Source organism: Microcoleus sp. Pol7_A1, from assembly GCF_036701085.1.
In the GTDB taxonomy this organism is placed as follows: Bacteria; Cyanobacteriota; Cyanobacteriia; order Cyanobacteriales; family Microcoleaceae; genus Microcoleus; species Microcoleus asticus.
In genome coordinates, this window is the sequence record NZ_JAUBQD010000020.1 from 1 (window position 1) to 57671 (window position 57671).

Sequence of the window (57671 nt, forward strand, 5' to 3'; positions counted from 1 at the left end):
TATCTACCAAAATGGAATTATCGTGCAGTTCCGACTATTTAGCAGACGCTAATGTTATTAAATTTTCATTCCTAAGTACCATCAGGACAATGACCTGACAGCGATCGCTACTGCCTACATCTACAAACTGTTGCTTGCCTACTGCTATGGAAATTACACGGTGGCCCTAGACTACATTGCCCAAGGCCAACAGTATTTAATGGCAGTATCGGGAATGTTGTTTGTTCCCATTTTCCATTTCTATGCCGCCCTGACGAAGTTGGCACTTTTCCCTACACAGCCAGAAACCGAGCAAGCCGATCTTCTCGCCTCTGTGGAAACCCATCAAACCACTCTGCAACAGTGGGGGCAAAATGCTCCCATGAATCATCTGCATAAATGGTATTTGGTTGAGGCCGAAAAACATCGCGTTTTGGGCAATAAAGCTGAGGCGATTGAAATGTACGATCGCGCCATTGCTGGAGCTAAAGAAAATCAATTTCTCAACGAAGAAGCCCTTGCCAACGAACTAGCAGCAAAATTTTATTTAGAATGGGGTAAAGAAAAATTTGCCCAACTCTACATAATTGAGGCATATTATTGTTATGTTCAATGGGGAGCCACTGCTAAGGTAACAGATTTAGAAACGCGATATCCCCAGCTATTGATATCAATTCAATCGGGAAATAAAAACACTAAAAAGACCGCAACATTGACGACCACTGGTTCGGGTAATAACTTAGATATCACCACAGTGATGAAGTCTTCTCAGGCAATTTCTGGAGAAATTGTGCTTGATAAATTACTGTCTAGCTTGATGAAAATTTTGATTGAAAGTGCAGGGGCGCAAAGAGGCTATCTAATTTTATCAAGCCAGGGAAAGCTATTAATTGAAGCTCTTAGCGAAGCCTCGCAGGATAGTGCGATAGCGGCAATAAATTCCCAAAAAGTCACCGTATTGCAGTCAATTCTAGTTGAAGATTGTCAGGAACTTTCCGAAGCAATTGTTAATTATGTGGCTCGTACTCAAGAAAGCGTGGTACTGGATGACGCTGTTCGAGAGGGACAATTTACCAACGACCCCTACATCCAAAAAAATCAGCCCAAATCAATTCTCTGCGTGCCGCTAATTAACCAAGCTCAAATTGTCAGTATTGTTTATCTAGAAAACAATCTGACAGCAGGAGCTTTTACGCCAGAAAGAGTGGAACTATTAAAAGTGTTATCTGGACAAGCAGCTATCTCGATTCAAAATTCTCAACTTTATACACAAGTCCGCGAAAGTGAGAACCGGCTCGCTCAATTTTTAGAAGCAATCCCAGTCGGGGTGTCAGTGCTGGATGCTTCTGGCAAACCTTACTATAATAATCGCGCTGCTATCCAATTATTAGGTAAAGGAGTTCTTCCTGCAGTCACCAACAGCGAGCAAATATCCCAGGTTTATCAAATCTATCAAGCGGGAACAGAGCAGGAATATCCCTCTGCAGAATTGCCTACTGCGCGGGCGTTGAAAGGGGAAAGCGCTACTGCTGAGGATATGGAAATCCACCAGGGCGACAAGATTATTCCGATCGAGGCTTGGGGTACTCCCATCTATGATGAAAAGGATAATATTGCTTATGCAATTGTAGCCTTTCAAGATATCACGGAGCGTAAAAAAGCCGAAACAGAGCGCATTAGATTTACCGATCAATTGTTCCAACTCAACAAAGCTTACGAGCGCTTCGTCCCCAATCAGTTCCTCCAGTTTTTAGAGAAATCCAGCATTATTGATGTCGAATTAGGCGATCAGGTGCAGTTGGAAATGTCGGTGTTGTTTTCCGACATTCGCGACTTCACCACGCTTTCGGAAAGCATGACACCGGAGGATAATTTCAGATTTATCAATTCCTATCTTTCTCGCATGGAACCCGTTATTAATGAAAATAACGGGTTTATTGATAAATATATTGGCGATGCGATTATGGCGCTGTTTAGCGGCGAGGCGGATAATGCGGTGAAAGCCGGAATTGCTATGCTGCACCGTCTCGTTGAATACAATCAAAATCGCGCTAATTTTGGCTGTGCGCCGATTCTGATTGGGATTGGCATCAATACTGGAACTTTGATGCTGGGAACGGTGGGCGGTCAAAATCGCATGGACGGGACGGTAATCAGCGATGCGGTGAATTTAGCTTCTCGCGTGGAAAGTTTGACGAAAAATTATGGGGTGTCGCTATTAATTACCCAGGAAACTTACTCGCGTTTAGAAAATCCATCCCAGTACGCAATCCGCACTCTCGATACGGTAAAAGTCAAGGGAAAATCTGAATTAGTAACAGTTTATGAGGTGTTTGATGCCGATCCGCCAGAAATCAAAGCGGGCAAGTTAGCTACGTTGGAATTGTTTGCAGAAGCTAGGGCAATTTACTGGGAAGGGAAGTTTGCTGAAGCGGCGCGGCTGTTTTCCGAGTGTTGGCGTCAGAATCAGGGCGATCGCGTGGCTAAAATTTATTGGGAACGCTGTCAGTCTGCAGGTGAGTCGCACAAAAATTAAAGACCGGTCACACAATTTAGATTAATTGGAACAGTCCCAAACTCGATCGCTACACAGTTGGAGGGGGAGCTCGTTTTCATTTTTCTGACTTGGCGGTCAACAATACTTTGTGGCAAGTCCAATTCGTTGACCGTGCACAGGGGAATTGCCCCACCGCGATATTGCTGAGCAGAATTGTCTGCGGCTGTTGTTGAGTCAGGGAATTGACGGATTTCACGAGTGGTATTGGGGCGACGGTTGAGTGCAGTCTCGATTGGAGGGAGTGTCGCTGCTAGCGCTGAATTTGGGACAAACGGCGAGTTTGTTGCGGCTGCGGGAGTTTTTGGCGGGGAAGCAGAAAGCCTCAGAGTGATGTGAAGCCCGATCGCACTTCTTTTCTCTCAAAGTCTCATTCTTCACGTTTACCCATTTTGCCTGTTAAGGTGTAGTGCATCGCCATAAGTTTTACCTCATCTTTACTTTCTAACTTTTTCAATTTCCTTAACTAACTCGCAGCTAAATTTCCTCAAACTGTTGACCTAACTTTGGCAACATATATATTAATAATTCGTAAATAGCTAGGTCAGGAGGAATACAAATTTCAACAATAATAATTATATCTGAAGATAGACGAATGCTAAATTAAACACAGCTATGCTCTAACTAGCATAAAATAAAATACTTAAAAATTTCTTGTAATAAATTAATTGATATAAGGAGTTTTTAAGTAGAGCTTAAAATTAAAAAAAGGAAATTTATGGTACTAAGCATTATTGTTCACGGTGGAGCAAAAACCATCTCAGAAGAGAAGGTTGCTGCCAACAATGCAGGCTGTACCGCAGCAGCAGAAGCTGGTTGGGCATTGCTCGCAAGCGGGGGTACAGCAGCAGAAGCTGTTGAGGCAGCTATCCGGGTTCTGGAAGCTGACCAGACATTTAACGCAGGCTTTGGATCGGTTCTCAACAGTAAGGGAGAAGTAGAGCTAGACGCAGCGATGATGGAAGGCGGTTCATTAGCTTGGGGAGCGCTCGCAAATGTTCAAGGCGTGTGCCATCCCATCTCTGTGGCGCGAAAGATTATGGATAAAAAACCCATGTTCTTAGTAGCGGATCACGCCGAACATTTTGCAGCAGAAAATGGAGCCGAGATGTGTACAAAAGAAGACTTAATCGCGGATGAGCAACAGGAAGAGTGGGAGGAGGAAAAAGAAGTTATTGACCGCCCCAATACAGTTGGTTGTGTAGCTTTGGATAGTAGTGGCACCTTAGTGGCCGGTACCTCAACAGGCGGCACTATGAATAAGCCCGCCGGTCGCGTCGGCGACAGCGCCATTATCGGCTCAGGCTTGTTTGCTGAAAATGTACAGGGCGCTTGCTCAACCACAGGCGATGGCGAGTCGATTATGCCAGTAGTTCTAGCTAAAATGGCGATCGACATTCTAGCGTCCGGCAAGCACCCAGACGAAGCAGCGCAGATGGCAATTGAGACTCTGGCATCTAAGGTGGCAGGAGAAGCTGGGTGCGTCATCATAGACCCTCAAGGGCGGGTTGGCTGGGCGCATAATTCAACGGACATGGCTTGTGCTTACAGAACCTCAGAAATGAACAAGGTGGCTGTGTTCACTAAGAAAAAACAACTCGTCCATCGCTGAAATTATTGAGGTTGCATTCTCTCTAGTTGTAGGGAGTTAAAATTCCCCAACTAATATATTTTTTCCAAGTTATTCAGTAGCTGGACATCGATAAACACTTTTTCAATTTGTAGGGCGGGCATTGCCCACCCTACTTTTAATTATGTCGAGCTACTTAGTGGCCGGGAAAACATTTCAATTCAAACTCTACTTGGATGTTTCTGATGAACTCAACATACGATTTTCCTTACTTTCAGGGTAATTCTCTTTCCGATTTGTTTGCTCCAGACATCACAGATGCACGTTATGCGTTCATCCTAAATTACCCTGCAACTGCGAGTTGGGCTGCTTACCCCAACAGGAAAAAATACTTTATTCAAGACGGCAGCAGTGAAGCCACCAAAACTTCTTTCGACAAGATTGGTCAGAAGGAACCTTGGAAAAATCTGGCTGTGTTAGGCGATGCCATCCCAGGGATTGTGATTAATCAGCCGCCGAACTCCCTGATTAACTATTGGCGGGAGCATTTTGGCTTCAGCTACAGCAGTATGGAGATGATAGACTGCTCAACTTATCTCGATGATCTCAGCGTAAGCGATCGCTTTGACAAACTCCTGACTCTATTTCCCTTCGACAATCTCAAACCTGAAAAACACGCCGTCCATCCCGACATCCACTACCACTTGCTCAGCAAAGCAACGCTAGCAGAATTAGGCGTGCAATGTCCGAAATACCAAAGCTACAATCTGCACGAAGTCAATCTCGAAAGCATTGAGTTACCAGAGCAATTCCCCTACTTGATTAAAACATCCCACGGGCTTTCTGGAGAAGGCACTTATATTATCAAAAGCGCCAGCGATCTGAACTACTGCTTGCAGGAAGTGAGGAAATATCTCGATATTAAGTTGCTGGATACGATTATTGTCTCGGAATTCGTCAAGAATGAAGTGCAGAACTACTGCGTGCAGTTCTATGTAAGCAAAACGGGAAATATCAGGCTCATCGGCACTACGAGCCAACTTGTCACCCCTGAGGGCAGCTATTTAGGGGGACTGATTCACTACCGCGAAACCGACATGAGTAGGTTTTTTGAGATGATTGCCGCTATTGGTAAATATGCTCACCAACAGGGTTATTTCGGCGTTATTGGCTTCGACGTGCTGGAAGACTCTGAGGGGCAGTTGTATGCCATTGATGCCAATTTCCGAGTTAATGGCTCGACTCCGCTTTGCGTGCAGCGCCATACCTTACTGGGGCTGGGAAAGGAGGTAGCTAAATATTCCAGTGACTGGCGAATGGATGGGACTTTGGAATCCATTCTTGTCACGCTGAAACCCGAACTCGATCGCAAAGACTTGATAATCTTGTCAGCTTTAGAGAAGGTTAAATACGGAAAAATCTACACGGAAATTTACGGGATAGTTGCTGGTGAGGATATGAAGGAAATGCAGCACATCGAGCAGAATTTGCACAGTAAGGGATTGCAGCAATTGGGTTGATATCTACTCTACCGATTGCAGCGGTTATGGGGTTTTCCCGCTCATCTCGCGCGCACCACCAACACCGAACAAGGAGCCTCAGCCACAACCTCCGCACTCACCGAACCCTCCAAAATGCGCTTTAAACCAGTCAAACCCCGACAGCCGATCGCAATTAAATCCGCTTTATAAATATTAGCCAAACGCAAAATTTCCTCTGCTGGCTCCCCTGACACAATTTCTAAATCGCTCTGGCAAGGCAACTTTTCCTGATAAGATTGCAGTAACTTCTCCACTTCTCGGTAAGCAATTTCATCTCCCTGAGCGTGAGGTCGATCGACAACCGTGTCAAAATCCAACGTACCAGAACTGACAACATGAACTAGAATCACCTTTGCCGTCGGTTCTAGCTGAAATTGCCCTACAACTTGCAATACCTGAGTCGCTAACTCTGAATTGTCGATCGCTACCAAAATAGTATTCAATACCGTGCACCTTTAAATCTCAGATAGTAGACTTTAAATTTATCCTTGATTGTCGCCTACTTTCCACAATTTTGCGCTCCCCGCCAACATCATCATTTCCTACGCACAAACCCGGTTTCTTAACATAATTGCGTCATTTAAGCCAGATACTTGAAGAAACCGGGTTTCTTAAACCCGCAGTCCGTAAGTAGGTAGGTGCAAATAAACTTTGCCGCCTGTCACAGAATGTAAAGCTACCGTAATCGCCAGCGAATTGCTTCGTTTGACTGCGTTTCACTCGTTTTTGACTACTTATGTATTTTCCCGCTCATCTACTTAAATCTCGATCGCCAATCTCAAATCTACCATCTAAAAATCACCCTCATTTTCTGTCCGCAGCCGCACCGAATCAGCATGAGAAGGAAGCCCCTCTGCTTCGGCTAAAACATTAATCGCCCTACTCACCTTCTTAAGTGCAGCAGGCGAATATTGAATCAAACTCGAATGCTTCATAAAAGTTTCCACACCCAGAGGCGACGCATAGCGCGGAGCCCCAGAAGTCGGCAAAGTGTGATTCGGGCCAGCCAAATAATCACCTACAGCTTCCGGCGTCGAGCAGCCCAAGAAAATCGCCCCAGCGTGGCGAATTTGGTCGAGCAAAGCCCAGGGATCTGCAACTTGCAATTCCAAGTGTTCCGGGGCAAACTCGTTAGAGAGTTCCGCCGCGGCTTTGAGCGAGTCAACTACCACGACTAAACCATAGTTGGCGATCGCCTTTTCTGTTAAAGTTCGGCGCGGGTGATTGGTCAACTGTCTGTCTACCTCAGCAACCACTTTCCTCGCCAGCACCGAATCCGCCGTCAGCAAAATTGCCGACGCCATCGAATCGTGTTCAGCTTGAGCCAACATATCCGCAGCCACGTGCAGAGGATTCGCCGAACCATCGGCAATAATCAACACTTCCGACGGGCCAGCCAGAGAATCGATTCCCACAGTCCCGTAAACCAGTTTTTTAGCAAGGGTGACGTAAATATTCCCCGGCCCAGTAATTAAATCCACCTTCGGAATAGTTTCGGTACCGTAAGCTAAAGCTGCGATCGCCTGCGCCCCGCCTACCCGATAAATCTCATCAACTCCCGCTTCCTGAGCCGCCACCAGCACCGCAGGATTCATTTTCTTCTCCTGTCCGGGGGGAGTACACATCACCAGTCTCGGAACCTTGGCGACCTTCGCAGGAACCGCATTCATGATCACCGAGCTCGGATAGGACGCCTGACCGCCAGGAATGTAAATTCCCGCTCGATCGACCGGGGTGTAGCGTTTGCCCAAAACAATCTCGTCATCACCAAACTGCACCCAAGACTTCGGGACGCGCTGTCGGTGAAACGCCTCTACCTGTTTGCAAGCCAGCCGGATTGCATTTAATAATTCTTTCGACACCTGCTGGTAAGCAGCATCCAATTCGGCGCCGCTCACCCGTAAATCTTCCACATTTAGGGTCATGCGGTCAAATTCAGCAGTGTAGTGCAGCACAGCCTGATCGCCTCTGCGCCTTACAGCTTGCAGCACCTCCCGCACGGTGGCTTCTTTGTGAACAACAAGTTCGTCATGGGTGCGATCGCAGATTCGTCGCAGTTCAGCTTGTGCCTCAACCCACTGAGTAATGATTCGCAGCATGGAGATTAGGAATGCCGTCTATAAATTCACTAACATTTGCTTGACAATTGGGGATTTTTGGGGCGATCGATTTCCTGCAGAAGTAGGTCACCACCAGTCCACAAGCTTAAACCGCGAGACTCGCGGCATTTGCAAAGGCTTCAGTGCAGCGTTTAAATCTCTGTCGAGGATTTTGCAACACTGAGGACAAGTCACAACCTTTCTGAGGAATTGTGCGCCATAAAACCGGGTGCGGAGGGAGAGGGTTCGATCCCAGAGCGGGAGAGTGTCCGAGCCCGAGAGTGAGTGAGGGGGAGAGTGTGCAAGCGGGAGAATTTTGATTCTGCCTTCTACCTTCTACCTTCTACCTTCTGCTCCGGCTACCTTGTACCTTCTACCTTCGGTAAGTGCTTCTTGCCGAACCCCAAATAACCCGTACTCTTTGTTATAGCTTAACTTGGATTTTTCAGGGAATCACATTCTTTGCAGAATAGATGCTATATTAGTTTTTCCAACACCTGATAATTTTTTTATAAAAAAACGCCAAATTATTGTATACTTGAAAATTGCGCGCAAGAAACCGTGACTTTAACTCGTGACTGTGGAAACACCGCAAAACGCCTTCTTAACACCAGTGTCATACCTTTGGGTATCGTCAGGGATACAAAGCAGGCAGTTAAATGAGTCAATAAAAAATTATTGCGCGGGCGATCGCCAAAAAATACCCACAGACTCAGATTTATCTGAGCGAATGGAGAGTGGCTGTCTGACTCAGCCGTTTAAAATCAAGCTTTTTGCGGATCGATCCCGAAAAGGTTGTCCTTCCAAATCCCCGTGTCTTGAGACTGTCTTGAGACTAAGGTGTATCAATGAATACCTACTTCCAGCAACTGAACTATGGCTAATATTAAGTCCGCCGTCAAACGAGTCAAAATCGCCGAACGCAACCGCTTGTACAACAAATCTTACAAGTCAGCGGTCAAAACTTTGATGAAGAAATATTTTGCGACAGTTGACAAATACGCCGCAGCTCCGAGCCCTGAATTAATGCAAGAAGTCCAGCAGCGAATGTCTGAGGCCTACAGCAAAATTGACAAAGCTGTCAAAAAAGGTGTACTCCACCGCAACAACGGCGCTCGCAAAAAGTCCCGCTTGGCAAGAACCCTCAAGCCGCACGAAGCATCCTCGGTAGCATCTTAAGACAGAAGGAAGTTCGGCAACGGATTGTGTACGGGATTTAATGGATTTAATCGATTTTGAGGGAAGAAGTCAAGCGTGAAGTTCGGCAACGGATGGTGTATGCGATTTAACGGATGGATACTGAGGGAAAAAGGAAGAGGAAAGATTTTTCCCACTCTCCCCCTCTCCCAGTCTTCCACTTGTTTCCAGTCTCCCACTCCCCCACTCTCGCCCTCTCGCCCTCATACCTCACCCACTGGGACTCTCCCGTATCACCTCTAATCTGCTTCCCCCATGCAGCTCATCGACACTCACGTTCATATCAACTTTGAAACCTACAAATCTGAGTTAGAAGCCATTCGAGAACGCTGGCGCGAAGCTGGTGTAGTTCGGCTGGTTCATTCTTGTGTAGAGCCAGAAGAGTTTGCCGGAATTCAAGCAATCGCCAATCAGTTTGCCGAAGTCTCCTTTGCGGTGGGACTCCACCCCCTAGATGCAGACAAGTGGAAAGACGAGACTGCGAGCCAGATTAGGGAATTAGCAAGTTCGGACTCTAGGGTAGTGGCGATCGGCGAAACCGGACTGGACTTTTATAAAGCAGACGATCGAGAACACCAGTTTAAAGTGTTTGAGGCACAGCTTGAAATCGCCCAGCAACTTGACAAACCAGTCATTATCCACTGTCGCGACGCCGCCGCCCCAATGGCCCAAATGCTGAGAAACTTTTGGCAGACTCGCGGGCCAGTGCGCGGGGTCATGCACTGCTGGGGAGGTACGCCCGAAGAAACCCAGTGGTTTTTAGACCTAGGTTTCTACATTAGTTTTAGCGGAACAGTCACCTTTAAAAAAGCCTTGCAAATACAAGAATCAGCTTGTATGGTAAATAGCGATCGCATCCTAGTCGAGACAGATTGCCCTTTTCTCGCCCCCGTACCCCAGCGGGGAAAACGCAACGAACCAGCCTACGTCTACTATGTAGCCGAGCAAGTTGCTAAATTGAGAGGAGTTTCTCTCTTAACTTTGTCCCAGCAGACAACCGAAAATGCGTGTCAGCTATTCGGTTTTTCAGTTTAGCTATAGAAGAACAAAGAAACGAGGAAAACAGGTCGATTTAGGGGCCAGCGATAGAGAGAATCCCATTTATATCCTGCCAGAAAAACCGGATTCATCCTTTTTTGGAGATTCTTTTGGCGTTGCCTGCTGTGATCGGATTTGCGTCCTATAATAAAAAGAACCGACCGATCGGGCGTTGGCTTACTATCCGCGACTGCGGTGTCGCCCGGGAAATGCCAACACAACGCGAGTACGCTAACCTTCGGGATCGGCAAAAACTTCACGCAATACCTCAAAATTTCACGCTCAAACTTACACATCAGAAAAAACTTGGAAACTCAGCAATTTGGCAATAGCTGTCAAGTCAATTTTAGGAGTCAAAAGTGTAGGAATTTTATCCTGGAACACCACGATATCGGAGCTAAAAGCATCTCAATCGAAGCCAAAATCAGCATAAAACTTATGCGAGCAACCAGCACAAATAACCGTTGCAGCAGTTGGCAGGATCGCAAAAATATCATATAAATTCTCTCACACAATCCATCAAAAAAACGCAACAAGGTAAAAAAGCCAAGCCTTGGCGCCATGTAAAAAGCTAGAGCCACTGCGAAAAAAGGATACCCATGACCACTAAAGATTACACAGAATTCGCCTTCACCTTGCCCGACCTGATCGAAATCCAGCGGGCAAGTTTTCGCTGGTTTCTAGAAGCCGGACTGATCGAAGAACTCGACAGCTTCTCCCCGATTACAGACTACACGGGCAAGCTGGAACTCCACTTCATGGGCAAAGACTTCAAACTCAAGCGCCCGAAATACGACGTGGACGAAGCCAAGCGCAGGGACAGCACCTACTCGGTGCAAATGTACGTACCCACCCGCCTGATTAACAAAGAAACAGGGGAAATCAAAGAACAAGAAGTCTTCATCGGCGATTTGCCCTTGATGACCGAACGCGGCACTTTCATTATCAACGGCGCCGAACGGGTGATTGTCAACCAAATCGTGCGTTCCCCAGGCGTGTACTACAAATCGGAAACCGACAAAAACGGTCGCCGTTCCTATAACGCCTCGCTCATCCCTAACCGTGGCGCGTGGCTCAAGTTCGAGACAGACAAAAACGATTTAGTCTGGGTCAGAATCGACAAAACCCGCAAACTATCGGCTCAGGTGCTGCTCAAAGCCCTCGGACTCACAGACGGTGAAATCTACGACTCCCTGCGGCACCCGGAATACTTCCAAAAGACGATCGAGAAAGAAGGACAATTCGGCGAAGAAGAAGCTTTGATGGAGCTCTACCGCAAACTCCGTCCAGGCGAACCCCCCACCGTAGCAGGGGGCGAACAGCTCCTCAACTCCCGCTTCTTCGACCCCAAACGCTACGATTTGGGGAGAGTCGGCCGCTACAAACTAAACAAAAAACTGCGATTGACAGTCCCGGATACGATGCGGGTGCTGACATCGCAAGATATCTTGACGGCGATCGACTACTTAATCAACCTCGAATTCGACATCGGCTCTACCGACGACATCGACCACTTAGGCAACCGTCGCGTCCGCAGTGTCGGAGAACTGCTGCAAAATCAAGTCCGCGTCGGCCTCAACCGCTTAGAACGGATCATCCGCGAAAGAATGACCGTCTCGGATGCCGACTCCCTCAGCCCCGCTTCTCTGGTCAACCCGAAACCGCTGGTAGCAGCAATCAAGGAATTCTTCGGTTCCTCCCAGCTATCGCAGTTCATGGATCAAACCAACCCTCTGGCAGAACTGACGCACAAACGCCGGCTTTCCGCCTTGGGTCCTGGAGGTCTGACTCGGGAACGCGCCGGGTTTGCGGTGCGAGACATTCACCCGTCCCACTACGGCCGGATTTGCCCGATCGAAACACCAGAAGGCCCCAACGCCGGTCTAATCGGTTCCTTGGCAACCCACGCCCGCGTCAACTCCTACGGGTTCATCGAAACTCCTTTCTATCCAGTAGAAAAAGGACAGGTGCTGCGCGACAAAGCCCCCGTCTACATGACAGCCGATGAAGAAGACGATTTGCGCGTCGCCCCCGGAGACATCAGCCTCGACGAAAACAACAACCTCTTGGGCGAAACCGTAGCCGTCCGCTACCGCCAAGAATTTACTACCACCACTCCGATGCAGGTGGACTACATGGCGATCTCGCCCGTGCAAATTGTCTCCGTGGCGACATCGCTGATTCCGTTCCTTGAACACGACGACGCCAACCGAGCTCTGATGGGATCGAATATGCAGCGGCAAGCTGTGCCGCTGCTGAAACCAGAACGGCCCCTAGTCGGTACGGGCTTGGAAGCTCAGGCCGCCCGAGATTCCGGGATGGTTGTGGTGTCCCGGATTAACGGCGAGGTGATTTACATCGACGCTACCCGGATTATTGTCAAACCCCTGGCTGTAGATGCTGAATCGAATTCCAGCGAGGAACATTTCCTGATTCGGGAATACGACGATCTCAAAGTCAAACAGCCCTCGGTTTGGAAGCAAAAATACGCTGGCTGCATCGAACACGAACTGCAAAAATATCAGCGCTCTAACCAAGATACTTGTTTAAACCAGCGTCCGCTGATTTATGAGGGCGATCGAGTAGTTGCCGGTCAAGTTCTCGCCGACGGTTCCTCCACTGAAGGGGCAGAACTCGCTCTGGGCCACAACATCCTCGTAGCTTATATGCCTTGGGAAGGCTACAACTACGAAGACGCGATGCTAATTAGCGAGCGTTTGGTTTACGAAGATGTCTACACTTCGATCCACATTGAAAAATACGAAATCGAAGCCCGTCAAACCAAACTCGGCCCTGAAGAAATCACCCGCGAAATTCCTAACGTCGGCGAAGACGCGCTGCGCCAGCTAGACGAACAGGGCATTATCCGCAAAGGTGCCTGGGTAGAAGCCAGCGATATCCTAGTCGGCAAAGTCACCCCCAAGGGCGAATCCGACCAACCGCCAGAAGAAAAACTGCTGAGGGCAATCTTCGGCGAAAAAGCCCGCGACGTGCGCGACAATTCCCTCCGCGTCCCTAACGGCGAAAAAGGCCGCGTGGTGGACGTGCGGGTGTTTACCCGCGAACAGGGCGACGAACTGCCTCCCGGCGCCAACATGGTCGTCCGCGTCTACGTAGCTCAAAAACGGAAGATTCAAGTCGGCGACAAAATGGCCGGCCGCCACGGAAATAAGGGTATTGTGTCCCGGATTCTACCGATGGAGGATATGCCCTACTTACCCGACGGGACTCCCGTTGACATAGTGCTCAATCCCTTGGGCGTACCGTCGCGGATGAACGTAGGTCAGATTTTTGAGTGCTTGCTAGGATGGGCCGGCGAAAATCTGTCGATGCGGTTCAAGATGGTGCCTTTTGATGAAATGCACGGCGCTGAAAAGTCGCGGGAAACCGTACACGGCAAGCTGCAGGAGGCGCGCGAAAAAACCGGCAAGCCTTGGGTGTTTAACGAAAAGCACCCCGGCAAGACTATTGTCTACGATGGCCGAACTGGGGAACCGTTCGATCGCCCCATCACCGTCGGCATAGCCTATATGCTGAAGCTGGTGCACTTGGTAGACGATAAGATCCACGCCCGCAGCACAGGCCCTTACTCGCTGGTAACGCAGCAGCCTTTAGGCGGCAAAGCGCAGCAGGGGGGTCAGCGGTTCGGGGAAATGGAAGTCTGGGCTTTGGAAGCGTTCGGCGCAGCTTATACTTTGCAAGAGTTGCTGACTGTCAAGTCGGACGATATGCAGGGCAGAAACGAGGCTTTGAACGCCATTGTTAAAGGCAAAGCCATTCCGCGCCCCGGTACGCCGGAATCTTTCAAGGTGCTGATGCGGGAGTTGCAGTCTTTGTGCTTGGATATTGCCGTGCACAAGGTGAATACATCTGACGAGGGCAGCGAACACGTTGAGGTGGATTTGATGGCGGATGCTGGGGGCAAGCGATCGCCCTCCCGGCCTACTTACGAATCCCTTTCTCGTGACGAACTTGACGAGGATTAGGCATTAAAGATTAAAGATTAAAGATTAAAGATTTTTGGACAGCATTCAATTCTTTAATCTTTAATCGACAATCTCAAATTAAAATGCCTCAGCAGTGGTACGAACACTGGTGAGGCGAATCAACGCTCTAAACAGGAGAGACGCTGACATGACTATTGTAACAGTTGTCCCAGGAATAGTAGGAGAAGTTGACCTGAAGACTGGCTGTATTAACTGGCAAGGGAGTAAGCTGAAAAATGGTTACGGGCGCAAGTGGATCGAGGGCAAAACGGTATTAGTCCACCGATTAGTGCTCGAATCAAAGATACCAGGATTTCTAGATTCCGGTTATTTTGCTTGCCATATCTGCGACAATCCAAGCTGCATAAACCCAGCACATCTCGTAGCTGGAACTGCGGCTGAGAATACGCAGCAGATGATGGGGCGCGATCGCAAAACTCCCAGACGCAAAAGTATTCCGGGTATTGGCCAACTCTCGATCGAACAACTGCGGGAAATTCAGCGTCAATATTTAGCTGGAACCATCAAAAGCCACCTAATAAAAGAGTATGGCGTACACTATGAAACTATTACTAAGATACTTCAGGCAAAAATTCCCGATAACTTCACTACAGTTCCCCCCGGTTTTGTAGGAGAAATTCAAGACAGCGGCTGCATAATTTTTCAAGGTGCAAAGGATGGTCGAGGTGGTTATGGCAGGTACTTTAAAAATAGGAAATCCCAATCAGTTACTCGTGCTGTTTTAGCAGAGAAATTAGGATGTGCAGTTCCGACTTCGATAGATGCTTGTCATACTTGCGATAATCCCAGTTGTATTAATCCAGAACACCTTTGGGGTGGAACTCGCACTCAAAATTTATTAGATGCTTCTAAGAAAGGACGCACTCAAGGCAAAAGTCATCCCCTTTCCAATGCCAAATTAGACTGGGAAAAGGTGCGAGAAATTCGACAAAAACTAGCAGCAGGACAGAGAGTGAAGGATGTAGCTCACGAATACAGTGTTGGTCGCAAAACCATACACGATATTAAGTATCACGTCACTTGGAAGGAAGCAGGCGAAGAGGTTCCAGTTCCTCGCATGGGTGGATATCTCGATCGCAAATTGACTTTCGAGCAAGCTCTTGAGGTACGAAAAAGAATTAGAGGTAGAGAATCAATCTCTAAAATCGCTGATGACTTTGGAGTATCGTCAAGTGTCATCTCTGATATTAAAAACCACGTCACATATAGAGGAGTATAACATTGATTTAAGCCGTGAAACAAGCCAACAAAAAAGATAAACTACCACAAATAATCGACTGTAAATTATCAATTGGAGTCAAGAATGGCTAAAATAGAACAACGCTTTGATTACGTCAAGATTGGGTTAGCTTCACCAGAAAGAATTCGACAGTGGGGAGAGAGAACTTTACCCAACGGTCAGATTACTGGAGAAGTGACAAAACCGGAAACCATAAATTATCGCACGTTAAAACCTGAAATGGATGGCTTGTTTTGCGAGCGCATTTTTGGACCTGCAAAAGATTGGGAATGTCATTGTGGGAAGTACAAACGAGTTCGCCATAGAGGCATTGTTTGCGAAAGATGCGGTGTTGAAGTAACTGAATCTCGCGTGCGCCGCCATCGCATGGGCTTTATCAAATTAGCAGCTCCAGTAGCTCACGTTTGGTATCTCAAAGGCATCCCGAGTTACATGGCAATTCTGTTAGATATGCCGCTGCGAGATGTCGAACAAATCGTCTATTTCAATGCCTACGTTGTCCTCAATGCAGGTAATGCAGAGAAGCTGCAATACAAGCAATTGCTCACGGAAGATGCTTGGCTGGAAATAGAAGACGAACTTTACAGCGAAGATTCCACACTCACAGGTGTAGAAGTGGGGATTGGTGCTGAAGCTTTGCAAGTTTTGCTGCAAAATATTCCGCTAGAAAGTGAAGCGGAAAAGCTGCGGGAAGATATTGCTAATGCTAAAGGTCAAAAACGGGCGAAGTTGATTAAACGCTTGCGAGTGATTGACAACTTCATCGCTACGGGTTCTCATCCCGATTGGATGGTGCTCAATGTGATTCCGGTGATTCCCCCGGACTTGCGGCCGATGGTGCAGTTAGACGGCGGGCGTTTTGCAACGAGCGACCTCAACGACCTATATCGGAGAGTCATCAACCGCAATAACCGCTTGGCGAGACTGCAAGAAATTCTGGCACCGGAGATTATCATCCGCAACGAAAAGCGGATGCTGCAAGAAGCTGTGGATGCGCTGATTGACAACGGTCGCCGGGGCCGGACGGTGGTGGGGGCAAACAACCGCCCGCTGAAGTCGCTGTCGGACATCATTGAAGGGAAACAAGGCCGCTTCCGGCAAAACTTGCTGGGGAAACGGGTTGACTACTCCGGGCGTTCGGTGATTGTGGTGGGGCCGAAACTGAAAATTCATCAGTGCGGTTTGCCGAGGGAAATGGCGATCGAACTTTTCCAGCCTTTCGTCATCCACCGCCTGATCCGCCAAGGATTGGTCAACAACATCAAAGCTGCCAAAAAACTGATCCAGCGCAACGATCCCAGTGTTTGGGACGTGCTTCAGGAGGTAATTGAAGGACACCCGGTGATGCTGAACCGGGCGCCGACGCTGCACCGTTTGGGGATTCAAGCCTTTGAGCCGATTTTGGTGGACGGGAGAGCAATTCAGCTTCACCCGCTAGTCTGTCCGGCTTTTAACGCTGACTTTGACGGCGACCAAATGGCCGTGCACGTGCCTTTGTCTCTGGAATCTCAGGCGGAAGCGCGCTTGCTGATGCTGGCTTCTAACAACATTATGTCGCCGGCAACCGGAAGACCGATCGTTACTCCTTCTCAAGATATGGTGCTCGGTTGCTATTACTTGACAGCCGAAAATCCTGACGCTCAAAAAGGAGCCGGTCACTATTTCTCCAACCTCACGGACGCGGTTGTAGCTTACGAACAAGGAGTCGTTGACTTGCACTCATACGTCTGGGTGAGGTTTCAAGGCGCCATAGAAAACACAGAACCCGAGGGAGAACCGCTAAAGGTGGAACGCTCGACCGACGGTATAGTGACGAAAGAATACAAGTTCCGCCGGGTTCGGGAAGACGGAGAGGGCAAGGTGATCAATCAGTTCATTCGCACTACTCCGGGCAGGATTATCTATCACCAAACCATCGAATCGGTAATTAACAATTAGAAATTGGGAGGAAAAATTGGTAATTGGTAATGGGTAATCGGTAATTGGTAATGGGTAATCGGTAATAACTGACAAATAATCGCTAACAAATAATAGCGGTAGAAGCAGGAAAATTTACCAATTACCAATTACCAATTACCAATTACCAATTACTAATTAAGTAGGTAGGTGCAAATAAACATTACTATGGGTAGGACGGGTGAGTGCATTCATCTCCTCGCTTACATCTCCTCCTTATACGCTAAACCAGCCCCTACAAGATGCTTCTGGTATTTTCGTGCCTCTCTACTTACCAATTACCAATTACCAATTACCAATTACCAATTACCAATTACCAATTACCAATTACCAATTACCACTACTCAGAAAAATGACAGAAAAGAAGGAAATTGTTTTTCGCAATCGAGTTGTTGACAAAGGTCAGCTCAAAAAATTAATCTCTTGGTCTTTCATGCACTACGGAACGGCCCGTACAGCGCAAATGGCCGATAAACTCAAAGACTTGGGTTTCCGCTTTGCCACACGAGCAGGAGTTTCGATTAGCGTAGACGATTTGCAAGTGCCCCCGTCGAAACGATCGCTCCTCGATGCAGCCGAAGAAGAAATCCGCATCACAGAACAAAAATACACCAGAGGCGAAATCACTGAAGTCGAACGCTTCCAAAAAGTAATCGATACCTGGAACAGCACCTCCGAAGACCTCAAAGACGAAGTAGTCAAAAACTTCCGAGCCACAGACCCCCTAAACTCGGTCTACATGATGGCCTTCTCCGGTGCGCGGGGGAACATTTCTCAAGTGCGCCAGCTAGTCGGAATGCGCGGATTGATGGCTGACCCGCAAGGAGAAATCATTGACTTGCCAATTAAAACCAACTTCCGCGAAGGACTCACTGTTACCGAATACATCATCTCTTCCTACGGAGCGCGCAAGGGTTTGGTAGATACGGCTTTGCGGACGGCAGACTCGGGCTATCTGACCCGCCGTTTGGTGGATGTATCCCAAGACGTAATTGTCCGGGAAGTGGACTGCGGCACCCAGCGGGGAATTCGAGTGCGGCCGATGACGGACGGAGCAACAGTGCTGATTCCCCTGAAGGACAGGCTGCTGGGGCGCGTTTTCGCCCGAGATGTGGTGCACCCTAAAACCGGGGAAATCGTGGCTTACGGCAGCGAAAAAGCCGTCCGAAATCAGCCAATTACCGAGGAGTTGGCGGGGGAAATTGGTAAATCTGGGGTGGCAGAGGTATATTTACGATCGCCCCTGACTTGCGAATCTACGCGCTCGGTTTGTCAGCACTGCTACGGCTGGAGTCTCGCCCACTTGCAAATGGTAGACATGGGAGAAGCGATCGGCATTATTGCGGCTCAGTCGATCGGGGAACCGGGAACCCAACTCACCATGCGTACCTTCCACACAGGTGGCGTATTCACCGGAGAAGTGGCGAAACAAGAACGCGCCCCCTTCCCGGGCGTAGTGAAATTCAAGAATTTGCGCACCCGCTCGTTCCGCACCAGACACGGCGAAGAAGCACTGGTGGCAGAAAACAACGGCAAACTTGTATTTGAAGGCGACGGCTTTGAAGAAGGGAAATCCGGCGCCAAAAATCAAAAACTGAAAATCGAATTGGCGATCGTCCAGGGTTCTACTCTGATGGTCAAAGACGGACAGCGCGCCATTCCCGGTCAAGTTTTGGCAGAAGTGCCGATCGTCGGTCGCGCAGCCCGCAAAACTACGGAAAAAGTGACTACGGACGTGGCTTCCGACTTAGCCGGAGAAGCCAAATTTGCTGACTTAGTGCCAGAAGAAAAAACCGACCGCCAAGGGAACACAACCCGCACAGCCAGCAAAGGCGGGCTGATTTGGATACTCTCAGGAGAAGTCTACAACTTGCCCCCCGGCGCCGAACCTGCCGTAAAAAATGGCTCTCGCATTCCCGCCGAAAGCGTAATAGCCGAAACCAAACTGATCTCCGAACACGGCGGCGTAGTCCGCATCGCTGACCCCAGAGAAATCGAAATAATCACCGCCCAAGTCCTGCTCGACCAAGCCATCGTGCGAGCCGAAAGCGCAGGCGGCCGCGACCACTACACAATCGAAACAGCTTCTAAGCAGCGGTTTTCCCTGAAGACGGCTCCCGGGAGCAAGGTGATTAACGGGGAAGTGGTGGCGGAACTGCTCGACGACAGCTACCGCACAGCGACAGGGGGCATTGTCAAGTACGGCGGGGTGGAAGTCCACAAGCGCGGCAAAGCTAAACTTGGCTACGAAGTCGTCAAAGGCGGGACTCTGCTCTGGATACCGGAAGAGTGCCACGAGGTGAATAAGGATATTTCTCTGCTGCTGGTAGAAGATGGCCAGTACGTGGAGGCGGGTACTGAGGTGGTTAAGGATATTTTCTGCCAAACCAGCGGGGCAGTGGAAATCACTCAGAAAAATGACATCCTCCGGGAAATTGTGATTAAGCCGGGGACACTCCATGTAGTTGACCGCCCGCCGCTAACTCTCGGGGAAGGTCAAATTGTCAACGCGGGTCAAGAGATTTTCCCGGGCTTGATTGCCGAAGAGTTGGGCTATGCCGAGTATATCGAAACTCCTGAGGGCCCGGCTTTGCTGCTGCGGCCTGTGGTGGAATTTCCAGTACCTGACAAGCCGCCGGTGCCTTCTCAGACGGCGCTGAATGAGTCAATCTCTTTGAAAGCGGTGCAGCGACTGCCCTATAAGGATGGGGAGCGCGTCAAATCGGTCGAGGGATTGGAACTGCTGCGGACTCAGCTTATTTTGGAAATTGGTTCCGGAGCTCCGCAATTGGCGGCGGATATCGAGCTGCTGCCGGATGAGGAAGATGCTATGGCTTTTGGGGCTGACGGTTCGGGACCGGCTTGGGGTTCGCCTGAAGATGTTAGTGCGTCGCAAGAGTTGGCGATGACTGTGGCCGATGGGGGCGATCGAGCTTCAAAAACTTTCCGCTTGCAGTTGGTGATTTTGGAATCGCTGGTAATTCGGCGGGACGTGTCTGCCGATCCGACTCAGGGCAGCACTCACACGCGGCTGTTGGTGGAGGATGGGCAGTCGATCGCGCCCGGGGCAGTAGTCGCCCGCACCGAGATTCTCTGCAAAGAAGCGGGTATCGTTCGGGGCATCCGCGAGGGACTTAACGAACCCGTGCGCCGACTGTTGGTGATGCGGGATGCGGATTCTATTTCGATCTCTGTGGCGGGTACGCCGGATGTGAGTCCAGGTCAACTGCTGGTGGCTGGTACTGAAATAGCTCCGGGGGTTGTTCTCGAAGAGTCCGGCCAAGTTGTGAAGGTTGTACCTGCGTCGGAGACAGAACCGGCGAAACTCTTGCTCAGGGTGGCTCGCCCTTACCGGGTTTCGGCCGGTGCGGTGCTGCACGTAGACGACGGCGATTTGGTGCAGCGGGGTGACAATTTGGTGATTCTGGTGTTTGAGCGGGCAAAGACTGGGGATATCATTCAGGGTTTGCCACGGATTGAGGAACTTCTCGAAGGGCGCAAGCCGAAGGAAGCCTGTATTTTAGCCAAGCGGCCGGGAACGGCTCGGGTAGTTACGGATGATGATGTTGTGGAACTTGCAGTGATTGAGGATGATGGCCGGATTGAGGAGTATCCTTTGTTGCCCGGTCAAAACCCGATCGTTTCCGACGGACAGCGCGTGGGCGTTGCCGAAGCTTTGACCGACGGGCCTGCTAACCCTCACGAAATTCTAGAGGTGTTCTTCCACGTGCTCAAGGAGCGGCAGCCTACTTTTGAGGCGGCTTTGGAGAGTTTCCAACAGGTGCAGACATTTTTGGTGAATGAGGTGCAGTCGGTTTATCAGTCTCAAGGCGTGGATATTTCTGATAAACACATCGAAGTAATCGTCCGCCAGATGACTAACAAGGTGAGGATGGAAGATGGCGGCGATACTACTATGCTCCCCGGCGAGTTGGTGGAATTGCGGCAGGTTGAGCAGGTGAATGAGGCTATGTCAATTACTGGTGGAGCGCCGGCGGATTATACTCCGGTGTTGCTGGGGATTACTAAGGCTTCGCTGAATACTGATAGCTTTATTTCTGCGGCTTCGTTCCAGGAGACAACGCGGGTATTGACTGAAGCTGCGATCGAAGGTAAGTCTGACTGGCTGCGCGGTCTGAAGGAAAATGTCATCATCGGCCGCCTGATTCCTGCGGGTACTGGGTTCAATGCCTATGAGGATGCTGGGGTTCAGGATGCGGGTTTTGATGGTGCTGTGTTTGATGACGACATCCACGATTTGCAGGAGGATGTGGTTTTGGACGATCGCACTGCACGTCGCGCTTATACGATCGAGAGCGGTTTTGAGATCGGGCGCGGGTCAGAGCTTGAGGCTGATGAGGATTTTGAGGAAGTTGAGGTTGATGACGACGATTTTGTCGCTGAGACTGAGGATGATGCCTTGGGACCTGATGCTGACGATGATGATGATATCGGTTTTGACTTCGATGAGGACGAAGACTAATAATAGTTTTGAGATTGCATGAATGAGTGAATAGCGTTGCGATCGCTGAGGAGAGGTTCCTCGCCGCAACGCACTCTTCGCTCTCATGAGTTGAAAAATCTCAAATTTTTCCTCACTCATTAAAAGTCAGAACTCGTCGCATTGTGCGATCGGGATCTCCAAAGGAAAAAGGAAGAAGGAAGAGTCAGAATTCAAGAAAACTTTGTAATTCAAGAGTTTTAATGGTTTGTTGTTTCAAACAAAAAATTCTTTCTTCCTTCTTCCTTTTTCCTTCTTCCTTCTTATTCCCACTTAATGTATGGTTCACTCAATCAGGCAGCAAAGCCTTGATCTGATCGACAAACTCTTGATGGTCTACCACAGGTTTAGAGATGTAACCATCAGCACCGCTTTGATCCAGAAATGTTTCTTTATCACCGGCCATCGCGTGAGCAGTCACCAAAATAATCGGCAGCGAGGCCGTTTGCGGGTCAGCTTTGAGCAGTTGAGTAATCTTAATGCCGTCAACAGATTTCCCCTGGTACACGCTGCGGGAAAGTGACACATCCATTAAAATCAAATCAGCTTCGCCGTTTGCAGCAATCTGCATCACCTCTTCAACATTTTCCGTGTGCTTCACGGCTAAGCCCCCCCGCTTAGTCAGAATTTTGGAAAAAACCCGAGCATTAACCAAATCGTCCTCTACAATCAGAACGGTTTTCATAAATAAATATGGGAAGTATAGAAACTTTGTGACTTTAGTCCAAAGAGGAACACGGCACGGGGAGTACATTCCCCGTCAAAAATGCAGAGTTTTTAACGCCATCAGCCGGGAACCCTGCAAAACCCGTATGTATATCTTTGATCTACTAGGTGTCAGAAGGTGTAAAGATGCCTAGAAGCATCCAGTACCATCATCATTTAGACTACTACACACAGACAGTTTAGTTGTTTTTTATAACTAGACCTGGGACTGGTGAGAGTCTCAAGATTCTCAGGTAGCAGGTTTCTAGTACAATCTTGGGCGCATGGACGATGCCTAGAAACCGGGTTCTCGATCTTTTCGGCTGGCTATAACGAAGTATTGCTACGAAAAACCCGGTTTCTGACTACCCGTGCGTCCAGGACTATAGTATCCTCTCTTTCGGTCAAGCCTCTGGCTTCTACCATTTTAGATTTTCGATGGGGAATGAGTGACTGGATATGGGTTTGGATCGCCGGTCTACTGTTGCATTCTTTTTTGAAACTGATAGGAGAGTCGGGGATGTGTGACAATTATTTTCTTTCCTGCTCTTAGAATCAAGCCGTGTTTATTCACATACTCCCGCCGCAGCATTCCGAGTAGCGAATCTAGCGGGGATTGTTGGAAATTCCTAATTCTCAGTTTTGACCGATCGAGACGGCTTAAAATATCGACGCTTCCGTTCATCAAGCGGAGGTCAGACTAGGAGATGTCGCGATGAGAGCTTTTGACTGCTGAATGCTTCAATATCGCCATTTTTGACACTCTCAGCGAGCCACCGCGACGCTCCATTCTGGAATAAGTCAAAACTTGAATTTCACTCGTAGTCCAGGCACCTCTACACGCTCAAAACAAGTACCTCTACCAAAGGTATTGCAATTGGGCTTACTTTTTTTTAATGCTTTCCGAGTCGATCGCGCTTGCCAAAATGCGCTAGGCTCTATCTTCTACCAGTGCTGATTGATAAACGCTACGGCTGTACCGAGACGAGATCGATCGGGCTTTTTTCCTGAAGAGAATATTTCTTCGCGTAGATGGTTATTTCTAATTGCAATTAAATTCTATCATAGATTGACGGGGACTAAAGTCCCTCGTGACGCTTTGCTAGGAAGGGCTAAAGCCTCATTACGTTCTGAGCTTCTGGCATTCGGTGTTCTCCTGTGAATAAACCTTCTGACGGCGGGCAGTAAATAGACAGGTAAGCGCAAATGAAGGCAACATAGAGGTTAGGGTAAGAGTGGAGAGTAAGAGGCAAGCGTTGCCCGTCTTCGGCACTCGGATTCTGCTTTCACAAGTTAAGTTTATTTTTATTCTCCAACTAGGCCGCTTCGCCGAACTTTCGGTTCGCCTGCGGCAAACGCTTTTCACTCGAGACAGGCAACCTCGGCATTATTGACAGAGGCTGTCTTCACTCAGGAATTAACGGACACAAGGACTCATGGCTAAACAACTCAACCTACTTTCCGGGCAAGTAATTTCTACGCCTCTGCACGCCGAGATGCAGCAATCGTACCTCGAATATGCCATGAGTGTGATCGTCGGGCGAGCTTTGCCTGATGTCCGCGACGGTTTAAAACCGGTTCACCGTCGAATTTTGTACGCGATGCACGAACTGGGTCTGACGCCAGACCGACCTTACCGCAAGTGCGCGCGGGTCGTTGGAGATGTTTTGGGAAAATATCACCCTCACGGCGACCAATCGGTTTACGACGCTCTGGTGCGCATGGTTCAGGAGTTTTCGAGCCGCTATCCTTTGCTGGCGGGTCACGGCAATTTCGGTTCGGTGGACAATGACCCGGCTGCTGCTATGCGCTACACGGAAACTAGGCTGGCACCGATCGCCCACGAAGCGATGCTCACGCAAGTCGGCGATGCAACTGTTGATTTTACTGGAAACTTTGACAGTTCGCAGCAGGAACCGACGGCGCTGCCTGCTCAGTTGCCGTTTTTGTTACTCAACGGCTGTACGGGCATTGCTGTGGGGATGGCAACTAATATCCCGCCGCACAATTTGGGGGAGGTGGTAGACGGTTTAATTGCTTTGATTGAAAACCCGGAACTATCGGACGAGAAGTTGATAGAACTGATTCCGGGCCCTGATTTTCCGACCGGAGGGGAAATCGTCGCTACAGAGGGCATTGTTGACGCCTACACTAAGGGTCGAGGCAGCATTGCGGTCAGGGGTGTGGCTGGAGTGGAAGAGGTGCCCGGTAATCGCAAGGTGCGCACTAAAACGGCGATCGTGGTGACGGAGTTTCCGTTTCAGGTAAATAAGGCGGCTTGGATTGAAAAGGTGGCGGAGTTGGTCAATTCCGGCCGCCTCGACGGTATTTCTGATTTGCGTGACGAGAGCGATCGCGAAGGTATTCGAGTTGTGATTGAACTCAAGCGGGAATTTACCCCTGAAGCGGTTCTGGCTCGCCTTTACCAACAAACTGACCTGCAAACAAATTTTGGCGCGATTTTGCTGGCAATTGTTAACGGTCAACCGCGACAGTTGACGCTGAGACAATTGTTGCAGGAATTTCTGGATTTCCGGGAAGTGACTCTTACCCGCCGCTACAATTACGAGTTGCAGGCTGCGGAACGCCGCTGTCATATTGTCCAAGGCTTAATGTTGGCTTTGACAAATCTCGATACAGCGATCGACATTCTCAGAAATTCTCCTGACGGCTCTACTGCTAAGCAAACTTTGCAAGTTCGCCTCAATTTGAGCGAAAGTCAAGCTGATGCTATTTTGGCGATGCCGATGCGCAGGCTGACTGGTTTGGAAAGGCAAAATTTGCAGTCTGAGTTTGATGAGTTGATGGCTAATATTCAAGAATTGCAGCGGTTGTTGAGCGACAGGCGCGAACTTTTGAAGGCTTTAAAGAAGGAATTTCGATCGCTCAAACGCAAGTACGCTGACCCCCGCCGCACTAAATTCGCCAATGGAACCGGACGCGCAGCAAACGCCGAACCACAATTTTCTGGTAAGAAAAATTCTGCGGTGAAGCAGTTGTCGCCGGCAACCATTCAGCCTAACTTATTGCCCGTTCTAGAGGCAGAGGAAACTATTGTTGAATTTTCGCACAAGCAGTACGTGCGGCGCTTGCCCGCTGGCGAACGGCCTCGCTCGAAAAGTCGCGAAAAATCGGTTTCAGCTTTAGAAAAAAATGAAGATTTTATTGTTACCGCAAAGCAGACGAAAACCGATCGCACTTTGGTCATCTTAACTCCTAACGGCAAAGCTTACCCGCTGAAAGTGGCCGATATTCCTAGTAGTAGCCCAAAAGACCGGGGAACGCCGATCGTTAGTTTGTTGTCGCCGAGTGCTACTAAAGAAAGTGCCGGTCGCGCTTTGTCGGAAATCACAGTTGCACACTTTATTTTGCCGGAAAATTCGGAAGCGGCAGATTTAGTAACTCTGACTCAGCAAGGGAAAATTAAGCGCTTGCCGATGCAGGAATTTGCTGATTTGACTAATCGCGGCGTTACTGTTGTTAAACTCAAGGAGGACGATCGGCTGCGCTGCGCGAGTCTGGGTAAAGTGGGCGAGCAAGTGGCGATCGCAACTTCAGGAGGTCGAGTCCTCCGGTTTGATATCGATGACGAACAACTGCCGCCAATGGGCCGCGCCGCCCAGGGTTCTCAAGTAACCAGGTTGCGGAAGCAGGAACAGTTGGTGGGCTGCATCACTCTCGACCCGGACGACAGTTTGGTGCTATTTTCGGAGTTGGGTTGGGCAAAACGAATGCCTGCAGGTTCTGTCAGACTTACTAACCGAGGTGAAATTGGCACTCAAGCTTTTCGTTTCTCAGAGCCTAAAGATGCTTTAGTTGGCTTGCTGCGGGCTGTTCCCGATACGGATGTCAAACTTTTAACTAATTCTGGCCGTCTACTGCGATCGGCTATTGATGCTATAGCTTTTTGGGGGAAAGATTCTGGGGGCGATCGAGTTTTTGACCTCAATCCGGGTGAAAAAATTATCAAAGTTATCAGCAGTCAATAGTCCTTAGTCATGGGTCATTCATTGTGTCATTATTCGCTGTGAGTCAATTAAAGATTGCCTTTGTTGTCTTCGAGCGTATACGTCCAATTCCATTCCCCATTAAGCCTTGTTCCCAGGCTTTGCCTGGGAATACATACCCGGAGGCTCTGCCTCCAATTCCCCAATCTAAAATCTAAAATCTAAAATTGTTTGATGGCGCAAGTTGTATTAGAAAATATCTACAAAAGTTTTCCGCTCCGCCAAGGAGAACAGGAAAAAGAAGCAAACAGCGTCGCAGAAAGTGTCTCGCCTGCGGCCGATCGCCCTTCGTCTAACAGCGTTCTGCGGCGCATTAACCTGACGGTCGAAGACGGGGAATTCATGGTGCTGGTGGGGCCTTCTGGCTGCGGAAAAAGCACTTTGCTGCGATCGATCGCCGGTTTGGAAGTTTTGACGGCCGGCAATATTTGGGTTGGCGATCGGGTGGTTAACGATTTGCCTCCTAAAAACCGAAATATCGCTATGGTATTTCAAAATTATGCTCTCTATCCTCACTTAACAGTTTACGATAATCTCGCCTTTGGATTGCGCCGCTCCGAAAGGGAGAAAGAGGAAGGAAGAAGGAAGCAGGAAGAAGGAAGAAGGAAGAAGGAAGAAGGAAGAGAGAAGAAAGTAGAAGGGATAAGGGGGAAGATACAAGGAGAAGAAGGAAGCATCCTGAAGAGAGAAAAAATTAGGAATAAGGTAGAAGAGGTTATTAATTATTTAGCTTCTAATTCTTTTAAAAATCATCTAGTTTATCCTTTGTTTGAGGACTTTTTAGGAGGAGCGACTCGAAAGCTGCCTCCGGGTTTGCGCTATTTGTCGGAACGGGAAAAGGCAGTAGGAGAACGAGTCCTGAAAGTAGCTGAATTATTGCAAATAGAATCTCTTTTAAATCGCTTGCCGAAACAACTTTCGGGAGGGCAAAAGCAGCGCGTAGCTTTGGGTAGGGCGATGGCTCGCAATCCTGAGGTGTTTTTGATGGACGAACCGCTATCGAATCTTGATGCGAAATTGAGGGCGGAAACTCGATCGCAAATTGTGCAGTTGCAGCGACAGTTGGGAACTACAACTATTTATGTGACTCACGACCAAACTGAGGCGATGACTATGGGCGATCGGATTGCTATTATGAATAGAGGTCAGCTTCAGCAAGTAGCTCAACCTCTAGAGCTTTACAACAAGCCGGCTAATTTGTTTGTTGCTGAGTTTATCGGTTCTCCGCCGATGAATTTTTTGTCGGTGGAATTTAGTGCTCCGCTGTTGATTTCTCACCCGCAATTTCGCTTTACTTTACCCGATATTTGGGCAAAAAGTTTACAACAATATGACGGGCGAGGGCTAATTTTGGGCATTCGGCCGGAACATCTGAGCATTCACCCTCCTGCTACCAAAAATCTTTCGGTACAAGTGGAAATTGTAGAGGCTTTGGGACACGAAACTTATTTGCGGGTCTGTTTGACGGATGCTCCGGCCGTGCGGATGCAAGTGCGGGTTCCGCCTGAGCGATCGATCCGAGTTGGCGAGGAGCTTTGGTTGGCCATCGCCCATGACAAAATTCACTTGTTTGACCCCGATACCGAGTTGGCTATTTTTCCTGTTAGGTAAAATCCTCAAGGTCGATCGACAGTTTTGACCGATATTAGGATTCACAAATTTGAAGTTTTTTCAAGTCACTGTTATATTAATTTACATAAGCCTTACAAAAGTTAACGAAAGGAGTTCGCACTATGCAAGAACAAAAACGCAACGCTTGGAACTGGGGCTTCAGCGAAGGAGCCGAAAATTGGAATGGTCGTTTGGCGATGATTGGTTTCTCTGCAGCTGTCATAATCGAATTGGTTTCCGGTCAAGGCCTGCTTCACTTTTGGGGCCTGATGTAATTTTCTAGTTAAGACTTTTGTGACACTGCAAAGCTTGGGAGTTCCGTAACGGACTCCCTAAATTTTGGCAGCGCGATTTGGGCAACAAATAGCCACTTGCTCCGTGCAGTTAGCAGCACAAAATTTAACAGCTATAGCCCAAACCGGGGCGGGGGGTCTCCCCCCCAAAAAAGAGTGCGAATCACTCTTTTGGGTGATGCTAGAAAATTACTCTAGCGGATATATTCTTTTAAGATACTGTTGCGGTTGGGATGGCGCAACTTCCGCAGGGCTTTAGCCTCGATTTGGCGAATCCGCTCGCGGGTGACGTTAAAGATTTGACCAATTTCCTCCAAGGTCTTCATCCGTCCGTCATCTAAGCCGTAACGCAGCCGCAGTACATCCCGTTCTCGGGGGCTGAGAGTATCCAAAACGCTTTCCAAGTCTTCCCTGAGCAAGTTTTTTGAGACTTGATCTTCTGGTGTTTCCCCGTCTGATTCAATAAAATCTCCCAGACGTGAGTCTTCCTCTTTGCCGATCGGAGTTTCTAGAGAGATGGGCAACTGTGCGGACTTAGCAATGAACCGCAACTTCTCGATCGTCATCTCCATGCGGGTAGCAATTTCTTCTTCCGTAGGCTTGCGACCCATTTCCTGAGACAGGAGTTTGGTAGTTTTCTTGATCCGCGAAATGGTTTCGTAAAGGTGAACCGGCAGGCGGATAGTGCGCGATTGGTCGGCGATTGCCCGGGTGATGGCTTGACGTATCCACCAAGTTGCGTAGGTAGAAAACTTGTAGCCTTTTTCGTGATCGAATTTTTCAGCGGCCCGGATCAGACCCAAAGAGCCTTCCTGAATCAAATCTTGGAAAGACAAACCGCGATTCATGTATTTTTTGGCGATCGACACCACCAAACGCAGGTTTGATTGCACCATTTTTTCCTTAGCCCGACGGCCGACGTGGAGTCGGTGACGGAATGCAGGGAGTGCCATATCTACAGCATTAGCCCATTCGCTGTCTTTGGGTTCGCGGTCTAACTCTTCAAGCAGTTGTTCTCGAACTCGCTCTAATTCCAGCAAATCTGCAATCTTGCGCGCTAGTTCAATCTCTTCGTCAGCTCGCAGCAGCCGAATCCGACCGATTTCTTGCAGGTAAAGACGAATAGAGTCTTCAGTATAATGCTTTTTCTTTGCCTGTGCCCGACGACGGGCTTTGGCACCTTTGCCAGATTTAGTGTCCTCCTCAGATTGAGAATCTAAGAATTCTTCTCTATCGTCTTCTTCGTCGATAAAGAGTTCCAACTCGCTCTCAGGTAGAACGCTTTCGGCGCTCCGAAGCAACTCGATAGTTTCCATTTGGGGTGTGATTGTGGTTTCGAGTACGGTGTTAGCCTGGATCATGCCGTCTTCCTCATGCTCCTGAATTAAAGAATAAATAACAGTGGAATAGTGTCTGTTTGTAGTTTAGACAAGTTAGCCAGTATTGACATTCCCGCAGGAAGAAATAGTGGGATTTTCGGTCGGCTAGCTGGATATGTTACCGAAACTGCACCAGTTTTATGAGTCAAAGTTCCAGTTATGGTTTGAAGCAGGGAGCGCATTCAATCGATCGCAGATTTTAACATCGCGACATGGGATTGAGCGTGCGGCTTTTTCTTTCGGAGCGAGTTACCACATTATCTGCGATACCTTGCCGAGAGAAGCAAACCATGAAATGCGATCGCTCGCACCTCAAAAAATACTAACTTTTTTACTCTGTACTTCGATCTTTTACCAGTACAAGTTTTCCGGCACGGAACCCTCTAACTTTTGTGTTCGATGTGTCGAACTTTTTATGCGCCTGGTGCTTTCATGATGTTGTCAGACATGACAGTTTCATGGCAAATTTTCGCCACCTTGGATGCGGGTCTGCTGGCTCAAATGCAACAGCAGAGAGTCAAAACACCAAACGGGGAGAATCGGATCTTGCAAAGACCTTTCCGATTGTAGCCTTTCTCACAAAAAATGGAAGTTGTTTTCCATTGTTTGTCAAGAACTAGGAAAACACTATCAGCTTAGCTTGACAATAGGGACTCGTGTCTAAATCTGCTAAATCCTGAGAATGGCCAGTAAAAACTTTGGCACAATCGAACGGCGCTGTTTTCTGCGCATATCTGGGTGAACGGCTGCGGCGTAGTTGGCCAGACAGTTAGCAGACAGTTTTTGACTTGCCGGAATTGGGACCAATACAATCCGTGTAGATACACCCATCATTACCCTGTTTCCCTGAATTGAATCATACGCAATGTGCGATTGAATAAAGCTCGTAGCTTTAGTTTTAAGCCGACAACTCTGGATTAGAGACCGACTCTGACCCCAAATGAAGCGTTGCGGGTTGAGTAATGCAACAGGGGCTTTCATTGTTAAGTTAGCTCAAATCTCAGAAATTGGGTTTAATTTTGACGTTAAATCACATTAAGTTCTTAACGTCACTTTCTCATTTAAGCAGTTCGACACGAGTTTGTCGCGTCAGCGGCAAAAACCACCCGGATAAATTCTACTGAGACTTAACGCAATGCGCAATGCTTGGCTGCAAACTGCTCTAAAATTTGTTGACTTCCGGCTGGCACTTGCGCGATCGCACTTTCTCACAAAAACCACAATTCGCCATCTTCCGGAAGTATAACTTCACGATTCCTTTAAATATATAGTAACAGTGTGAAGATTTAATAAAGCCCTTTAATCAATTTTAGGTAGCATTCTCGAATTGTCTTGATAATTTCAAGCAGACGGAACAAAATCCCCAGAGGGCGTTGCTGCAACTGCCTGCAGATGATAACTCCGCAAGGGAAGGAAAATTTACCCAATTAGCGATGTGCTTGCTCTTGTTGGACAAGGCATAAGCTGCTGGATGCACTTAAAGATGTGGAGCGGTAGGACGCTGGTGCAATGCTCAAAGTTTTGTTATTATTTACAGAGCGTCCTCAGAAAGCACGTATCCGGGCTTTATCCTCTACCCGCCTTTAAATTATGTGGCTTGACTGTTAGGAGATGAAGCTATCAATAAACATTTCTGCTCCGTCTCTATATTGACAACCTAAGGAAGGTTTACTAGAAAGAATTCACCTTGACAAGAGAAAAAATTAATAATTAATCGGGGCGATATTATCATTTCTTTATAGCGCGTGTTTGTAGTCAGGACTTCAATTTTTTTTGTGAATAATGACTAAAGTCCTGACTGCGAACTTAATTTAACCGCGACACAAATTACTGCTGATTCCGCAGCCGAGGGTTAACAAACTCGTTTAATCCTTCCCCCACCAAAGACAGTCCCACTACCATTAAAGTCATTGCCAAACCGGGAAACAAAGCCGTCCACCAAATGCCAGTAGGTAGCGCATCTAAAGCTAAACGCAAGTCGTGTCCCCATTCGGGAGTTGCTTCGGGAAGTCCTAATCCGAGAAATCCCAAACCTCCTAATGTTAAAATTGCATCGGCAGCGTTGAGCGCAAACAGCACCGGTACGCTCTGAATCACATTCAGAAACAGGTAGCGCGAAAGCACTGTCCAAGTGTCAGCACCCATTGCTCGCGCGGCTTCGACAAATAATTCGGTTTTGACGCTAACGGTGTGATTCCTGACAACGCGGTAGTATTGAGGGATGTAGGAAATGCTCAGGGCGATCGCAGCATTCAAAACTCCTTTCCCCACTACAAACGCTAGCGTCAGAGAAAGTAGCAGCCCCGGCAAAGTATAAATTGTATCCATTAAAAATAACAATACTCGATCGAGCTTACCGCCCAAATAACCGCTAACCAAACCCAGCGGCACACCGATAAACAAACTCAAAGCAGTGGCTAAAATTACCACTTGCCAAGCCGCCCGAGAAGCAAACAGCGTGCGGGAAAACACATCGTAGCCGCTGCGGCTAGTACCGAACCAATAATTCGCCGACGGCGGTTCGTGGATGGGGTTAATCAAAGCCTCAGTAGGATTTTGCAGCCATCCCCAAGCTTGCATAGCTGGAGACAAGGTGGCTACTAATACAAACACGGCAGTTATTGTCAAACCTGCCCACATCATTTTCATTGACAGGCTTGACGGTGAGGCACTGTTGAGAAATCGCGGCAGTCCAAGGCGGCTTTGAGCCATAATGACGATCGACCAATATAAGACTTTTAGATTTTAGTAGGACTCAGGCGAAAAAACCCGGAACACTCAAAAATCCTCTTTCTTATTCGCCAAACACTCGCGAGAAACCGGGTTTTTTCGCGGGATGCAGCTAAAAAAAAATCGGTTTCTCCCCTGCACGGGACTGGCGCGCAGGGGAGAAACCGGGTTTTTGGCAGGTAGGACGCAAGTCGAGTTTAGGTTAAATTTCCCTTGGCGAATCTCAAATCTAAAATCGATCGAATGTCCTACAAATTACTGGCAATTAACTCGCGGTACTGGCTTTTCGGCTTAACTCCTTTGAGCTCAGCTACCAAATCTTTGTCTTTGAAATACTGAATCGTCGGCGTACCAATCACGCCAGCATTTTCAGCAATGTCAGGATCTTCTTCAATGTCGATTTCCACGTAGTGGATTTTGCCCTCGAACTCATCTACTACTTTGCTCAAAATCGGCTTGAGGCTGTGACAAGGGCCGCAAGTCGGAGCGGAATATTTGACCACAATCAACCTATCGCTATCGTGGAACAACTTCCGCAAAGCATAACCTCCTTCGTGGCGCGTGTCTGTGATATCAAAGTTCTCACTGGTTTTGCGAACTTTTTGAGCTTCCGGCGCTGCTGTGGGTTGCTCGGATTCCTCGGTTTGATGGAATTCCTGCGTTAAATTGTTGACTGAGAGCCAACGTTCTGCCAGCATCGCCCCCATACAACCGCTACCGGCCGCGGTGATGGCTTGGCGAAACTCGTGGTCTTGCACGTCACCGACGGCGTAAACTCCCTCAACGCTGGTTTCTACCGAACCGTGTTTGGTAACGATATAGCCTACTTCGTCGAGTTCTAGCTGACCTTGGAAAAGTTGAGTGTTGGGAGTGTGACCGATCGCGTAAAACAATCCTTTCACCAACAAATCGCTCTCGGCGCCGGTCTCGATATTTCTAATTCTCACCCCGTCCATTTTCCCGCCCGGTTCGCCCAAGATATCCACTGCTTCGGTGTTCCAGTGCACGGTAATTTTGGGATTGCTCAGCACTCGGTCTTGCATGGCCTTGCTGGCGCGCATCCGATCGCGCCGCACCAGCATATGTACGTGAGAGCCGTATTTTGTCAAATAAATAGATTCTTCCGCTGCGGTGTCGCCCGCGCCGATGACAGCTAAATCTACTCCTTTAAAAATTGGGGTAGCGCCGTCGCAAATCGCACAGGCAGAAATGCCGTGACTCCAAAATACGTGTTCGCTAGGCAGCCCCAGCCTTTTCGCCGTCGCGCCTGTAGCGATTACTATCGTGTGGGTTTTGATTTCTCTATCTTCCGATCGCACGGTAAACGGCCGCTGGCTCAAATCCACCGAAATTACATCTTCTGTGTATAATTCGGCACCCCAACGCGCTGATTGAGCTTTCATCCGATCCATGAGTTGTGGCCCGGTGATGCCTTCGGGAAAGCCGGGAAAGTTTTCGACTTCTGTGGTGGTCATCAGTTGACCGCCGGGGACGCCTCCCGCTTGGTAGCCTTCAAACACTAAGGGTTTCAGGTTTGCCCTCCCGGCGTAGATGGCTGCGGTGTAGCCTGCGGGTCCTGAGCCGATAATCACTAAGTTTTCTACGGTTTGTTCGGTCATAGCTATTTAGTCAAACTCATAACGACTTCGTTTTACTAATTCTAGCAGAGTTTGATCGAGTTTGGTTTGATGCCATTGTGCGATCGAGCATCTGTATCTATTGTTGAGGGTCGATCGGTCTTCGGGGCAACTCCAGCTTATTTTATAAGCAAAAACAATCTAAAAGTCGATTTAGTTTTAAATGTTCGATCTATTTTGACCGCTGAAATCTTAAGCAAATCTAAAGATGACCCAAATTATTGACTTCATTCTCAATTATTTTACGTATTTACTTGCTTTGAGGCTTGTGGTACGATTTTCACAATCCAGCGGCATTATGACTAATTTAAGTTTTTGACGCTGAAAGCTTTTAAAATCGTAAAATTAACGAACTCTGCAAATGTAATAAGTACAATTGTTTATGCAAAATCCGCATTTTCTGGTTTAAGAATTGTAACGGAGATTGGGTCAATTTGACAAAATAGATGATTTGTGGTATGAAAAATGCGATCGGGGGAAATTAGAAGGAAATTTTTAACCGCTTCGGAAGCACAGGCGGGACGCCCCTGCCACGATAAACATAGAATTTTGTATTTGTGTCTGAATGGATAAAATCAAGATATTGTTTGTGTGCAGTCAGAATAAGTGGAGAAGTTTGACTGCCGAGAAAATATGCCAGAAAGTTAGCGGCTACAGCGTGCGATCGGCGGGAACGGAAAAAGGTGCAAGAATTAGAGTAACTGAGGGTCTTGTCGGTTGGGCGGATTTGATATTTGTGATGGAGAAGAAGCATGGCGATCGACTTCGCAGCAAATTTCCCGAAAGCCTCGAAGGCAAGAAAGTTATTTGCCTGCAAATTCCGGACAATTACCAATATATGGAACCGGAGTTAGTCGAGCTTTTGCAAGCGAAACTGAACCCCTATATGGAAATGCCAGATAACGAGATAAATTTTATGCAGCGAGTTTTGGAACCGGAAGTGATGGATTCCTTGGAAGAGGCGATCGAATACGATTCGATGGATTTTGCGGAGGTTAATGCTGCTTTTGCTCAGAGTGCTGCGGCGTTGGGGCCGGTTTTTGGAAACGTTTTGGATGCGGGGACGGGTACGGCGAGAATTCCGATCGCAATTTCTCAACTCCGGCCGGCATGGAAATTGACTTGCATCGATTTGTCGGCAAATATGCTGAAAGTCGGGGCAGAAAATGTGGAAAAGGCGGGCGTGCGATCGCAAATTAGTCTCGAATTAATTGATGCTAAGGCAATGCCTTACCCTGACAACTATTTTGACATGGTGATTTCCAACAGCATTATCCACCATTTGCCCGATCCGCTGCCGTTTTTGCAGGAAGTCAAGCGGGTGTTGAAGCCGCAGGGAGCAATTTTTTTGCGGGATTTGCTGCGGCCGGAAAAAGCGGAAATCAGGGATAATTTAGTCAAGCTGTATGCGGGAGATTGCAACGCGCATCAGAAACAGTTATTCAGCGATTCGTTGCAAGCGGCATTTACGCTGGATGAAGTTGAGGAGACGATCCGAAATGCCGGGTTGGATGGGTTGAGGATTTATGAATCTTCAGACAGACACTGGACGGCAGAACGTGCTTGGTGCGAGTCTTTGTAGGCACGGGACGATCGCCCGATAAAATTTTATACGCAGTATTGCATACCTTCAAGCTAAATACTTGCCCAAATCAGAGCAACTGCGGAACCTACCCACGACGCTTTTATTGTCAATTGGGAAGCAGGCGAACAATAACCTAGGAATTCAGACGCTGTTTGTCAGGCATAATCGATTCATGCTCCTTTCCAAAATTGTCTAATCAATTTATTGTTTAGTCAAGATGCTTAAGCATCTTATATAAAAAATGTGCGATCGAGGATATGCCGAAAAAGCCCGTTCCGCGACCTGAAGATGAAGAGTCGCATTTGAAGAAGCTCAGGGAAGAACTGGAGATGAGTCAGGAAGATTTGGCGCGAGAGCTTGGCGTTTCGTCGCAAACAATCAGTCGTTGGGAGTTGGGGAAGAACGTACCCACGTTCACCGTCAAGCAGATGAAAGCTTTAGAGAAATTGCTGGCTAGCATCGGCAGGTCGATCGGCGACTTGCCAGACAATCTGCGATCGAAACCATTAAACAAGCCCACGGATAAATCCGTGGCTCACTTTTTCAAATCTAAAATCTAAAATCTAAAATCTAAAATCACTCGATCGCGCCCTCGGTCTTTAGCTTGATAAAGCGCGCGGTCTGCCGCTGCAATCAAGCTTTTTTGTGCTGCGGACGATCGAGGAAACGTACTCGCTACCCCCAAACTCAGCGTCACGAGAGAACACGCCTCCGAATTAACGTGTTCGATTTCTAGTTCTTTGATCCACACTCGAATTTTCTCTGCAATCCAGACAGCTATTTCAGGCGAAGTCCGAGGCAATATCACTGCAAATTCTTCGCCTCCGTAACGGGCTACCAGAGTCTCGCCCGAAACTTCGCCTGTTGAGTAATTTACGGCTTCCAAAATAGCTTGGGCTACCTGCTGCAAGCAAGCATCTCCCGCCTGATGTCCGTAAGTATCGTTGTATTTCTTAAAAAAGTCAACATCGCATAAAATTAAAGATATTTCTGCTGCTGCTTCTCCCAATTCTTGCCATTTTTTATCTAAGTATTCGTTAAAACAGTGGCGGTTGGCAACCTGAGTTAAGCCATCTAAGTTGGCAAGGCGATACAATTCCGAATTAGCTGCTTTTAATTGAGAATTAGCTGCTTCTAGCTCGCATTTCGTGAGCGCTAAGTTGTAATAAAGTTCGCTCATAAACCAAGTAGCTTGTTGGTGGATTTGGGATAAAGCTACCCACAGTTGATGCACGTCTAACAATCGGTAAACTTGAGGTTCTAACTGCACAACAATTGGCTCGTAAAGCAGTTCAGGCGGTCGCTGCACGGCTCGCTGAGCTGCCAGGACAATTAAGGCTACTCCTGGTAAAATCAAAATATCGGTTTGAGCTATTTGATACAAAGCTATAATCGGTCTGCAAGCAAAGATATCTACTCCATAAGGGCGGCTCATGCGTTCCATAAATCGCCGACGCGATATCATCCCTAAAAATTCGCCCTTTACGGTCAAGATAACTCCCGGAAGCAGCGGGTGAGCTTGAAAAAACCGGGCTACTTCTTTGGCTAGGGATGAAGCTTCAACTTGAAAATTCAATACAGCCAGATCCTTAAGAGTAGACTCTAAAGATAAATTTTTTGGTAGTTTTTCTGGCGAGTTAGATGGCGAGATAAATTCAAAAGACACAGCGCAGATCCGAATAAATAAATAATAAAGAAGCAATAAAGCTAGTGTCAGGTATTAACTTATACTAACATTTATTTATTAGCAGTGGCTGTATTTTTGACGACACTGTTTATTTCAAGGGATAACCTGCTGCGTTAGCTTCTGCCGTGCCTGCTGCACTGCATTGATTCATCTTCACTGAATTATAGATTTATTGAATTATTATTCATTTTTTGATAGTTGGCTTTTTGCGTAGTAAAAAAACAGGTTTCTGGGCAAGCCTTCAACTCATTCACGGCGCCCACAAACTCAAGAAACCAGATTTTTAAACCGGGCTGAAGCTGTAACGAGGCTTTGCGTAAAAAAAAACTTGGTTTCTGCCCCTGTCTTCAACTCAAAACTCAACCTTCCCTTACCAGCCCCAAGTTCCTGGCCCTCCCTTAAACGGGCCGACAATATCTTTGGTAATCCAGCCCCCGTAAAAATCCCCTGGTTGAGATTGCACTAATTCCCCGTCCACATAACAGGCATCCATCTTGCTCGGATAAAAAGCTACATAATCTTTAATAGCCTCAAAGACTTGGGTGGGATTGGGATAAAACCAAGCAGCATTTACTACTTCCTTTTCTCCCACCGTCACAGTGTAATAACCGGCTTGTCCCTTCCACTCGCACCAAGAACCCCGTAAAGTTTTGTGCAAATATTCCATTTTGATGTCCTCGGGGCAGATATAGTAAGCAGGAGGGTGGCTTGTCTCCAATACCCGCTGAGGACGGCGCGTGTCGGCGATCGTCACTCCATTAAAAACTATCTGTACGTGTTTGGTCAATTCCTCAAGGCGAGGGGGACGCGGGTAATCCCAAACAGACTCTTGACCGGGGCGGGGCTCTATTCGATCGAAGTTCATTTGCACAATCTCCCCTGCAAAAAAAACACTTAGCGACTTAGCATTACAATTTAATGTACCCTTAATCGAGTCGCTGCTTCAGACCAAACCAGCTTTTCTCAACTCTTCGTAATATGAGTATTCGCGGTATAGACGTTTCCGACTACCAGCCCAATGTCAATTGGCAAGCAGTTGCCCGGGAAGGTATTACCTTCAGTTTTGTCAAATCGACGGAGGGTGCAACGTTAGTTGCCCAAACTTTTGCCCGCAATTGGGCGGCTATGAAAGCGGCCGGGATTCAACGCGGTGCTTACCACTTTTTTCGACCTGCAAGCAGCGTTCAAGGACAAATAGATTTGTTCTTGAAAACTGTCAAACTCGAAGCGGGGGATTTGCCGGCAGTCTTGGATTTGGAAACTACAGGCGGTTTGACTGTGACTCAATTGTGCGATCGAGCCGCAATTTGGTTAGAAGCAGTCGAAAAAGCCACGTTGATGCGCCCGATTATCTACACTTACCCCGGTTTCTGGGACAGCCTGGGGACAAAACGGTTTGCCGATTACCCGCTGTGGATTGCTCACTATACCAGTGCTGAGGAACCTTGGGTTCCCGGCGGCTGGAAAACTTGGACTTTTTGGCAGTACAGTGACACCGGCAGCGTGTCCGGCGTATCGGGCAATGTAGATACCAATATTTATGAAAGCGTCCGAGAAGGTGCCCTAAGTTATAAAGTTGCAGACATCCAGAAGGAATTAAGAATTAAAGGTTTTTATCAAGGCGCGATGGACGGTAAATTTGGAGCCACCACCACAGCGGCGCTCATCTCGTTTCAGAAATCTCAAGGTCTCAATCCAGACGGGATTGCAAGCCTCAAAACCTGGGCCGCTTTGATGCGAAAATCTCCCAAAGTAGTTGTCCCCCCACCAGCGCCGACACCCGCCCCGCAGCCGACTCCCACTCCAACTCCCCCTCCCATATCAGGCGTGCGGCTGACTCAAGTATTCTCGTCTTATCAAGCTAGCGCTAGCCAAGATACTGCCTTAATTTGGCTGCAAAGTCAGGTTCCTACCTCTGTTTTAGCGGACTTTGCTCAAAAATGGCGGGCAACTGCCTTACCTCCAGACACTAATTTGCGATTGATAGATGTCGGCAAATTTTATCGCGGTTTAGCACAACAAGACCAAGCTTTAGATTGGCTGCAAACACAAATTTCTCCGGCTATTCTTACCGAGTTTGCGCAAAAGTGGCGCTCTCAATCTACTGTCACTAATTCTCCGATTCGGCTGATAGATGCGTGCAAATTTTATCGGGCAGCACCAAACCAAAATCAGGCTTTAGATTGGCTGGAAGGGCGAATTTCGCCGGCCATTCTATCGGAGTTTTTTCGCAGGTGGCAGAATGCCAATCGATGATAGATTAGAGATTTAAAATTATAGATTGTAGATTGACTCTACAGATGAATCTTGCGATTTTAGATTCTTTTAGATTGTAGATTGACTCCAAAAATGAATCTGGGGGTTTGACGGCTCTGTAATTGAAAAGCCGCCAAATCTTGCTATTTGAGATTTGAGATTTGAGATTGACTCCACATCAAAACAAGCCAAATCCTCTCCCTCTGTGTCCGCATCCCCGTCGCACTCTCGAACATAACAGACTATCTCTCGCTTAGCTACAGCTTGCTGCCATCTTTGACGCCAAGAGAATTATCTGATAAAGTTATAGCGACTATCAAGGTTTTTTAATCTTATTGGGAAAAATCCAGGGCCGTGCCGAGTTTGTAAGCTGCGCCGAAAAGAGCGCCTGCACTCCAATTACCCGCGATCGAACATTTAAAACTGAGCGGGCAGCCTGTAACAATTATATCTATGGAAATCCCCTTTAACATCACCCAGTTGATGGTCATGACCGTCATCTGTGGCATCAGTGCTCAAGTTCTCGCGGCTTATCTGAAAGTTCCGGCGATCGTCTTTTTGCTGTTGTTTGGCATTTTAGCCGGACCCGACTGCTTGGGAGTGCTGCACCCCAATCTGCTGGGCAGCGGTTTGGAAGTTATGGTATCGCTTTGCGTAGCGTTAATTCTGTTTGAAGGCGGCTTGAATTTGGAATTGCGAGATTTGGGCAAAGTTTCCGGCAGCATCCGCAATTTAGTTACGGTAGGCACTTTAATTACGCTAATTGGCGGCGGAATGGCCGCACACTGGTTGGGAGAATTTCCCTGGCCGATCGCATTTCTGTATGCTTCTCTAGTAGTCGTCACCGGCCCGACAGTAATCGGCCCTTTGCTCAAACAAGTATCGGTTGACAAACAAGTCGCCGCCTTGCTAGAAGCTGAAGGCGTTTTAATCGATCCTGTCGGAGCAATTCTGGCAGTATTGGTGCTGAATATTATTTTAAACGGCAATCCTGATTTGCTGGTTTTGTTCCGAGATTTAATCGTGCGGCTTTTCGTTGGCGCAATCGTTGGAGTAGCAGGCGGTTGGCTGCTGGGATTCATTCTCAAGCGATCGCAATTTCTCTCAGAAGACCTCAAAAACTTAGTAGTTTTAGCCAGTTTATGGGGATTTTTCGGCTTAGCAGAAGAAATCCGCAGCGAATCGGGACTGATGGCAACTGTGGTATCTGGCATCGTCCTCAGAACCGCTGCTGTCCCAGAAGAAAGGCTGCTGAGGAGGTTTAAAGGTCAACTCACAGTCCTTGCTATTTCCGTGCTGTTCGTGCTGCTGGCGGCCGATTTATCCCTCGCTAGTGTTGTCGCCCTCGGTTGGGGAAGTTTGTTTACAGTTTTAGCTTTAATGTGGGTAGTGCGGCCGATCAATGTTTGGTTGTGTACTTGGAACAGCGGACTGAATTGGCGGCAGAAATTATTTATTTGTTGGGTAGCGCCGAGGGGAATTGTCTCAGCGTCGATCGCATCTTTATTTGCAATTTTGCTCACCCAGCGGGGAATCAACGGTGGCGACTCGATTAAAGCCTTAGTTTTCCTAACAATTATTATGACAGTTTTCGTGCAGGGACTAACCGCCGGACGGATGGCTCAACTTTTGGGCATCACCTCAAAATCTGTAACCGGTGCAGCAATTGTGGGGTCAAATCCTTTGAGCAGATTAATTGCTCGCTTGTTTCAAGAACGCGGAGAATCTGTGGCAATTATCGACACCGACCCGGAAGCTTGCGCACAAGCAGAACGAGAAGGTTTGCGAGTGTTTTTGAGCAGTGCTCTCGACCACAGCGTGTTAGAAGAAGCCGGACTCGATTCTATGGGAACTTTTTTGGCAATGACTAATAACGGCGAGGTAAACTTAGTGTTAGCTCAGCGAGCGGCCGAAGAGTTTGCACCGCCGAGGGTTTTGGCAATATTCCCCAAAGATCCGCAAGCAAATACGCCTGCAAATCAGGCTAAAATCAATCAAGCCTTTGTCTCCGATTTGTCGCTGAAGGATTGGAACGAATATTTGAGCGACGGCGAAGTGAAATTGGGGGAAACTGAGTTAAAAAGTGAGGGATTGCAGTTTCAGATTGCTCACTTGCAAGCTTTGGTTCAAGCCGGGGAGTTGGCGCCGCTGCTGCTGGAAAGGCAGGGGTACTTGCAAGTAGTGTCGGCGACCCAGATTTGGCAAGCGGGCGATCGAATTATTTATTTGCTGTACGATCCGACACCGAAATTGTTGAAAAGATTGTCTGGTTCGTCGCAGTCTCGTTTGACTTTGGAAAAGCATCAGGTAGTTGAAGAAGTGCCGATTCCTCCTCCGATTTTAGAGCCGGTTTTGGAGGAAATGGAAATAGCAAAAGATGCTGAAATTTTGCAGCCGCCAGTTTCGCGGTAAGAGCAGTATCCCCGATCGTACTCTGTAACCTGCTTGTCGCGATCGTCCTTACTCTGCTTCCCCAATTAAAGTAAATGCCGCCCAATTTCGCGGCCCAGGATGAGTTTTCATCGTGGTTAACATTGCCTGCCGCAATGCCTGTGCTTTGTCGGGGTTATTTTGCAAGTTTTGATAAAACGACTGCATCAATTCGGATGTCGGCGCATCGGGCACCGACCATAAAGAAACAATTACACTCGGCACTCCTGCCGAAATCAACGATCGCGACAAGCCAATCACCCCATCCCCGGTAATTCTGCCTTCTCCAGTGTTGCAGGCACTTAAAACGACTAAGCTTGCTTGCAGTTTCATGTCGAAAATCTCTTCTGCGGTCAATAAGCCGTCATCGCTACCAGAAGGAGCCAGGGCGATCGCACTTCCCAATCCGCGCACATCATCCAGCAATCCATGCGTTGCCAAGTGAATAATCGATGCTTGGGGCATTTTTTGGACGATCGCAGCTTTTGTCCCTTGTGCGCCTGTGATGGCTTGGGTGTTGAGCACAGGGGCGATCGCTCTAGCTTCGGCTTCGGCCCCAGGTAGAGGAGACAATTGTTGTTTGGGAGCTCCGAGATAGGCAGACACACTAGGCATGGTGGGATTGCCCAAGACTAGAGCGCTGCCGCTGTTGGCTGGCTTCTGTGCTAGCTTCTGTCGTTGTTGTCGAGTCAAATCCAATACTTGAATCGAGGGGGCGGTGAGAATCGTGTGTTTTTCGATTAAGTAAGTGCCCCCTTCATCTTGCAGGGCGGGAAAAGGCACCTGGAAAAGCGATTTTTGGGGAATGAAAATGACATGGGCATTGGGGTCTTTGGGTAGGAGGCTGGCAATGGGATCGATCAGCAGTTGATGCAGTGTCGGTAAGTCGGGTTGGGGTTGGGTGGAGCCAAGACTGCTGCGACTGCGGACAGCGAGGAATTCTTGATTGCCAACGATTAAGCTGGTTAGAGAAGCCTTGTGCTTCTGCCAGAGAGGTTTGAGGTCTACCTCGCGAAACGCGATTTCGCCCGTAGGTTGAACCACCCAGATATAGAGCGCCGATTCTTGCCCTACTTGTTTGCCCTGAATCTCAAACTCATCGTAGATGATGGAATACTGCACCAAAGTGGCATTCTGTGCTTTGGCGATTTGGCGGATTTGCTCCTGGTTGGGAACAGAGGCGATGACCGAATTGGCATCACCCGTTGATAAGCGTTGTGTGAGTAGATCGACAAAAGCACGAGCACGTCCCCGTTCGGCAGTTTCTAAGGCGGCGATCGGGTTATTCTGAGCCACCTGGACTTGTTGCAGAAGTTTATAGGTGCGAGCTTGTCCTTCAAATATGGAGACTTTATGTGCGTCGTTGGAGCCGAGCATTTGTCGCATCGATTCCCAAACTTGAATCCCATCAATCAGCATTTTCTCAGCTTCTGTGGGGTTGCCAGCTTTCAATAAAGCCAATCCGAGGTTGTTGAGCGCCGCACCCTCACCTAGGCGGTCTTTAATTTCGCGGGCGATGGTTAAACTCTGCTGCCCATAATCAAAGGCTTTGGCATAGTTGCCCAGAGATTCGTAAGCCAGTCCCAAATTGCCCAGTGCATTAACCTCCCCTTTGCGGTTTTTAATTTCGCGGGCGATAGCTAAACTGAGCTGTAAATACTCAATGGCTTTGGCCGAGTTGCCCAGAAAGCGGTAAGTGTTTCCCAAACCGTGGAGTGCGCTACCCTCACCTTGGCGGTCTTTAATTTCGCGGGCGATGGCTAAACTTTGCTGTGAATACTCGATGGCTTTGGCATAGTTCCCCAGAGAGTTGTAAGCGGCTGCCAAATTGTTCAGTGTCGCACCCTCACCTTGGCGGTGTTTAATTTCGCGGGCGATAGCTAAACTTTGCTGTAAATACTCAATGGCTTTGGCCAAGTCGTCCAGCAAGAGGTAAGCACCTCCCAAACTGTTCAGTGTCGCAGCTTGCCCTTCGCGATCTTTAATTTCGCGGGCGATGGCTAAACTGAGCTGTAAATACTCAATGGCTTTGGCATAGTTACCTAGAGTACGGTAAGCGGCTCCCAAATTGCCCAGCGCCCAACCCTCCCCTGGCCGGTCTTTAATTTCGCGGGCGATGGCTAAGCGCTGCTGTGTATACTCAATGGCTTGGGCCGAGTTTCCCAGAGAGTTGTAAGCGGCTCCCAAATTCTCTAGTGTCCCACCCTCCTGTTGGCGGTCTTTAATTTCACGGGCGATGGCTAAACCCTGCTGTGAATACTCAATGGCTTGCGCCGAGTTTCCCAGCAAGTAGTAAGCACCTCCCAAAAGGTTTAGTGCTGCACCTTCCGATTGGCGGTCTTTAATTTCGCGGGCGATGGCTAAACCCTGTTGTAAATACTCAATGGCTTGGGCATAGTTTCCCAGAGAGTAGTAAGCACTTCCCAAATTGGCTAGTGCCCCACCCTCCTGTTGGCGATCTTTAATTTCGCGGGCGATGACTAACCACTGCTGTGAATACTCAATGACTTTGACCGAGTTGCCTAGAGAGCGGTAAGTACCTCCCAAATACTCCAGTGCCACACCTTCAAGGTAGCGGTTTTTAATTTCGCCGGCGATCGCCAACAGTTGCTGTAAATACTCAATTGCTTTGGTCGAGTTGCCTTGAGAACGGTAAGCGAATCCCAAATAGGCCAGTGCCTGACTCTCGCCTCGGCGCTTTTTGAAGGCGCGATAAATTTGCAGTGCCTGTTGCCAGGAATTCATCGCTGCTGGGAGTTGGCGAGTCTCATACTGTTGAATCCCCTGCTGAACCAGCCGATCGGCCTCTGCTTCATAAGCATCGCTTGCCTTAACACGTATCAAATTGGTCATTGCCCGAGCTTCTATTTCAGGGTCTTTAATTTCGCGGGCGATGGCTAAACTTTGCTGTGAATACTCGATGGCTTTGGCCGAGTTGCCCAGAGATTGGTAAGCACCTCCCAAATTTGCCAGTGCTGAACCTTCTCCTCGGCGGTCTTTAATTTCGCGGGCGATGACTAACCACTGCTGTGAATACTCAATGGCTTTGACCGAGTTGCCCAGAGATTCGTAAGCGACTCCCAAATTCCCTAGTGCTGCCCCTTCCCCGTAGCGGTCTTTAATTTCGCGGGCGATGGCTAAAGTCTGCTGCCAATACTCAATGGCTTTGGCCGAGTTGCCCACAGAGCGGTAAGCATATCCCAAATAGCTTAGTATCGAAACCTCCCGTTGGCGGTTTTTGAGGGCGCGATAAATTTGCAGTGCCTGTTGCCAGGAATACAGCGCTGCTATTAATTGACCAGTCTGATACTGTTGAAGCCCCTGCAACAAGAGCTGATCGCCCTCTGCTTCACGAGCATCGGTAGTTTGAGCGATCGCTGGGAAGAGAGAGTCAGGAGTAGTTAATAGCGGGATAGTAGCAAGCAGGAACAGGGAAATGGAAGCTAGGAAAACATTAGTGAACCTAGAGTGGGTCGATTTGAGTCGCTTAAATGGGGAATACAGCATAGGATTCTAGAGTTGGAATTTAGAGAATTAGCCCGATCGCTCTTTCTGCCGTCGTGCGATTGCCTCAATCTGCCACAGGCGATCGACTTTCATAGAAGCTTACTCTGTCTCCCCGATCTCGCGGCAGGGATGGGAACTCTAATCTGAATTAGACGACAATTTTAGCGATCGCCCGATCGGCTTGAATCAAACCATATCCAGTGGCATAGTCAAATCCAACATCAAAACCGGGCGTGTTTAGATCGTCCATATCCAGAGCCGTCTGCTCTAATGCTCGATTAATGTCCGCAAGACTTAAGTGGGGATTTGCAATGCTATCCTGTCAATCCATTCCGATTAGCTGTTGTCGTCAAAATGTACTCAACTTGAGCCGGAGTTAAAGTCGGATTAGCATTCAAAACTAAAGCCGCTACACCAGCTACCTGTGGCGTTGCCATAGATGTGCCAGTTAGGGTGTCATAGGTGCTATAGGGAGTTGTAGAATAGATGTCTACTCCCGGAGCAACTACGTAATCCAAAGCTGTGGAACCCGCACGGTTCGAGGTGTCAGCCATCCTGCCGTTTATATCAATGCTGCCCACTGCAATTCCCAAGCGATCGGCATTACGAGCTGGATAACTTGGTTGGTCAACACCCGAGTTTCCGGCTGCCATAACCACAACAGAGCCTTTATTATTTGCATACTCAATTGCGTTATTCACCTGGGTGGAGAGGGAAAAGCCACTTCCCAAGCTGAGGTTAATTACATTTGCTCCATTATCAGCAGCATAGCGGATTCCAGCAGCAATATTATTCTCCGAGCCACTACCAAAAGCGGGCAACACTCTGACAGGCATAATCTTAGCATTGGGCGCAACTCCTGTGATGCCAAAATCATTTCGCTCTGCCGCGATCGCACCTGCTATGTGAGTCCCGTGACCGTCGAAATCCAGATCCATTGGGTTGTTGTCGCTAGCCACAAAATCCCAACCCCGAATATCATCAATATATCCGTTGCGATCGTCATCGATACCATTTCCAGCAATTTCATCAGTATTCTGCCAAATATTGCCATCCAAATCGGGATGGGTGTAGTCAACCCCAGTATCCACGACAGCTACAACAATGCCATTTCCTGTAATGTTTTGATTCCAAACTTCCGGCGCATTTATCACATCTAGCGCCCACTTATTCCCACCCAGATCGGGAAGAGCGGGGAAAAGACTTGAACGATTTAATGTGTGGGAAACTGCTGAATTTGCATTCACTAAACCGTAGCCGTAGTTAGTATTATAAATACCCTTAGGTGTGGTAATATCTGGCACTACAGGAATAGATGTTGCAGACAAATTCAGCTTGTAATTAGTAGAGTTGTTGTTGAATAAGCTAGAGACTTGAACATAGTATGTTCCTGGAACCAGATTGGGTACATTAATCACGTCCGGGATGGTGCCAATCTCAATAGAGCTGGCAATAGTTTCACCACCATCGACACCACCGTTGCGGTTTCTATCGTGAATTAACCTAACATTAGCATCGCTGGTTAAACCCTCCAGACGCAGGTTAAAATTGCTCTTAGTGTTGATATCGAAGCGGTAGAAATCGTCGCGATCGCCTGTGCCGACAACATCAGTTAAGTTGATGCTACCATTTTCAATACCAACAATATTACGAGCTGTCGAAAGAGAGTTACCTGGATCGGCGAAATTCAACTCGGAAGCAGATATCGTTCCTGTTAGCGGATCTGTGTTTACATTCGCCGATTGTGACTGCGGTTTGAGTTGAGCATCGGCGACATCGCCACTAACTCGATCGCTCGCAGAGAAACTGAGGCCCTCGCCTGCATGAGCTACAATAAAATCTGCTATCTGTGTCTGTTGGTCGATGCTGGATGCTGTGAGATTAGTCAAGCGAGATTCAGCACTGTAACCAGGAATATTCAATGGCTCGATCGCTGCGCTGAGCAAGTCGCTGTTAGCCGGAAATGTTGATTGGGCGAGCGCGTTTTGCTGTTGATTGAAATAAAGGCGATCGTTAGGATTAGTTGTGATGTCTAACATAATTTAAAACCTCAGATATTTAGATTCATTCTTGATTTAAATCTTACGCAGCACAGATCGAAAAATCATCCGTTCTACCCACAGACTCGATCGAGTACGGGGTGCAAAATAGATTGCGGGAAAGTGCAAAGTATGTGAATATGTAGAGTAGATGGTTCACTTCCATCAGTTTTGAGATTGAAGCGCGATCGCGAACAAAGATTCATTCCGCAGTCAGCCAGAGAATTAATTGCCTGTCTCATAGCACAAGTCCTCTAAAAGAGGAGTGAATAATATAACTCATTAGTCCTCTTTCAGATATAAATCAATTCAACTATCAAATAGAAATCTCGATCCTCCTGAAAGCGAGCTAGCAGTTCCGGTATGCGATCGTGCTTGCCCAATTTGCGCAATACTCGCGCTTCCCGCTCGAACAACTTGGTTGTTTCGATCGACTGACTTTTCAAACGTTTGACTGCACATAAAGGGCAATGGGGCACATCTTCATCTTCCGCAAAATCAGTATCGCTAAACTCGGTACTTACCAAATGTTCGGTAATTCGGTAACGCATTGGCAGTTTTCTGTCCAGCATCGCATCTGGCGGTACGGGGGGTTGACTTTTTTGTACAGATTCCGACTGCACGCTTTGCTGTGCCACTCTCATCGCGGACTCCCACAAATTTTTGTTGCGGACTCTTTCGTCCGGGTCGATAATTCCTGCATCTTTCAATACCTCTGTCAGCAATTTCCACAAATGATAAGCAACGTATCGCCCTAAGTAGCATATTTGATAGTTCCGCGCGATCGCATAATTATTCTTGATTTCTTGGTATGTCAAACCATCTAACACTCCTTGAATAATTGCTCGCTGTAAGCCGTTCAATGGTTCGCCTCTTTTTTCCTGTACCAGGTTATCTAGAATGTTTGTAGCTGATTCTGCATTCATAAAGTTACGCAGTAAGTTGACAGTTGACAGTTGACCTGTAGTAGGGGCGGTGCCAAGAGAACCCGCCCTCTTAGTTGATAGTTGACAGTTGACAGTTGATATAGCAATCCTAAATGAGTCGTAAATTTTTTACCCCGTTCGACAAATTCACAAATTCGGATGTATTGTCGCCAATTAATCGCCGAGGTTCTGACGGATCTTGTTGTAAAGCCATAAAAAAATTCTCTTAACACTTGACTTAAATCTTAAGCAACCTAGATAGAAAAATCATTCGTTCTACCCACAGAATTGATGAAGTATTAAGTGCAAAATAGATTGCGGGAAAGTGCAATGTATGTGAATATGTAGGGTAGATGGTTCACTTCCATCAGTTTTGAGATTGAGAAGATAACTCGGCGGTTGAAACCGCGTCTACACAAACAAAGTCGGCCTTCGCCGACTAAAGAATAAAGCTCGTTTCTGATTGCATCGGAATTATTAGTATCGGAAATTAGGAAACGGCACTGCCGTCTCCTCTATCATTCCGGTCCAAACGGAATTGATAAAATTTAGGATAAAATTTAGGATAAAAACCTTGATCCGATCGCGCTATTCATAAAAACTTACTCGGCCTCCCCAATTAAAGTAAATGCCGCCCAATTTCGCGGCCCAGGATGGGTTTTCATCGTAGTTAACATTGCCTGCCGCAATGCCTGTGCTTTGTCGGGATTATTTTGCAAGTTTTGATAAAACGACTGCATCAATTCGGATGTCGGCGCATCGGGAACTGACCATAAAGAAACAATCACGCTGGGAACGCCTGCCGAAATCAAAGCGCGCGACAAGCCAATCACCCCATCCCCGGTAATTCTGCCTTCTCCAGTGTTGCAGGCACTTAAAACGACTAAGCTTGCTTGCAGTTTCATGTCGAAAATCTCTTCTGCGGTCAATAAGCCGTCATCGCTACCAGAAGGAGCCATAGCGATCGCACTTCCCAATCCGTTTACATCATCCAGCAATCCATGCGTTGCTAAGTGAATAATCGATGCTTGGGGCATTTTTTGGACGATCGCAGCTTTTGTCCCTTGAGCGCCTGTGATGGCTTGGGTGTTGAGCATCGGGGCGATCGCTCTAGCTTCGGCTTCAGCCCCAGGTAGAGGAGACAATTGCTGTTTGGGCTCTCCCAAAGAGAGAGACACACTCGGCATCGTGGGATTGCCCAAGACTAGAGCCCTGCCGCTGTTGGATTGCTTCTGTGCTAGCTTCTGTCGTTGTTGTCGAGTCAAATCCAATACTTGAATCGAAGGGGCGGTAAGAATGGTGTGTTTTTCGATTAAGTAAGTGCCGTTGGCATCTTGCAGGGCGGGGAAAGGCACTTGGAACAGGGAACGTTGAGGAATGAAAATGACGTGGGCATTGGGATCTTTGGGGAGGAGACTAGCAATGGGATCGATCAGCAGTTGATGCAGTGTCGGTAAGTTGGGTTGGGGTTGGGTAGAGCCAAAACTGCTGCGACTGCGAACAGCCAGGAATTCTTGATTGCCCACGATCAAGCTGGCTAGGGAGGCGTTGTGTTTTTGCCAGAGGGGTTTGAGGTCTACCTCGCGGAACGCGATCTCGCCCGTCGGTTGAATCACCCAAATGTAAATCGCGGATTCTCGCGGTTCGCTTTTTCCCTGAATCTGAAAGTTGTCATAGACGATCGAATACTGCACCAAAGTGGCGTTCTGTGCTTTGGCGATTTGGCGGATTTGATCCTGGTTGGGAGCAGTGGCGATAACCGGATTGGCAGAATCAGATGATAGTCGCTGTGTCAGGAGATCGACAAAGGCACGGGCACGCCCCCGTTCGGCAATTTCTAACGCGGCATTGGGGTTATTCTGAGCCACCCGGACTTGTTGTAAAGTCCGATAAGTGCGAGCTTGTTCTTCAAAGATGGAGACTTTATTCGCGTCGTTGGAGCCGAGCATTTGCCGCATCGATTCCCAAACTTGAATCGCATTCACAAGCATTTTTTCAGACTCTGTTGGGTTGCCAGCTTTCAAGAACGCCGCTCCGAGGTTGTTGAGCGCCAAACCCTCCCCGTCGCGGTTTTGAATTTCGCGGGCGATCGCTAACTGTTGCTGTGCATAGTCAATGGCTTTGGCATAGTTGCCCAAATAGAAGTAAGCAATTGCCAAATTGCCCAGTGTATTACCTTCCCCGTAACGGTTTTGAATTTCGCGGTCGATGGCTAAGCTCTGCTGTGCATAGTCAATGGCTTTGGCCGAGTTGCCCAGAGACCGGTAAGCGATTCCCAAACTGCCCAGTGCTGCACCTTCTCCTCGGCGGTCTTTAATTTCGCGGGCGATGGCTAAATATTGCTGTAAATACTCAATGGCTTTGGCATAGTTGCCCAGATTGATGTAAGCGTTTCCCAAACTGCCCAGTGCTATACCTTCTCCTCGGCGGTCTTTAATTTCGCGGGCGATGGCTAAATATTGCTGTAAATACTCAATGGCTTGAGTATAGTTGCCCAGAGACCGGTAAGCGATTCCCAAATTGCCCAGTGCTGAACCTTCCTCAAGGCGGTCTTTAATTTCACGGGCGATGGCTAAACTCTGTTGTGAATACTCAATTCCTTTGCCATAGTTGCCCAAATAGACGTAAGCACCTCCCAAATTGCGCAGTGCATTACCCTCCCCAAGGCGGTCTTTAATTTCGCGGGTGATGGCTAAATATTGCTGTAAATACTCAATGGCTTGAGCATAGTTGCCCAGAGACCGGTAAGCGACTCCCAAACTGCCCAGTGCATTACCTTCCCCTTGGCGGTCTTTAATTTCGCGGGCGATGGCTAAATGTTGCTGTAAATACTCAATGGCTTGAGCATAGTTGCCCAGAGACCGGTAAGCGTTTCCCAAATTCCCCAGTGCCACACCCTCCCCAAGGCGGTTTTTAATTTCACGGGCGATGGCTAAATGTTGCTGTGCATACTCAATGGCTTTGGCATAGTTGCCCAGATTGATGTAAGTGAATCCCAAATTCCCCAGTGCCACACCCTCCCCAAGGCGGTCTTTAATTTCACGGGCGATCGCTAAGCTCTGCTGTGCATAGTCAATGGCTTTGGCCGAGTTGCCCAGAGAGCGGTAAGCACTTCCCAAATTGCCCAGTGCCACACCTTCACTTTGGCGGTCTTTAATTTCGCGGACGATGGCTAAACTCTGCTGTATATACTCAATGGCTTTGCCATAGTTGCCCAGAGAGGAGTAAGCGACTACCAACTTGTCCAGTGCATTCCCTTCACTTTGGCGGTCTTTAATTTCGCGGGCGATGGCTAACTTCTGCTGTATATACTCAATGGCTTTGCCATAGTTGCCCAGAGAGTGGTAAGCACCTCCCAAATTGCCCAGTGCATTCCCTTCACTTTGGCGGTCTTTAATTTCGCGGGCGATGGCTAACTGTTGCTGTATATACTCAATGGCTTTGCCATAGTTGCCCAGAGATTTGTAAGCGACTCCCAAATTGCCCAGTGCATTCCCTTCACTTTGGCGGTCTTTAATTTCGCGAGCGATGGCTAAACTCTGCTGCCCATACTCAATGGCTTTGGCATTGTTGCCCAGAAAACTGTAAGCGACTCCCAAACTGCCCAGTGCCGTACCCTCACCTTGGCGGTTTTTGAGCGCGCGATAAATTTGCAGTGCCTGTTGCCAGGAATTCAGCGCTGCTGGGAATTGCCCAGTCTGAATTTGTTGAATCCCCTGCTGAAACAGCCGATCGCCCTCTGCTTCACTAACCTCGATCGCCTGGGCACTAGCCGGAACTGGAGAGTACGCGGGAATATAAAAAGCAACAGATAAAAAGCAAAAAGCGAGGGGAAAAAGGAAGCCCGATCGCACTTTACGATTGCTAGATTTAAACAGTGTTAGCGAGAAAGGCTGCATGGGATTTTAGGGTTTTGCTTGAGTGGGTTGTCGCTGTTGTTCGATCGCCCTAATTTGCTTCAAGCGATCGCTCCAGTCTTTCAAAGGTTCAGCTTCCGAACTAGCGAGAGCATCTAGCAATTCCAGCACAGCCGCTTGGCTTTGAGAAGTCTCGGAAGCTTTGCGCGCTTCTGCGATCGCGTCATACCACAGCCCTGCCTGGGCATACAGGTCGATCCGCTGTTGGGGAGTTTGCGCCGCTGCAAGTTGAGTCTGCAACGACGCCGCAGGCCCAACGACTTGGATTTCTGCCGCCGCCACCACATTCCTCGAAGGAACATTCGGATCGCACACCAACACCACTTGCCACTGATAGGATTGCCCGATCGACAGTTGGGGCAGATTTGAGGGCAAAGCAACCGACATGATTCCTGGCTGACTCTGCATCTCGGTTCTGTAAAGCAGTTGTCCCGATCGAGAAAACAGCCTCAATTGCAACGGACGAGAAGTGCGATCGGGTACAAACCAGGTAAAGGTGGGATGCCCAGAAATCGTCTGTCCCACATGACTAAACGGCACCAACGCAGTCAATATCGCTGGTGAATTAGCTTCGCAACTGCCGCCGCGAGTGGTATTCGTCCCCGTATCTTTCGGTTGAGAAGGGTCTTGAGGAGGAGTGTATTTTGCCAGCGCTACAGGAGCGAGAGAGAGCGAAACACTCAGCATTAAACTCGCAATGCCCGCAGAGTAAATGGTTCGACGCTTCAATCCGTGAGTCATCATCGCAATCCCCTCTGTAACTATTTCTACAGTAATCAACAATACACAAACACAATAGAGGACTGCCCGCAAGCTTCGTTTGCGGGAAAGCGCAAAGATATAGCAAGTGTGATATCAATTCCAGTTGGATCGGAATGATTTAACCGCAGAGAACGCAGAGAACACAGAGGAAAAGAAGAGATAGATGAATAATTCTGATGCTAACTCTGAGGAACCAATTACCAGAACCAGCGCCGCTTGGCTGACCAAGTTAACTCGCACACTGTCCCCCTCGGTACATTTGCGAAGCGCCGAAATGTTCCCCCTAATTGTTTCGCTAAATTGTTTGCCAATTCCGTTCCTAATCCTGAAGGTTGGAGTTTAGAGTTTAGATATTGAGTTGTCTCCCTGTCCCAGTTCGTTTCACCGGAACTCAGCGCTTCGGCGTCAGACGGGTTCTCCCTGCCATTATCCGCCACCCGAATCACCTGCCGATCGCCCTCCTGAGTGCAAATTACGGTCAAGCGAGTGGCTTCGATCGCGTGTTTCCCCACATTGCAGAGCGCTTCTTCCAGAAAGCGGCAGAGTGCTCGCTTGTGTTCCAACCGCAGATGCAAGGTGTTCAAGGGATCGAACTGCACAATTTTGACTGGGATCGTTGTGAGGTGGGGCAGTTCTTGTTCTAGCGTGTTGCAATAGATCTTGTAGAGCAATTCATGCAACGGGGCCTGCAGGGCCAATTCGATCGCACTTCCCATGCGAAGATGCGGTTCATCTGCGATCGCATCTCGCTGCACCGATCCGTAAACTGCCCGTAATTCTTCATTCAGGCGTTGCAAATCCGGTAAAAATGGCGACGGTGTGGCTTGTCCCTGAGCGGTTCTCAAAATTCCCACCAATGTTTGTAACGGGCCGCTATGAATCGCATTAAACGTCTGCTCGATCGCAAATTGACGTTCCTCTAACCGCAGTCGGAGTTCCTGTTCGTGGCGATAAAAAAACGCTGCCATCAAGCCAGCCCCATTCAACACCAGCACCAACAACACAGGTACGATCGGCACCCACCACCCCAACAGAATTAACCCGTAACATATCCCGAGCGGGCTGATACTGGCGATTAAGATCCCCAACAAAATTTTCCAGGGCGATCGCAGAAATCGCCCCAAACTCATCCCCAAGAGTCCCCAGACCCCAATCCAGAGCATTTCCCAGCCATCCGCCCAAACCCGAAGCAACGATCGGCGATCGAGCACCGCGCTAATAATCTGGCTGGTGGCGTGGGCCTGCATTTCGACTCCGTAAATCCGTCCGGGATTGATGCCTGCGATCGCACCCGAACTTGCCTGATCCTTCGCGCTAAAAGACATCATCCCAATCAACACAATTTTGCCTCGAATCCAATCCGGGTTGACCTGTCCCGATTTGATTTGCGAGAGAGAAAGCACGCGAAACGGCATTGTCCCGCTGCGAACATTCAGCAAAATCTGGTTGCCGCCTGCATCCGCCCCCACATATCCGCCAGAATTGGGTTGAAGCCTGGTTAACTCAGTATTACCAAACCGCAAGGCATCGCGATCGTGGATGCCATTTTCTAACGCAATACCTTTTGTGGCGAGATAGCGTTCCGCCAGTCGCAGGGAAAACGAAAAACGGTATTCCTGCTGGGGGTTGTGAGCGCCCAATAAACTGCGGCGCTGATAGCCGTCGGCATCCAGAACGGTATCTGCAAAGCCAATTTGTTCTGGTGGTAGCGCGGGCGGAGGTGCGACGATAAAGCCACTGCGATCGGGCAGGGCAATCTCCACTCCGATCGTATTCTTGCTGCTGCGAAACACCGATGTTAGTTCGGCATTACCCGGTTCAACCGGAATATCGCGGACAATATCCAGCCCGATCGCGATCGGTTGATAGGCCTGCAAGCGTTTAAGCAAATCGGCAATTTCGCGATCGGGAATCGGATAAGTTCTCGCGCGTTGAATATCTTCCTCGGTGATACTTACGATTACAATCCTTTCATCTATTGGCTCAGGGGGACGCAGCCGCAGAAATCGATCGAACGTCACCAACTCCAAAAACTGAAGCGCACCGGTCAATCGAGCGATCGTCACACCGACAATCACCATCGCCCCTGGAAGCGCTCCTCGTCCCCAAGTCGTGACGCCCGCTTTCACTGCTTGCCATCGATCGCGCTTCACTAATCAATCAATCCTTGTTCCCTAGCTCGCACTTCCGTTTGAATCCGCAGATTCTTATCATCTTCGGTATGCACATCTAGCACATCTCGAATCTTAGTCCAGTAACACTGCACAGTGCGTTCAGAAACATTCATCCGTTTGGCGATCGCAGTATCCTGCAAGCTCTCTTGAAAAGCAAATTGCAACACCTGCATCCAGGCGGGTTTGAGTTGCAGCCCGTTGCGGATCTCTTTGGGTGTATAAATCCGCTCGTGCAGGGCCCAATCAACCATTGCCAGCAACTCTTTCATCGGCTGGCTCTTATCGACAACTGTGAAGCCGCCCATGTGATTGTCGATCGACGGTTTCAGCCAAACTAAAGTCCGAACATGGGCACTCTGCACCACAATATTCAGACTCGGATACTGGTCCATCAACGTTTTGAGGAGTTGAAGCCCTGAATTCACTTGCGCTATTTCGCCGATCGTCTCTGGCATCACCAGATCCACAATCACCAAATCCGGGGTCGTCTGCGCTATTTGCTCAAGGGCTGCCTGAGCCGTCGAAGCCGTCAGAATGTCTGCCTCTGGATATTCTTGCTTCAGAATGTTAAGCGTGCCGCCTAACACCATCGCATGGTCATCCACGACTAAAAATGTTCGTTTCTGCGGTTGAGGTAAAGTCTGGGGCATAGTTGATTCGTTCCCACACAACATCGTCAGTTTAGGTAATCCGTCAACCCATTTTAGATTTGGGATTTACGATTTTCGATTTGTGACCTAGTTGAAACTAAGGGCTTTAAACCGCTGAAATTCTCATTCAAAATCCCAAATCCAAAATCTAAAATCGTCTCGGTCATCTTCTTACTATAGAGGAATTACCTGGCTCCCGTCCTGCATCTGTCCGCCAACTGAGGTTGTGGATGTCCGCAACGAGAATTGCGCTAAAGCGCAGTTCTATTATAATCTAGGTGTCCAAGCAAGAAGAAAGATGATTTTATGGCAGCCGAAGGTTCGTATCAAGCCAGTACGTACAATCTGGAATTTGAGGAAGAAATTCAGCGGTTAAAAGCTCAAGTTCTCCTCAGTTGGGAAAAGGAAGCGCGCACTTTAAAGTGGTTCGGTTTAGCCGACGGGATGAATGTTTTGGAAGCGGGTAGCGGGCCGGGATTTTTCACCGAAAAACTGTTAGAATTGCTGCCAAACAGTTCGATAACAGCGGTAGAAATTGACCCGGTACTGCACGAAAAAGCAGTAGCATATTTGCAGGACAAAGGGGGCGAGCGAGTAAATCGCATCCAAGCATCGGTTGCGGATACTGGTTTGGATGATAACACTTTTGATTTTGCGATCGCGCGTTTGCTGTTCGTTCACCTCCCAGATCCCGTCGCAGCAGCTAGAGAAATATTCCGCATCTTGAAACCCGGCGGCAAACTGGTGATTATCGATAGCGATGCGGATCTGTTTTGGCTGACAAATCCACCTTGGTCAGTCGAGATTGTCAGGGAAAAATTCAAGCAGGTAATGGCATCGCGGGGCGGCAATTTATGCGTCGGGCGAAATCTGTGCCGTATTCTCAAAGAAGCTGGGTTTGTTAGCGTTGATTTAGAAGCGGTTGTCAGCCACAGCGATATCATTGGAATTGAGGCGTTTCAACCTTTGCTTGACTCCGGCCCCATTTTGCAAATGGTCAAACAGGGGGTGATTTCTGAGTCGGAAATAAAAAGCTATCTGGTTTCGCGGGATGAGTTTGTCGCTGCGGGCGATCGATCGATGATGAGTTTTTGGTTGATGGCTTGCGGGGAAAAAAACCAATAAAATTAAGATAGATATTTCACACAATATTGATGTCCCGTCGCAGCACAACCTCTAGCACTATCGCTACATTCCCAGCTAACAAAGCAAACTTACTTAACAGCCAACCCGGAAAAAGTTCAGAATAAATTATCTTCTCAGCATTAGGTTAAAGCTGCACGTATAGCTCTAGAATCCTATCATATCAAATCCGGTAGCATCGTCGGGCGTCAAACCTAGTCAACAGCAAAAAATCACCGATCGTGCAACCGGAATTGAGATGATCCATCTGCGTTAATCTGTGTTTATCTGCCCTCATCTGCGGTTAAAAAAAGAGAAATTTTTAACCGCAGATGACAATGGATTGACGCAGATTCACGCAGATGAAGGAAGAGAGATAGGAATAATTTAGTAACTTTCAAGCCGTTAGCGAAGCCCTCGTAGACGATCGCACTTTTTACCAACTCCTCAGCATTCAACCCACTTGCCTAACCCCATTAAGAAACTCTGTCCTTGCCTCAATTATTGAAGGCATTAAAACGCAGCGTACCAACAATTCTAAATTCAACTCCGGCAAAAACTCACTTCTTGAA

At 48.3% G+C, this 57671-nt stretch carries 34 protein-coding genes and 1 pseudogene (1 of these 35 running past the window's edge); 18 read left to right on the forward strand and 17 right to left on the reverse strand.

Annotated features, from left to right (window positions below; translation table 11 throughout):
- Positions 1-160: 160 nt before the first annotated feature.
- The 4 genes and pseudogenes from QUA20_RS13600 (at position 161) to QUA20_RS13615 (ending at position 5623) form a co-directional block, all read left to right on the forward strand.
- The gene (locus tag QUA20_RS13600) at positions 161-2515 is read left to right on the forward strand and encodes an adenylate/guanylate cyclase domain-containing protein (RefSeq protein WP_333189341.1); all 2355 of its coding nucleotides are present in this window, start codon (positions 161-163) and stop codon (positions 2513-2515) included.
- Positions 2516-2672: 157 nt separating this feature from the next.
- Positions 2673-2867, forward strand: a pseudogene (locus tag QUA20_RS13605) (hypothetical protein); the annotation flags it as partial.
- Positions 2868-3251: 384 nt separating this feature from the next.
- Positions 3252-4145 carry an isoaspartyl peptidase/L-asparaginase family protein gene (locus QUA20_RS13610; RefSeq protein ID WP_333189342.1) on the forward strand — a complete coding sequence of 298 codons (894 nt, stop codon included), beginning with the start codon at positions 3252-3254 and terminating at the stop codon, positions 4143-4145.
- A 203-nt stretch (positions 4146-4348) separates the two neighbouring features.
- A complete protein-coding gene (locus QUA20_RS13615; protein ID WP_333189343.1) occupies positions 4349-5623 on the forward strand; it encodes a carbamoylphosphate synthase large subunit in 1275 nt (424 codons plus the stop codon).
- Between the two features lie 41 nt (positions 5624-5664).
- On the opposite strand, the gene QUA20_RS13620 is transcribed toward QUA20_RS13615, so the two are convergent.
- Positions 5665-6087, reverse strand: a complete 423-nt coding sequence (locus QUA20_RS13620; RefSeq protein WP_333189344.1) for a universal stress protein — start codon at positions 6085-6087, stop codon at positions 5665-5667.
- A gap of 348 nt (positions 6088-6435) precedes the next feature.
- A complete protein-coding gene (gene hisD / locus QUA20_RS13625; RefSeq protein ID WP_333189345.1) occupies positions 6436-7743 on the reverse strand; it encodes a histidinol dehydrogenase in 1308 nt (435 codons plus the stop codon).
- 876 nt (positions 7744-8619) lie between these two features.
- On the opposite strand from hisD, the gene rpsT reads away from it, so the two are divergent.
- The 6 genes from rpsT (at position 8620) to QUA20_RS13655 (ending at position 21664) form a co-directional block, all read left to right on the forward strand.
- A complete protein-coding gene (gene rpsT / locus QUA20_RS13630; RefSeq protein WP_172186467.1) occupies positions 8620-8922 on the forward strand; it encodes a 30S ribosomal protein S20 in 303 nt (100 codons plus the stop codon).
- Positions 8923-9195: 273 nt separating this feature from the next.
- Complete coding sequence (locus QUA20_RS13635) at positions 9196-9975, forward strand: TatD family hydrolase (RefSeq protein WP_333189346.1); 780 nt, start codon at positions 9196-9198, stop codon at positions 9973-9975.
- A 602-nt stretch (positions 9976-10577) separates the two neighbouring features.
- Positions 10578-13964, forward strand: a complete 3387-nt coding sequence (gene rpoB / locus QUA20_RS13640) for a DNA-directed RNA polymerase subunit beta (RefSeq protein ID WP_333189347.1) — start codon at positions 10578-10580, stop codon at positions 13962-13964.
- A 148-nt stretch (positions 13965-14112) separates the two neighbouring features.
- Positions 14113-15204, forward strand: a complete 1092-nt coding sequence (locus QUA20_RS13645; RefSeq protein WP_333189349.1) for an HNH endonuclease — start codon at positions 14113-14115, stop codon at positions 15202-15204.
- 84 nt (positions 15205-15288) lie between these two features.
- Positions 15289-17163 (forward strand): DNA-directed RNA polymerase subunit gamma, encoded by a 1875-nt coding sequence (locus QUA20_RS13650; RefSeq protein WP_333189350.1) that lies wholly within the window; start codon positions 15289-15291, stop codon positions 17161-17163.
- A 370-nt stretch (positions 17164-17533) separates the two neighbouring features.
- Positions 17534-21664, forward strand: a complete 4131-nt coding sequence (locus tag QUA20_RS13655; protein ID WP_333189351.1) for a DNA-directed RNA polymerase subunit beta'' — start codon at positions 17534-17536, stop codon at positions 21662-21664.
- Positions 21665-21971: 307 nt separating this feature from the next.
- On the opposite strand, the gene QUA20_RS13660 is transcribed toward QUA20_RS13655, so the two are convergent.
- Positions 21972-22367 carry a response regulator gene (locus QUA20_RS13660; protein WP_172186460.1) on the reverse strand — a complete coding sequence of 132 codons (396 nt, stop codon included), beginning with the start codon at positions 22365-22367 and terminating at the stop codon, positions 21972-21974.
- 1456 nt (positions 22368-23823) lie between these two features.
- Here QUA20_RS13660 and QUA20_RS13665 point away from each other — a divergent pair.
- The 3 genes from QUA20_RS13665 to QUA20_RS13675 all read left to right on the forward strand — a co-directional run bounded on the left by QUA20_RS13665 (position 23824) and on the right by QUA20_RS13675 (position 28280).
- Positions 23824-26376 carry a DNA topoisomerase (ATP-hydrolyzing) gene (locus QUA20_RS13665; protein ID WP_333189353.1) on the forward strand — a complete coding sequence of 851 codons (2553 nt, stop codon included), beginning with the start codon at positions 23824-23826 and terminating at the stop codon, positions 26374-26376.
- Between the two features lie 192 nt (positions 26377-26568).
- The gene (locus tag QUA20_RS13670) at positions 26569-28005 is read left to right on the forward strand and encodes an ABC transporter ATP-binding protein (protein ID WP_333189416.1); all 1437 of its coding nucleotides are present in this window, start codon (positions 26569-26571) and stop codon (positions 28003-28005) included.
- Between the two features lie 122 nt (positions 28006-28127).
- On the forward strand, positions 28128-28280 hold the full coding sequence (locus QUA20_RS13675) for a chlorophyll A-B binding protein (RefSeq protein ID WP_172186457.1): 153 nt from the start codon (positions 28128-28130) through the stop codon (positions 28278-28280).
- 212 nt (positions 28281-28492) lie between these two features.
- Here the strand turns inward: QUA20_RS13675 and rpoD are convergent, their stop codons facing one another.
- The 3 genes from rpoD to trxB all read right to left on the reverse strand — a co-directional run bounded on the left by rpoD (position 28493) and on the right by trxB (position 34026).
- Positions 28493-29659 carry an RNA polymerase sigma factor RpoD gene (gene rpoD / locus QUA20_RS13680; RefSeq protein ID WP_172186456.1) on the reverse strand — a complete coding sequence of 389 codons (1167 nt, stop codon included), beginning with the start codon at positions 29657-29659 and terminating at the stop codon, positions 28493-28495.
- Between the two features lie 1845 nt (positions 29660-31504).
- Complete coding sequence (locus QUA20_RS13685) at positions 31505-32389, reverse strand: ABC transporter permease (RefSeq protein WP_333189354.1); 885 nt, start codon at positions 32387-32389, stop codon at positions 31505-31507.
- A gap of 266 nt (positions 32390-32655) precedes the next feature.
- The gene (trxB, locus tag QUA20_RS13690; RefSeq protein ID WP_333189355.1) at positions 32656-34026 is read right to left on the reverse strand and encodes a thioredoxin-disulfide reductase; all 1371 of its coding nucleotides are present in this window, start codon (positions 34024-34026) and stop codon (positions 32656-32658) included.
- A gap of 583 nt (positions 34027-34609) precedes the next feature.
- Here trxB and QUA20_RS13695 point away from each other — a divergent pair.
- Positions 34610-35626: a methyltransferase domain-containing protein gene (locus QUA20_RS13695; protein ID WP_333189356.1), complete on the forward strand. Its 1017-nt coding sequence runs from the start codon at positions 34610-34612 to the stop codon at positions 35624-35626.
- Positions 35627-35886: 260 nt separating this feature from the next.
- Entirely contained in the window at positions 35887-36189 is a 303-nt protein-coding gene (locus tag QUA20_RS13700; protein WP_333189357.1) for a helix-turn-helix transcriptional regulator, read from the forward strand.
- Here QUA20_RS13700 and QUA20_RS13705 read toward each other — a convergent pair.
- The gene (locus QUA20_RS13705; protein ID WP_333189358.1) at positions 36186-37295 is read right to left on the reverse strand and encodes a diguanylate cyclase; all 1110 of its coding nucleotides are present in this window, start codon (positions 37293-37295) and stop codon (positions 36186-36188) included. The genes QUA20_RS13700 and QUA20_RS13705 overlap by 4 nt on opposite strands.
- A gap of 391 nt (positions 37296-37686) precedes the next feature.
- Positions 37687-38181 carry a DUF427 domain-containing protein gene (locus QUA20_RS13710; RefSeq protein ID WP_333189359.1) on the reverse strand — a complete coding sequence of 165 codons (495 nt, stop codon included), beginning with the start codon at positions 38179-38181 and terminating at the stop codon, positions 37687-37689.
- A gap of 113 nt (positions 38182-38294) precedes the next feature.
- Here QUA20_RS13710 and QUA20_RS13715 point away from each other — a divergent pair, with 113 nt between their 5' ends.
- Both QUA20_RS13715 and QUA20_RS13720 read left to right on the forward strand, forming a co-directional pair.
- On the forward strand, positions 38295-39572 hold the full coding sequence (locus QUA20_RS13715) for a GH25 family lysozyme (RefSeq protein WP_333189360.1): 1278 nt from the start codon (positions 38295-38297) through the stop codon (positions 39570-39572).
- A gap of 453 nt (positions 39573-40025) precedes the next feature.
- Entirely contained in the window at positions 40026-41984 is a 1959-nt protein-coding gene (locus QUA20_RS13720) for a cation:proton antiporter domain-containing protein (protein ID WP_333189361.1), read from the forward strand.
- A gap of 48 nt (positions 41985-42032) precedes the next feature.
- Here QUA20_RS13720 and QUA20_RS13725 read toward each other — a convergent pair whose 3' ends face one another.
- From QUA20_RS13725 to QUA20_RS13760, 8 genes are all read right to left on the reverse strand, one after another.
- Positions 42033-45509 (reverse strand): tetratricopeptide repeat protein, encoded by a 3477-nt coding sequence (locus QUA20_RS13725; protein ID WP_333189362.1) that lies wholly within the window; start codon positions 45507-45509, stop codon positions 42033-42035.
- 314 nt (positions 45510-45823) lie between these two features.
- The gene (locus QUA20_RS13730; RefSeq protein WP_333189363.1) at positions 45824-47548 is read right to left on the reverse strand and encodes a S8 family serine peptidase; all 1725 of its coding nucleotides are present in this window, start codon (positions 47546-47548) and stop codon (positions 45824-45826) included.
- 74 nt (positions 47549-47622) lie between these two features.
- A complete protein-coding gene (locus QUA20_RS13735; RefSeq protein WP_333189364.1) occupies positions 47623-47790 on the reverse strand; it encodes a hypothetical protein in 168 nt (55 codons plus the stop codon).
- 51 nt (positions 47791-47841) lie between these two features.
- A complete protein-coding gene (locus tag QUA20_RS13740; RefSeq protein WP_333189365.1) occupies positions 47842-48474 on the reverse strand; it encodes a hypothetical protein in 633 nt (210 codons plus the stop codon).
- Positions 48475-49076: 602 nt separating this feature from the next.
- Positions 49077-52373, reverse strand: a complete 3297-nt coding sequence (locus QUA20_RS13745; RefSeq protein ID WP_333189366.1) for a tetratricopeptide repeat protein — start codon at positions 52371-52373, stop codon at positions 49077-49079.
- 6 nt (positions 52374-52379) lie between these two features.
- Positions 52380-53171: a DUF928 domain-containing protein gene (locus QUA20_RS13750; protein ID WP_333189367.1), complete on the reverse strand. Its 792-nt coding sequence runs from the start codon at positions 53169-53171 to the stop codon at positions 52380-52382.
- 179 nt (positions 53172-53350) lie between these two features.
- Positions 53351-55306, reverse strand: coding sequence for a CHASE2 domain-containing protein (locus tag QUA20_RS13755; protein WP_333189369.1), 1956 nt, complete (start codon positions 55304-55306; stop codon positions 53351-53353).
- On the reverse strand, positions 55306-55977 hold the full coding sequence (locus tag QUA20_RS13760) for a response regulator transcription factor (protein ID WP_333189370.1): 672 nt from the start codon (positions 55975-55977) through the stop codon (positions 55306-55308). Before QUA20_RS13760 ends, QUA20_RS13755 begins: the two co-directional genes overlap by 1 nt.
- Positions 55978-56283: 306 nt before the next feature.
- Here QUA20_RS13760 and QUA20_RS13765 point away from each other — a divergent pair, with 306 nt between their 5' ends.
- Entirely contained in the window at positions 56284-57102 is an 819-nt protein-coding gene (locus QUA20_RS13765) for a methyltransferase domain-containing protein (protein ID WP_333189371.1), read from the forward strand.
- Positions 57103-57553: 451 nt separating this feature from the next.
- On the opposite strand, the gene QUA20_RS13770 is transcribed toward QUA20_RS13765, so the two are convergent.
- Positions 57554-57671: the 3' end of a Uma2 family endonuclease gene (locus QUA20_RS13770; RefSeq protein WP_445304673.1), read on the reverse strand. 494 nt of this gene lie beyond the right edge of the window; 118 of the gene's 612 nt are visible here — the last part of the coding sequence; its start codon lies off the right edge, out of view — the gene reads right to left on this strand; it ends in the stop codon at positions 57554-57556.

What these genes read in the sequence shown, in the direction of transcription:
- QUA20_RS13610 (WP_333189342.1), top strand. Translation starts at nt 3,252, where the DNA reads ATGGTACTAAGCATTATTGTTCACGGTGGAGCAAAAACCATCTCAGAA.
- QUA20_RS13615 (WP_333189343.1), top strand. Translation starts at nt 4,349, where the DNA reads ATGAACTCAACATACGATTTTCCTTACTTTCAGGGTAATTCTCTTTCC.
- hisD (WP_333189345.1), bottom strand. Translation starts at nt 7,743, where the DNA reads ATGCTGCGAATCATTACTCAGTGGGTTGAGGCACAAGCTGAACTGCGA.
- rpsT (WP_172186467.1), top strand. Translation starts at nt 8,620, where the DNA reads ATGGCTAATATTAAGTCCGCCGTCAAACGAGTCAAAATCGCCGAACGC.
- QUA20_RS13635 (WP_333189346.1), top strand. Translation starts at nt 9,196, where the DNA reads ATGCAGCTCATCGACACTCACGTTCATATCAACTTTGAAACCTACAAA.
- rpoB (WP_333189347.1), top strand. Translation starts at nt 10,578, where the DNA reads ATGACCACTAAAGATTACACAGAATTCGCCTTCACCTTGCCCGACCTG.
- QUA20_RS13645 (WP_333189349.1), top strand. Translation starts at nt 14,113, where the DNA reads ATGACTATTGTAACAGTTGTCCCAGGAATAGTAGGAGAAGTTGACCTG.
- QUA20_RS13650 (WP_333189350.1), top strand. Translation starts at nt 15,289, where the DNA reads ATGGCTAAAATAGAACAACGCTTTGATTACGTCAAGATTGGGTTAGCT.
- QUA20_RS13655 (WP_333189351.1), top strand. Translation starts at nt 17,534, where the DNA reads ATGACAGAAAAGAAGGAAATTGTTTTTCGCAATCGAGTTGTTGACAAA.
- QUA20_RS13660 (WP_172186460.1), bottom strand. Translation starts at nt 22,367, where the DNA reads ATGAAAACCGTTCTGATTGTAGAGGACGATTTGGTTAATGCTCGGGTT.
- QUA20_RS13665 (WP_333189353.1), top strand. Translation starts at nt 23,824, where the DNA reads ATGGCTAAACAACTCAACCTACTTTCCGGGCAAGTAATTTCTACGCCT.
- QUA20_RS13670 (WP_333189416.1), top strand. Translation starts at nt 26,569, where the DNA reads ATGGCGCAAGTTGTATTAGAAAATATCTACAAAAGTTTTCCGCTCCGC.
- QUA20_RS13675 (WP_172186457.1), top strand. Translation starts at nt 28,128, where the DNA reads ATGCAAGAACAAAAACGCAACGCTTGGAACTGGGGCTTCAGCGAAGGA.
- rpoD (WP_172186456.1), bottom strand. Translation starts at nt 29,659, where the DNA reads ATGATCCAGGCTAACACCGTACTCGAAACCACAATCACACCCCAAATG.
- QUA20_RS13685 (WP_333189354.1), bottom strand. Translation starts at nt 32,389, where the DNA reads ATGGCTCAAAGCCGCCTTGGACTGCCGCGATTTCTCAACAGTGCCTCA.
- trxB (WP_333189355.1), bottom strand. Translation starts at nt 34,026, where the DNA reads ATGACCGAACAAACCGTAGAAAACTTAGTGATTATCGGCTCAGGACCC.
- QUA20_RS13695 (WP_333189356.1), top strand. Translation starts at nt 34,610, where the DNA reads ATGGATAAAATCAAGATATTGTTTGTGTGCAGTCAGAATAAGTGGAGA.
- QUA20_RS13700 (WP_333189357.1), top strand. Translation starts at nt 35,887, where the DNA reads ATGCCGAAAAAGCCCGTTCCGCGACCTGAAGATGAAGAGTCGCATTTG.
- QUA20_RS13710 (WP_333189359.1), bottom strand. Translation starts at nt 38,181, where the DNA reads ATGAACTTCGATCGAATAGAGCCCCGCCCCGGTCAAGAGTCTGTTTGG.
- QUA20_RS13715 (WP_333189360.1), top strand. Translation starts at nt 38,295, where the DNA reads ATGAGTATTCGCGGTATAGACGTTTCCGACTACCAGCCCAATGTCAAT.
- QUA20_RS13720 (WP_333189361.1), top strand. Translation starts at nt 40,026, where the DNA reads ATGGAAATCCCCTTTAACATCACCCAGTTGATGGTCATGACCGTCATC.
- QUA20_RS13725 (WP_333189362.1), bottom strand. Translation starts at nt 45,509, where the DNA reads ATGCTGTATTCCCCATTTAAGCGACTCAAATCGACCCACTCTAGGTTC.
- QUA20_RS13730 (WP_333189363.1), bottom strand. Translation starts at nt 47,548, where the DNA reads ATGTTAGACATCACAACTAATCCTAACGATCGCCTTTATTTCAATCAA.
- QUA20_RS13735 (WP_333189364.1), bottom strand. Translation starts at nt 47,790, where the DNA reads ATGAGACAGGCAATTAATTCTCTGGCTGACTGCGGAATGAATCTTTGT.
- QUA20_RS13740 (WP_333189365.1), bottom strand. Translation starts at nt 48,474, where the DNA reads ATGAATGCAGAATCAGCTACAAACATTCTAGATAACCTGGTACAGGAA.
- QUA20_RS13745 (WP_333189366.1), bottom strand. Translation starts at nt 52,373, where the DNA reads ATGCAGCCTTTCTCGCTAACACTGTTTAAATCTAGCAATCGTAAAGTG.
- QUA20_RS13760 (WP_333189370.1), bottom strand. Translation starts at nt 55,977, where the DNA reads ATGCCCCAGACTTTACCTCAACCGCAGAAACGAACATTTTTAGTCGTG.
- QUA20_RS13765 (WP_333189371.1), top strand. Translation starts at nt 56,284, where the DNA reads ATGGCAGCCGAAGGTTCGTATCAAGCCAGTACGTACAATCTGGAATTT.